42 protein-coding genes, 1 pseudogene and 1 riboswitch (1 of these 44 running past the window's edge) are annotated in these 57,671 nt (G+C 56.1%); of the genes and pseudogenes, 38 read left to right on the top strand and 5 right to left on the bottom strand.

The window, feature by feature from the left end:
- The 13 genes from IDH45_RS28145 to IDH45_RS28085 all read left to right on the top strand — a co-directional run.
- On the top strand, nucleotides 1-549 hold the 3' portion of the coding sequence (locus tag IDH45_RS28145) for a glycerol-3-phosphate responsive antiterminator (protein ID WP_190931483.1). Its footprint begins 3 nt before the window's first position; only the last 549 of its 552 coding nucleotides appear in the window; its start codon lies beyond the left edge, outside the window; the stop codon is at nucleotides 547-549.
- A 181-nt stretch (nucleotides 550-730) separates the two neighbouring features.
- Nucleotides 731-2,059, top strand: a complete 1,329-nt coding sequence (locus IDH45_RS28140; protein ID WP_223837030.1) for an ABC transporter substrate-binding protein — start codon at nucleotides 731-733, stop codon at nucleotides 2,057-2,059.
- Between the two features lie 5 nt (nucleotides 2,060-2,064).
- On the top strand, nucleotides 2,065-3,027 hold the full coding sequence (locus tag IDH45_RS28135; protein ID WP_190931481.1) for a carbohydrate ABC transporter permease: 963 nt from the start codon (nucleotides 2,065-2,067) through the stop codon (nucleotides 3,025-3,027).
- Nucleotides 3,017-3,874 (top strand): carbohydrate ABC transporter permease, encoded by an 858-nt coding sequence (locus IDH45_RS28130; protein ID WP_190931480.1) that lies wholly within the window; start codon nucleotides 3,017-3,019, stop codon nucleotides 3,872-3,874. The genes IDH45_RS28135 and IDH45_RS28130 overlap by 11 nt, the downstream gene beginning before the upstream one ends.
- Nucleotides 3,875-3,960: 86 nt before the next feature.
- Nucleotides 3,961-4,755, top strand: coding sequence for an HAD family hydrolase (locus tag IDH45_RS28125; RefSeq protein ID WP_190931479.1), 795 nt, complete (start codon nucleotides 3,961-3,963; stop codon nucleotides 4,753-4,755).
- A 206-nt stretch (nucleotides 4,756-4,961) separates the two neighbouring features.
- Complete coding sequence (locus IDH45_RS28120) at nucleotides 4,962-7,715, top strand: CHASE3 domain-containing protein (RefSeq protein WP_190931478.1); 2,754 nt, start codon at nucleotides 4,962-4,964, stop codon at nucleotides 7,713-7,715.
- A gap of 3 nt (nucleotides 7,716-7,718) precedes the next feature.
- Nucleotides 7,719-8,600 carry a CheR family methyltransferase gene (locus IDH45_RS28115; RefSeq protein WP_190931477.1) on the top strand — a complete coding sequence of 294 codons (882 nt, stop codon included), beginning with the start codon at nucleotides 7,719-7,721 and terminating at the stop codon, nucleotides 8,598-8,600.
- Between the two features lie 103 nt (nucleotides 8,601-8,703).
- A complete protein-coding gene (locus IDH45_RS28110) occupies nucleotides 8,704-9,297 on the top strand; it encodes a nitroreductase family protein (protein WP_190931476.1) in 594 nt (197 codons plus the stop codon).
- A gap of 939 nt (nucleotides 9,298-10,236) precedes the next feature.
- Entirely contained in the window at nucleotides 10,237-11,049 is an 813-nt protein-coding gene (bioD, locus tag IDH45_RS28105) for a dethiobiotin synthase (RefSeq protein ID WP_190931475.1), read from the top strand.
- 80 nt (nucleotides 11,050-11,129) lie between these two features.
- Complete coding sequence (gene bioB / locus IDH45_RS28100) at nucleotides 11,130-12,122, top strand: biotin synthase BioB (protein ID WP_190931474.1); 993 nt, start codon at nucleotides 11,130-11,132, stop codon at nucleotides 12,120-12,122.
- A gap of 41 nt (nucleotides 12,123-12,163) precedes the next feature.
- Entirely contained in the window at nucleotides 12,164-13,444 is a 1,281-nt protein-coding gene (locus IDH45_RS28095) for an aminotransferase class I/II-fold pyridoxal phosphate-dependent enzyme (RefSeq protein ID WP_190931473.1), read from the top strand.
- A gap of 1 nt (nucleotide 13,445) precedes the next feature.
- Nucleotides 13,446-14,264, top strand: coding sequence for an alpha/beta fold hydrolase (locus tag IDH45_RS28090; protein ID WP_190931472.1), 819 nt, complete (start codon nucleotides 13,446-13,448; stop codon nucleotides 14,262-14,264).
- A complete protein-coding gene (locus IDH45_RS28085) occupies nucleotides 14,251-15,183 on the top strand; it encodes a methyltransferase (protein WP_190931471.1) in 933 nt (310 codons plus the stop codon). Before IDH45_RS28090 ends, IDH45_RS28085 begins: the two co-directional genes overlap by 14 nt.
- 116 nt (nucleotides 15,184-15,299) lie before the next feature.
- Here IDH45_RS28085 and IDH45_RS28080 read toward each other — a convergent pair whose 3' ends face one another.
- The gene (locus tag IDH45_RS28080) at nucleotides 15,300-15,707 is read right to left on the bottom strand and encodes a VOC family protein (protein ID WP_190931470.1); all 408 of its coding nucleotides are present in this window, start codon (nucleotides 15,705-15,707) and stop codon (nucleotides 15,300-15,302) included.
- A gap of 319 nt (nucleotides 15,708-16,026) precedes the next feature.
- Here IDH45_RS28080 and IDH45_RS28075 point away from each other — a divergent pair, with 319 nt between their 5' ends.
- From IDH45_RS28075 to IDH45_RS28020, 12 genes are all read left to right on the top strand, one after another.
- Nucleotides 16,027-16,449, top strand: coding sequence for a hypothetical protein (locus IDH45_RS28075; protein ID WP_190931469.1), 423 nt, complete (start codon nucleotides 16,027-16,029; stop codon nucleotides 16,447-16,449).
- 118 nt (nucleotides 16,450-16,567) lie between these two features.
- Nucleotides 16,568-17,194, top strand: coding sequence for a hypothetical protein (locus IDH45_RS28070; protein ID WP_190931468.1), 627 nt, complete (start codon nucleotides 16,568-16,570; stop codon nucleotides 17,192-17,194).
- 128 nt (nucleotides 17,195-17,322) lie between these two features.
- Complete coding sequence (locus IDH45_RS28065) at nucleotides 17,323-18,300, top strand: sugar kinase (RefSeq protein WP_379216774.1); 978 nt, start codon at nucleotides 17,323-17,325, stop codon at nucleotides 18,298-18,300.
- A 43-nt stretch (nucleotides 18,301-18,343) separates the two neighbouring features.
- Nucleotides 18,344-19,009 carry a bifunctional 2-keto-4-hydroxyglutarate aldolase/2-keto-3-deoxy-6-phosphogluconate aldolase gene (locus tag IDH45_RS28060; protein ID WP_190931467.1) on the top strand — a complete coding sequence of 222 codons (666 nt, stop codon included), beginning with the start codon at nucleotides 18,344-18,346 and terminating at the stop codon, nucleotides 19,007-19,009.
- A gap of 413 nt (nucleotides 19,010-19,422) precedes the next feature.
- Complete coding sequence (locus IDH45_RS28055) at nucleotides 19,423-20,097, top strand: CatB-related O-acetyltransferase (protein WP_190931466.1); 675 nt, start codon at nucleotides 19,423-19,425, stop codon at nucleotides 20,095-20,097.
- Nucleotides 20,098-20,387: 290 nt separating this feature from the next.
- Nucleotides 20,388-21,914 carry a glycoside hydrolase family 3 protein gene (locus IDH45_RS28050; protein WP_190931465.1) on the top strand — a complete coding sequence of 509 codons (1,527 nt, stop codon included), beginning with the start codon at nucleotides 20,388-20,390 and terminating at the stop codon, nucleotides 21,912-21,914.
- Nucleotides 21,915-22,066: 152 nt separating this feature from the next.
- Nucleotides 22,067-22,981, top strand: a complete 915-nt coding sequence (locus IDH45_RS28045; RefSeq protein WP_190931464.1) for an ABC transporter permease — start codon at nucleotides 22,067-22,069, stop codon at nucleotides 22,979-22,981.
- Nucleotides 22,981-23,850, top strand: coding sequence for a carbohydrate ABC transporter permease (locus IDH45_RS28040; RefSeq protein ID WP_190931463.1), 870 nt, complete (start codon nucleotides 22,981-22,983; stop codon nucleotides 23,848-23,850). The genes IDH45_RS28045 and IDH45_RS28040 overlap by 1 nt, the downstream gene beginning before the upstream one ends.
- Before the next feature lie 91 nt (nucleotides 23,851-23,941).
- Entirely contained in the window at nucleotides 23,942-25,483 is a 1,542-nt protein-coding gene (locus IDH45_RS28035; RefSeq protein WP_190931462.1) for an extracellular solute-binding protein, read from the top strand.
- 164 nt (nucleotides 25,484-25,647) lie between these two features.
- Nucleotides 25,648-27,516, top strand: a complete 1,869-nt coding sequence (locus IDH45_RS35130) for a cache domain-containing sensor histidine kinase (RefSeq protein ID WP_190931461.1) — start codon at nucleotides 25,648-25,650, stop codon at nucleotides 27,514-27,516.
- On the top strand, nucleotides 27,485-29,068 hold the full coding sequence (locus IDH45_RS28025; RefSeq protein ID WP_190931460.1) for a response regulator: 1,584 nt from the start codon (nucleotides 27,485-27,487) through the stop codon (nucleotides 29,066-29,068). Before IDH45_RS35130 ends, IDH45_RS28025 begins: the two co-directional genes overlap by 32 nt.
- A gap of 160 nt (nucleotides 29,069-29,228) precedes the next feature.
- Complete coding sequence (locus IDH45_RS28020; protein ID WP_190931459.1) at nucleotides 29,229-30,530, top strand: ABC transporter substrate-binding protein; 1,302 nt, start codon at nucleotides 29,229-29,231, stop codon at nucleotides 30,528-30,530.
- A 129-nt stretch (nucleotides 30,531-30,659) separates the two neighbouring features.
- Here IDH45_RS28020 and IDH45_RS28015 read toward each other — a convergent pair whose 3' ends face one another.
- Entirely contained in the window at nucleotides 30,660-31,397 is a 738-nt protein-coding gene (locus IDH45_RS28015) for an HAD family hydrolase (RefSeq protein ID WP_190931458.1), read from the bottom strand.
- A 122-nt stretch (nucleotides 31,398-31,519) separates the two neighbouring features.
- Between IDH45_RS28015 and IDH45_RS28010 the strand changes: the two genes are divergently transcribed.
- Nucleotides 31,520-31,867, top strand: a complete 348-nt coding sequence (locus tag IDH45_RS28010) for a hypothetical protein (RefSeq protein WP_190931457.1) — start codon at nucleotides 31,520-31,522, stop codon at nucleotides 31,865-31,867.
- Between the two features lie 248 nt (nucleotides 31,868-32,115).
- Here the strand turns inward: IDH45_RS28010 and IDH45_RS28005 are convergent, their stop codons facing one another.
- The 3 genes and pseudogenes from IDH45_RS28005 to IDH45_RS34390 form a co-directional block, all read right to left on the bottom strand.
- Complete coding sequence (locus tag IDH45_RS28005; RefSeq protein ID WP_223837028.1) at nucleotides 32,116-36,657, bottom strand: glutamate synthase-related protein; 4,542 nt, start codon at nucleotides 36,655-36,657, stop codon at nucleotides 32,116-32,118.
- An 872-nt stretch (nucleotides 36,658-37,529) separates the two neighbouring features.
- Nucleotides 37,530-38,861: a glutamate-1-semialdehyde 2,1-aminomutase gene (locus IDH45_RS28000; RefSeq protein ID WP_317891307.1), complete on the bottom strand. Its 1,332-nt coding sequence runs from the start codon at nucleotides 38,859-38,861 to the stop codon at nucleotides 37,530-37,532.
- Between the two features lie 852 nt (nucleotides 38,862-39,713).
- Nucleotides 39,714-40,703: pseudogene (locus tag IDH45_RS34390) on the bottom strand (LCP family protein); the annotation flags it as partial.
- Between the two features lie 301 nt (nucleotides 40,704-41,004).
- On the opposite strand from IDH45_RS34390, the gene IDH45_RS27990 reads away from it, so the two are divergent.
- From IDH45_RS27990 to IDH45_RS27935, 12 genes are all read left to right on the top strand, one after another.
- Nucleotides 41,005-42,240, top strand: a complete 1,236-nt coding sequence (locus IDH45_RS27990; protein WP_190931455.1) for an ABC transporter ATP-binding protein — start codon at nucleotides 41,005-41,007, stop codon at nucleotides 42,238-42,240.
- Nucleotides 42,241-42,271: 31 nt separating this feature from the next.
- Nucleotides 42,272-43,027, top strand: a complete 756-nt coding sequence (locus tag IDH45_RS27985) for an ABC transporter permease (RefSeq protein ID WP_397327113.1) — start codon at nucleotides 42,272-42,274, stop codon at nucleotides 43,025-43,027.
- 4 nt (nucleotides 43,028-43,031) lie between these two features.
- Nucleotides 43,032-43,817: an ABC transporter permease gene (locus tag IDH45_RS27980; protein ID WP_190931453.1), complete on the top strand. Its 786-nt coding sequence runs from the start codon at nucleotides 43,032-43,034 to the stop codon at nucleotides 43,815-43,817.
- Between the two features lie 87 nt (nucleotides 43,818-43,904).
- A complete protein-coding gene (bcp, locus tag IDH45_RS27975; protein WP_190931452.1) occupies nucleotides 43,905-44,375 on the top strand; it encodes a thioredoxin-dependent thiol peroxidase in 471 nt (156 codons plus the stop codon).
- A 609-nt stretch (nucleotides 44,376-44,984) separates the two neighbouring features.
- Complete coding sequence (locus tag IDH45_RS27970) at nucleotides 44,985-46,472, top strand: polysaccharide deacetylase (RefSeq protein ID WP_223837026.1); 1,488 nt, start codon at nucleotides 44,985-44,987, stop codon at nucleotides 46,470-46,472.
- A gap of 70 nt (nucleotides 46,473-46,542) precedes the next feature.
- Nucleotides 46,543-47,535, top strand: a complete 993-nt coding sequence (locus IDH45_RS27965; protein ID WP_190931450.1) for an AAA family ATPase — start codon at nucleotides 46,543-46,545, stop codon at nucleotides 47,533-47,535.
- Nucleotides 47,532-48,749, top strand: coding sequence for a DUF58 domain-containing protein (locus tag IDH45_RS27960; RefSeq protein WP_190931449.1), 1,218 nt, complete (start codon nucleotides 47,532-47,534; stop codon nucleotides 48,747-48,749). Before IDH45_RS27965 ends, IDH45_RS27960 begins: the two co-directional genes overlap by 4 nt.
- Entirely contained in the window at nucleotides 48,736-51,180 is a 2,445-nt protein-coding gene (locus IDH45_RS27955; protein WP_190931448.1) for a DUF4129 domain-containing transglutaminase family protein, read from the top strand. The genes IDH45_RS27960 and IDH45_RS27955 overlap by 14 nt, the downstream gene beginning before the upstream one ends.
- Nucleotides 51,181-51,481: 301 nt before the next feature.
- Nucleotides 51,482-53,020 carry a glutamine-hydrolyzing GMP synthase gene (gene guaA, locus IDH45_RS27950; RefSeq protein ID WP_190931447.1) on the top strand — a complete coding sequence of 513 codons (1,539 nt, stop codon included), beginning with the start codon at nucleotides 51,482-51,484 and terminating at the stop codon, nucleotides 53,018-53,020.
- A 137-nt stretch (nucleotides 53,021-53,157) separates the two neighbouring features.
- Nucleotides 53,158-53,718, top strand: coding sequence for a hypothetical protein (locus IDH45_RS27945; protein WP_190931446.1), 561 nt, complete (start codon nucleotides 53,158-53,160; stop codon nucleotides 53,716-53,718).
- Nucleotides 53,719-54,417: 699 nt separating this feature from the next.
- A complete protein-coding gene (locus IDH45_RS27940; protein ID WP_190931445.1) occupies nucleotides 54,418-55,464 on the top strand; it encodes a LacI family DNA-binding transcriptional regulator in 1,047 nt (348 codons plus the stop codon).
- Between the two features lie 129 nt (nucleotides 55,465-55,593).
- Nucleotides 55,594-55,694: riboswitch (purine riboswitch) on the top strand.
- Between the two features lie 182 nt (nucleotides 55,695-55,876).
- A complete protein-coding gene (locus IDH45_RS27935; RefSeq protein WP_190931444.1) occupies nucleotides 55,877-57,256 on the top strand; it encodes an NCS2 family permease in 1,380 nt (459 codons plus the stop codon).
- The last annotated feature ends 415 nt before the right edge of the window (nucleotides 57,257-57,671 follow it).

Below are 57,671 nucleotides of genomic sequence, written 5' to 3'. Positions count from 1 at the left end.
GTACAAACAGAAGAAAGCGGGCTTCCGATTATAGCCTCCATCACGAAGCCGGAGCAGATTGCAGCGGCGGCGGCCAGCAAGGTGAAACGGGTGATCCTGATGACCGGCGATATCGTGAGGCTGGCGGATATTCGAAATCGGCTGCACGAGTCCGGGAAAGAAGTGTTCGTTCATTTGGAGATGGTGCAGGGGCTTGGCCGGGACAGTTCCGCGGTGCAGTATTTGGCGGAAACGTTCGCGGTCGACGGGATCGTTACGACGAAGAGCAACGCGATTGCGGCGGCCCGGCAGGCGGGTATTCGCTCGATCCAGCGGATCTTCGCCATCGACAGCGCAGCGGTCGAAACAGCGGTGAAAATGATCGGCCAGGTGATGCCGGACGAAGTGGAATTGATGCCGGGACTAATGCCCCGCGTTATCCGCGATCTGAAGGCGAGACTGAATCGGCCGTTAATAGTAGGCGGGCTAATCCGCAGCGAGGAAGAAATCAGAATCGCGCTGAACAGCGGCGCGGACCATGTCTCCATCGGAGACCAGCGGTTTTGGTAAAGGATCGGCTTTCGTTCAGAAGTGCGCCTCGGGTGGAGACGACGAGAAAACCCAGCGGCATGCGGACGTCCAAGCGATTCTGCGGGGGTGGTCTGTCTAGTCGGGCTTGATCGTGTCTTTTTGGTGTGTCTGGAAACGAAACAAAAACCGCGGTTTTCAATTTGGAGAGGAGACGATGTACATGAACACGAACGTGAAAAGATGGGTTACTCCGGTATTGGTAGGCGTACTTACAGCCGGTTTGGCGGCGTGCTCGAGCGGAGGGACACCGGCCGGGACGACGGGGGCCGGGGCGGCGCCGGCTGAGGCGAAGCCTGACACGACTCCGGTTACGATTCAATATTGGCATGCCCATGCGGAAGCGCAGTTGGCCGGATTGAATGATAGGATCGAGGAGTTTAAGAAGAAATACCCGCATATTACGGTAGAGCCGGTGTATCAAGGAGCGTACGGCGACCTTCATAAGAAGCTGCAGGCGGCTGTAGCGGCCGGCGATGTGCCTGCGGTGACGAACGTTGAGGTGGCGTCGCTGCCGAACTTCGCCGACGGCGGGGTATTCGCGGATCTGACCTCCTGGATCAAGCGCGACAAAACCGATCTGAACGATTTCTCCAAAGGCATGCTGCAAGCTTACGCTTATAACGGCAAACAGTACGGCTTCCCGCTGATCGTCAGCACCAGCGTATTCGTCTACAACAAAACGCTGCTCGACGAGCTCGGTGTAAAGCCTCCGCAAACCTGGAGCGAGATTGAGGCATTCAACCAGAAGGTAACGAAAAAAGAAGGCGACAAAACGACGCGTTACGCTTTCTCTGTGCCAGGCTGGGATACGTGGTATTACGATCCGTGGATCGTGAACGGCGGCGGCAAAATTTTGACAGGCGATATGAAAAAGTCGGCGATGGATACGCCGGAATCGCTGCGGTTTATCGAAAACTTCAAAAAGTGGAAGCAAGAGGGCAGTATGCATATCGGGTACGGCAAAGGCGCCTCCGACAATATGCGCCAAATGTTCCTGAACGGCGAAATCGCCATGGTGCAGCACACGTCCGCTCTACTCAAGATGTACCGCGAGAACGCCAAGTTTGAGGTAGGCGTCTCGTTCCTGCCGGGCGACAAGACCCGCACCTCCAATATCGGCGGCGCCGGAATCGTCATGATGGAAGGCGCGAAGGCCAACCAGAAGGAAGCGGCTTGGAAGTTCATCGAGTTTATGACGTCCGCGGAGCCGAATATCAAGTGGGCGGAATCAGTCGGCTACCTGCCTACGCGTAAATCCGCGATAGCTTCTTCCGAAGGAGCGGAATATTTCAAGAGATGGCCGCAGTATAAAGCGGTATTCGATAATTTCGACAGCGTCACTCCGCGCCTGCAGCATCCGGCTTACCCGGAATTCAGCAAGCAGTATATGGAAGTAGTGGGACGTCTGGCGCTTAACAATGAAGATCCGGTTCCTCTGATGAAGGAGGCGTCCCAGAAAATGAACGACGTCTTGAAGGATTATGAGTGATGTCGATGGAGAGCTACGTAACGACTAACGGAGAGGGGACGGTGGCGGCATCCGGCGGGATCGCCGCTTCCTCCCGCCTTCGCGGCGGGCGCAAATGGATCGGGGCGTTGAAAGATTTTTCGTTCGCTTTGCCGGCACTGGTCTTCATGGGCGCTTTCCTCTATTATCCGCTGGCGTATTCGATCTATATCAGCTTTACGAATTGGAACATGACGAGGCCGGTCAAAAAGTTTGTTGGGGCGGATAACTATACGCGTCTGCTGACGAGCGCGGATTTTTACCAGTCGTTGAAGGTGACGATGGTATACACGGTGCTGGATGTGGCGTTTACGCTCGGCATCGGCCTGCTGCTGGCTCTGCTGTTCAACGTGGCGAACTCGAAGCTGTATGCGTTTATGCGCGGCGTCATTTTTATGCCGTATTATATTTCGATGGTTATCGCCGCGATGGTATTTACATGGATCTACAACGGACAATACGGTTTGCTGAACTATATAATGGGGCTGCTGGGGCTCGATGGGGTCAATTGGCTCGTTAACCCGGCTACCGTCATTCCCGCGCTTGTCGCGGTGTCGGTATGGAAGGGCGCGGGCTTTGCGATGATCTTGTTCATTGCGGGCATGCGCGGCATTCCGCAGGAATATTATGAAGCGGCCGCGATCGACGGGGCGGGCAGGGCGCAGCAGTTCCGCCATATTACGCTTCCGTTGCTGTCGCCGATGACCTTATTCCTGCTGATTACGACATTTATCTCCTCGATGCAAGTATTCCAGTCGATCGACGTGATGACCAACGGGGGACCGCTTCAAGCTTCCAATGCGATCGTCTACTGGATCTACACGATGGCATTCTCGGAGTTTAAGACCGGACGCGCTTCGGCCCTTGTCATCATTTTGTTCGTCATCATCCTGCTGCTTACGCTCCTTCAATGGGCAGTCGGCCGGAAGAAGGTGCACTATGAGGGATAGCCGGATGGCCGGACAAGGAAACGGCAAGCTCAAGTACGTAGTTCGAGGCGTTATCGCGCTTCTTGTCGTAGTGGTGATGTTTTTTCCCGTCTACTGGCTGGTCATCAGTTCCTTGAAGACTCAGGCGGAGATGCGGATGGCGATTCCGACCCTGTGGCCGCAGTCGTTCGCGTGGGACAACTACGCGGAGGCGTTCCGCGTCATTCCGTACGCGCGCTTCTTCGGCAATACGCTGCTGATGTCGGTCGGATTGATCGTGCTCCAGCTGAACGTCGCTCTGATGGCCGCTTATGCGTTTGCCAAAGGGACGTTCTGGGGCAAGGAAGTTTTGTTTTTCCTCGTGCTCGCCGCGATGATCGTGCCGGACCAGGTTACCTTCGTGCCGGTTTACGTGATGATGTCCAAGCTCGGCTGGCTGAACACGTTCTGGGCGCTGATCGTCCCGCACGGCGCCTCGGCATTCGGCATTTTCCTGCTCCGGCAGGCGTTCAAGTCGCTTAACAACGACGTGCTCGAGGCGGCGCGGGTGGACGGGGCCGGCCGGTTCGGGATGCTCTACCGGATCTTGCTGCCGATGGCGATGCCGACGGTCGTCACGCTTGGCGTGCTTATTTTCATCTCCGGCTGGAACTCTTATTTCTGGCCGCTGATTATGACCAATACGAACGAGATGCGGGTGCTGACGGTCGGCATTACGATGCTCCGGGATTCGATCGCAGGGAACGAGGCGATGCATTTCCATGTCATCATGGCGGCAAGCGTCATGGCGATTTTACCGATTGTGGCCGTATTCGCTTCGATGCAGAAACATATTGTAACGGCGATGGCCAATTCGACTTTCAAATAACGCGCCGCAGGTTTCGGGAGCGGGCGGAGGACGGAGAAAGCCTGTTCACCTTGGTCGCGGGGCCAAGGAGAGAATAATACTACAGCATGAGCAGCATCCGATTGATTGTAAGCGATCTGGACGGGACGCTGCTGTCCCCGGACCACAAGCTTGCGCCGGAAGTAGCAAGCAGTATTCGCACATTCGTCCGGAAGGGCGGATACTTTACGATTGCGACGGGAAGGCCGCTGCTGACGGCTAGGCGGGTGATCGAGCAGCTCGGCATCGAGATCCCGGTCATCCTGTGCAACGGGGCGGTCCTTGCCGCTCGCGGCCGGATTCTGGAACAGAACGGCTATGAGGCCAGTCTGACGGCGGAGCTGCTGGTCGCCGCGCACGAAGCCGGCCTGAACGTATTGCAATTCCGTGACGAGCGGATCGGCGTCTTCGGCCGGACTCCGGCAATCGTGACGTTCGAGCATAAGGAGCAGGTGGCCTGCACGCTGCTGTCCTCAGCCGACGAAGGGTGGCGGCAGGGCGAGCTGGATAAAGTCATCCTGCTCGGCGACATCCGCCTGTCCACACAGCTATGGAAGCGCTGGGAGCCGCTGCTGGGCGATCGGATCGCCGCGCTTCAATCGGAAAGCGACTATCTGGAGCTGATCCCCGCGCGAATCGACAAGGGCACGGCGCTGCGCAAAGTGGCTTATGTGCTCGGCGTCGAACTGGCCGACGTTTTGGCGATCGGCAACCAGCTCAACGATTTGGCGATGCTGAAGACGGCGGGCGTAGGGATCGCGGTAGCGAACAGCCCCGACGAGCTGAAGGCGGCGGCCGATTACGTCACCCGGTCGCCGTACGGAGAGGGTGTCGTCGAAGCGATCGGACGTTTTGGACAATAAGCGTGTATGTCCGTTCTTGCAAAATGGTGTGTATGAGAAAGAGACTCGCAGAGACGAAGAGCTGTGGAGTCTCTTTTTTATGTAACTTAAGAAATGGCCAAATTGTGTCGATCTATAGTATGGTAGTATGATAATAGTCAAAAGGTTGGATTATTCGACGTTCAACGGCAATTTATCCTCTACAAGAAAAGGCAGGACACAAGGTAATGGCAAACAGGTTCAGATTTGGAATACGCGCCAAAATCGTACTTGGCTACATGGTGAGCATTATCTGTTTTGTTGTCTCGCTAATTATTGTCGATCAACAGATGACTTCCATGCAGGAGGAGCGGAATTACGTCATTGAGCACGATATGGCGGTAATCGATATAACGAACCGGATCGAAAAACATCTGCTCGACATGCAAACCGGCCAGCGCGGTTATTTGATTACAGGCGACGCCGCTTACCTCGAGCCTTATACGGCCGCCAAGGCGGAATGGCAGAAGGACTATATCCGGCTGAATCAGCTCGTGTCGGATAACCCGAGCCAGCAGCAGCGGCTGGAGACGGTCAAGTTAACGATTGAGCAATGGATCGAATCGGCCGGGGAGCGGGCTATCGCGTTGAAGAAAGCGAACGATAACGCGGGAATCGCCGAGTTTTACAGGAAAGATCCCGGCAAAGTTTACATGAACGAGATGCGTTCACAATTCGACATCTTCCGCGAGAATCAAAATCAGCTGACCCAGGAGAGAGCGGCGGCCTTAAACGATCGGAATGCCGCTCTGAAGACGGCTTTGTACGTGATGCTCGTTATGGTGACGGTCATATCGGCCGCTGCGGCAACCCTTCTTTCCGGCTCGATCCTGAGGACGATTCATGCGGTTACGCAAAGCATTAAAGAAATTTCCACTTCGGTTGGAGGCATGCAGCGCCGCGTCGAAGTAAGCGCCCGGGACGAGATCGGCGATCTGGGGACCGCGATGAACGAGCTGCTGGAGGACCAGGAGCAGAAAAACTGGACGAAGACGAAGCTTGCCGAGGTCATCAGTATGTACCAAGGGGTGACCGATCTTTCGTCGCTCGGTCATTCGTTTATCGATAAAATAACGCCGCTGCTCGATGCCGTATACGGTGTCTTGTACGTAGGTACAGGCCGCGGGGAGCAGCGCAAGCTGATCCGGGTAGCCTCTTATGCGGGGGAGGGCGAGCTGGCAGTCAGCCCGGAGGCGATCCATCCGGGAGAAGGGCTGGTCGGGCAATGCGCCAAAGAAAACCGGATGTTTCATCTGGAGCATGTTCCGGACGACTATATTCGGATCGCTTCCGGTCTCGGGAGTGCTGTTCCGAAGCAGGTGCTGATCGCTCCGGTCGAGTTCGAGGGACGGGTTACGGCCGTGCTGGAGCTGGCGACGCTGCATGCGTTCACGCCAGTTCAGCTGCAACTGCTCGATGAGATTCTGGATACGTTCGGCACGACGATCGACAGAGTCGAGAACCAGATGGAGATCGAGCGGCTGCTTCGCGAATCGCAGGCGATGACCGAGGAGCTGCAGTCGCAGGCGGAGGAGATGCAGGTTCAGGCCGAGGAGCTGCAAACCCAGCAGGAGGAGCTGCGCGTCTCGAACGAACAGCTGGAGGAGCAGAACCGGTTCGCCGAGGAAAAATCGCGGGAGCTGGAGAAGATCCGGATCGAGCTCGAAGAATATACGGAGCAGCTGGAGCAGAGTTCGCAGTACAAGTCGGATTTCCTGGCCAATATGTCCCACGAGCTTCGGACGCCGCTGAACAGCATGCTGATCTTGTCGCAGCTCCTTGCGGAGAATGCCGAGCTTGGCACCGAGGAGAGGCAGTATGCCAAAGTCATCCACTCGTCCGGCAACGATCTGCTTACGCTGATTAACGATATTTTGGATCTGTCCAAGGTGGAAGCCGGCAAAGTGGAGATTGTACCAGAAGAGATGAGCGTAACTGAGTTTCCGCTCGTTATGGAATACCAATTCGGCAAAATCGCCGAACAAAAAGGGGTTCGTTTCGTTACCCGCATGGAGCCGGACGCTCCGGCGATTTTTTGGACGGATGAGCATCGGCTGCATCAAATTGTGAAAAATTTGCTGTCGAACGCATTCAAATTTACTGACAGCGGGGAAGTCGTTCTGTCGATCCGCCGGGCCGACCCAGCCGTTGTGGCGGACGCTCTGCCGGAATGCCCGAACGAGACGGTGCTGGCGATATCCGTGGCGGACACCGGCGTCGGCATCCCCGCAAGCAAGCGGGACATTATTTTCGAAGCGTTCCAGCAGGTCGACGGGACGACAAGCCGCAAATACGGCGGTACGGGACTCGGGTTATCGATCTGCCGCGAATTCGCCAATCTGCTTGGCGGGACGATCCTGCTCGACAGCGAGGAAGGACGGGGCAGCACGTTTACGATCCTGCTGCCTCCGCTCGGTCAGACGAAATCTCATGAGTCGGCTATGATGCTCAGCGAGGCGTCGGCGGCGGCTGAGTCGGCGGTTGAGGCAGCGTGCACAGAGGGCGGCGAGGGCCATATCGAAGAAAACCGGGTGACGTCGGCCTCGATACACAAGGAGATTTTCAAAAACAAAAAAGTGTTGGTTGTGGACGACGACGCACGCAACCGGTATACGCTGCAAATTTCGCTGGAAGCGGCAGGCATCGAGGTCACAGTCGCGCACAACGGGCAGGAATGCATGGAGTCGCTGCACAGGGAGGCGGAGAAATTTGATCTGATCCTGATGGACATCATGATGCCGGTTATGGACGGCTACACGACGATGCGCCATATTCGCGAAATGCCGGAGTTCGATGCGGTGCCGATCATCGCGCTCACGGCCAAAGCGATGAAGTATGACCGGGAGAAATGTCTGGAAGCGGGAGCTTCGGATTATATAAGCAAGCCATTAAATATGAATCAGCTGTTCTCGCTGATGCGGGTTTGGCTGACGAAGGTGTGAACGATGAATACGGATGATCTGAGGCTGCAACCGGCGGACCTGGAAGCCGAGGAGACCCACACGAGCGAGCTCGAGAAGATCGAAGTCAGCTTATTGCTGGAAGGATTGTACCGTCTGTACGGGTTTGATTTCCGGAATTATGTGCGTACTTCCATTACGAGGCGGATTATGAACCGGGTCCGGATGGAGAAGCTGCCGTCGATAACCGCGCTTCTGGACAAAGTGCTTCACCATCCCGACATGGCGAAGAAGCTGCTGGGCGACTTTTCGATTAATGTGACCGAGATGTTCCGCGATCCCGCCTTTTTTACCTCTTTCCGCCAAAATGTCGTTCCGCTGCTGCGCGAGCTGCCGGAAATCCGCATCTGGCACGCCGGCTGCTCGACGGGAGAGGAAGTTTATTCGATGGCGATCCTGCTGCAGGAGGAAGGGCTTGCCGCGAGAACGCAGCTGTTCGCTACGGATATGAACGAACATGCGCTGGAACGGGCGCGGGCAAGCGCATTTCCGCTGGCGCGGATGCAAGGCTATACGAAAAATTATTTGCTGGCAGGCGGCAGTCAGGAATTTTCGGCCTATTATACGACGGATCATGAATTTGCCTATTTTCAGCCGGAGCTTAGCCGGAACATTCATTTCTTTCAGCATAACCTCGTGACGGACCGGTCCTTTAACGAATTTCACGTCATTATTTGCCGCAATGTGCTGATCTACTTCGACACGGTTCTGCAAAATAAGGTGCACAGCCTGTTCGACGAAAGCTTGCATCCGACCGGGATTCTTGCGCTCGGCAGCAAGGAGTCGCTGTTAGCCGTCCAGCAATCGGGGCGCTACACGGCGATGGACTGCTCGCAGAAAATATACCGCAAAGTGAAGACGGTTTAGGGAAAAATCCATATGCTCCGGGATAAAAGTCCATTGTCAGGTTACGTTTGGGCATGCTACATTTGATGAAAATGATTTTCATTATCAAATGGAGGTGCGGCTGATGACCTTGGAGACAACCGGAACGGAGCTGGCCCGAATTGTAAAAGAAAGACGGACGGTGCATCAATTCGAATCCAAAGAGGTGGAGCTCTCGCTGATCCAGGAGCTGCTGGATACGTCGGTATGGGCGCCGAACCATCGGCTGACCCAGCCGTGGCGTTTCGTATCGGTGAAGGGGGAAGGCCGCTCGCGCATAGCGGAGATAGCCCGCAAAAATGTGGAGAAACGTGAAAGCGATCCGGCGAAGCGGGAGGAGATCGGGCAGAAGTTTTATAAGAGGTTTATGAACGTGCCGGTGATCCTGGTCGTCGTTCAGAAGGAGAATCCGAATCTGGCCGTGAGGGAGGACGATTTCGCTGCAATTTGCTGCCTGATTCAAAATTTCAGTCTGCTCGCCTGGGAGCAGGGGCTCGGCCTCGTCTGGGAGAGCTATCCGCTGCTGACGCAGGCGGAATTCCGCGAGACGCTGGGCATCGGGCCCGGGGAACGGGCCGTCGCCAGCCTGCATATCGGCTATCCGGCCAAAGTGCCGCCGGCCCAGCCGCGTACACCGGCGTCGGAACTGCTGACGGTGATCGATACGCCGTCGTCATAATGCGCCGCTTCGGCGGGAGGCAAACTTTAAGATGGTTAAGCTTGTTCAGGTGCCCTGCGGGGCGCCTTTCTTTTATTTGAGGCAGTAATGGGCCGCAAAAAGGCTGGGGGGAGGCGGGAATGGGAGCAAGAGAGTCGAAAGCGGAGAGTGGGGAGCAGAGAGCAGAGAGTAGAGAGCAGAGAGTAGAGAGTAGAGAGCCGGGAGCCGGGAGTAAAGAGTAAAGAGTAACGAGTAGGGAGCAGCAAGCAGGGGCAGGAGACTTGGGCATGCGGTAGTCAGCGGAGAAAGCAGCTTTTCCACCGCACGAAGCCTCCTTCGCAGGTGCTCTGCGTCACACGACGGTGGCCATCCGCGATTTAGCCCCCTTGACGAGAAATAACGGCCTTTAGCACCCCCCATTTTGTGGAAAACACCTTTGCACTGGCGAATACGAGCGATTTGTAGCTTTTATTTCAGGGCTAAACTCGGAACTTCGGCGGTTTCCCCAAAGTAAGGGTCTCTAGCATACTCTATTTGGCGCAAAGGTTGGTTTCCCCTCGAAATAAGAGATGCAAAAGGCTGTTATTTGTTTCCGAAGCGTTCCTCAACGTGCCCGCAATAGACTGCTATTTGTTTCTACAGCCCCTTTCCGCTCCCTTTCCCCCAGCGTCCAACCCATCCGTTTGTTTTCGACAAGTCTCACCCCCGAGGTTTCTTACGGTTTTCCATATGTCCTCCACAGTCTTGCAAGGTCTCCGGACGAAGCGCCACTCCCGCCTGTTGCCCCTGCTCTTCGCCGCGTTTTCAAGTTGATTTGCAAAAATAGTCATTGTCGCTGCCGCAAAGATCGTGTTACAATCGGTTCTAGCCTAATTGTTAACCTTGTAATATAGAAATAGGTTAACAATTAAACTCCATTAGACGCTGACAACACGAACACGATCTGGAGGAGGATTCACGATGATGAACCGCAGAGGTTTGTTCATTACGGGAACCGACACGGGAGTCGGCAAGACGAGCGTGACGGCCGGCCTCGCCGCAGTATTGCGGGAGCGAGTCCCGATAAGGGACGGATACAACGCCGGGAACGTGCAGGTATGGAAGCCGGTACAAACCGGGATTCCTTCTGCCGAAGCTCCGGAATCGGACAGCTATCGCCTTCGCAAGGAAGGCGGGCTGGCGCAGCAGGAACGGGATATCGTGACACTGACGCTGCCGGACCCGCTGGCGCCGTGGATGGCGGCCCGCCGGATCGGCGAGACGATCGATGTGGACGCGCTGCTTGCAGAAGGGCGGAGCAGGCTGAGTGCCGGAGACTTCCTGCTCGTCGAGGGGGCGGGAGGGCTTGCGGTGCCGCTGACGGAACGGCATCTGGTGGCTGATCTTGCCGCAGGTCTCGGTCTGCCGCTGCTGATCGTGGCGAGACCTGGACTAGGGACAGTCAACCATACGCTGCTCACGGTTGCTGTGGCGAAGCAGTTCGGGATTCCTGTCGCGGGAATTATACTTAACGGCTATAAGCATACAGTTACGGATATGCCCGCTGTCCGGGAAAATGCGGAGATGATCGAGACGTTTTCCGGTATCCCGGTCGTCGGTCTGCTGCCATGGCAGGAGGAAGCGGAAAGCGGCCATCCAGCAGGCGATGCGCGCGAGAACACGGCCAGTAAGCCCGCGGCCACGGCCGGCCAACCGAAACTGGGCGAAACGCCGAACCGCTGGGCGGACGTTGTCCGGTCTGCGATCGACTGGGAGACGTTATTGCAGCTGTAATTCATACATAAATTACCTTTTTGCAAAGTGCGACAGGTCGCACATTCACCACTGAAATCCAATGGTCGGAGGAGAACTTAATGATCGCATTGCGTTCGAAATGGGACTTGTTTGCAGAGAAGGCGCTGCGCGGCGAGCTGCTGAGTGTGGAGGAGGGGCTTGCCGTATTGGAGGCGGATGACGATGAACTGCTGCCGTTGCTACACGCCGCTTTTCAAGTCAGGAAGACGTATTACGGCAAAAAAGTGAAGCTGAACCTGATCATCAATGCGAAAAGCGGGTTGTGTCCGGAAGACTGCGGATATTGCTCCCAGTCGATCGTGTCCAAAGCGCCCGTCTCGAAATACCCGCTGCTGGAGAAAAACGTACTGATCGACGGCGCCCGGAAGGCGATGGAGTTGAAGGTCGGGACGTATTGCATCGTAGCGAGCGGACGCGGTCCAACAAGCAAGGAATTGGATCAAGTCGTCGATGCGGTGAAGGAAATCAAAGCGACGATGCCGATGAAAGTATGCGCCTGCCTCGGGATTTTGTCGGAGGAGCAGGCGGGGCGGCTGAAAGAGGCGGGCGTCGACCGGTACAATCATAACCTGAACACAAGTGCAGGCAACTTCGCGAATATTACGACCACTCATACGTATGACGATCGGGTCGCCACAGTGGAGAAAGCTAAAGCTTCCGGCATGTCCCCTTGTTCCGGGTGTATCGTAGGCATGGGGGAGACGAACGCGGAGATCGTGCAGATCGCTTATGCGCTGCGGGAGCTGGACGCCGACTCGATTCCGGTCAATTTTCTCAACTCCATCCCGGGCACTCCGCTGGAAAATAACCGGGAGCTGAATCCGCGCAAATGCCTCAAAGTGTTGGCGCTGTTCCGGTTCATTTGCCCGACTAAGGAGATCCGGGTCTCGGGCGGACGGGAAGTCAATCTGCGTTCCTTGCAGCCGCTTGGCCTGTATGCCGCCAATTCGATTTTTGTCGGCGACTATTTAACGACGGAAGGTCAGGAAGCGCGAGAGGATCACCGGATGATCGAAGATCTCGGCTTTGAGATTGAACGATGCGCACTGTGAGGGGAAGCAATCCGCACGGATAAGTAAGGGATGAGGAGAGAATGGACCATTTGCAATGGATGCGCGGCGAGCTGGACCGGCTGGCGGCCGCCGGGCAGGCCCGAGCTTTAACCGAAAGCGCCCCGGCACGGAGGGAAGGCTGGATCATCCGAAACGGACGGAGCATGCTTAATTTGGCCTCCAACCATTATCTGGGTCTCCATCACGAGGTGAACGAGGAAACGTTGTCCCGCTGGAACGATTACGCAGACCGAATCCGCGCGGAATCGGGCTCGGGAGCGGAAATGGCTGCGACGGCTGGAGCGGTGGGGAGCGAAGCGGGGAAATTCGGCGAACCTGGCGGCTCACCGATCCGGACAGGCGCGACCGCATCGCGGCTGATCGTCGGCGGAGATCCGATTCTCGGAAGCTTCGAACGGGAGTTCGCGGCGTACAAAGGGACGGAAGCGTGTCTTCTATTCGGCAGCGGCTTCATGGCGAATGTCGGAATCATCAGCGCGCTGGCAGGACGCAACGACCTGATTTTCAGCGATAAATACAATCATGCGAGCATTGTGGACGGGGCTATTCTTAGTCGGGCCAAGGTGTTCCGATACCGGAACCGGGATATGAACCATCTGGAGCAATTGCTGCGCAAGGCAGATCCTGCAAAGCACAAGCTCGTTGTGACCGACTCGGTTTTCAGTATGGATGGCAGTATCGCGCCGCTTCGCGAGCTGGTGGAGCTGAAGGAGCGTTACGGCGCGATGCTGATGGTTGACGAAGCCCATAGCGGGGGCGTGTTCGGACTCCGGGGGGAAGGATTGGCCGGAGAGCTCGGATTAGCACAGCGGGTCGATGTCCACATGGGGACGTTCAGCAAGGCATACGGCTGCTATGGCGCTTATGCGGCAGGGCCTGCCCTGATGATCGACTATCTGATCAATAAGGCCCGGAGCTTGATCTATTCTACGGCGCTGCCGCCGATGCTCGTGTATGCGATCCGGGATCAATGGAACATCATCCGGACGGAAGGCTGGAGAAGAGACGCGTTGCTCGGCAAAGCGGACTGGCTGCGCGGCGAGCTGCGGAGCGCCGGCTTCGACACGGGAGACAGCGAGTGCCACATCGTACCGGTTATCGTCGGGGATAACGAGCGGTCGCTTGTGTTCGGTTCGAAGCTGCAGGAGGCGGGCATCGCGGCGGTGCCGATCCGGCCGCCTACCGTACCGGAAGGGTCGGCGCGGATTCGTTTGACGCCGATGGCTACACACCGGGACGACGATTTGAGAATGGCGCTCGATACGATCGTGAGCATCGGCCTGGAACTGGGGGTTATTTGACATGGAGCGGACGAGACCGTCCGTAGTATGGATACATGGCTGGGGACAGTCGCCGCGCGTATGGGATCAGTCGTACCGGTGGCTGCCGGATGCCCGGCACAGTTTGTTCACCTATGCCGACTGTGATTCCGTCGGACAGATGCGCAGCCGTCTGCATCAGACGGTGAGCGGGCTTACCGGCCCGGTTTATGTAATCGGCTGGTCGCTCGGGGGGATGCTGGCGCTGGAAATGGTGCTGGACAGCTGGGAATCCGGGCTGCGAACCGCTCCGAATCCGGGGGATTTTCATTGTCGGATCGAGCGGTTGGTGCTGGTCGGTGCAACTCTGCGCTTCGTGGCGGAGGATCGGGCGAGCGGCTGGCCGGAGCGGGTGGTGAGGCGCATGCGCTCTCAGCTTGCCGACAAGCCCCGTGAGACGCTGCAGAAGTTCGCGGAGTCGATGTTTTCCGAGCGGGAACGGCGGAACCAGGAAGTTGTCGTCGCGCAAATGTCCGCCGCTGGGGCGGATACGGATTTCACACCAGGGGGGCTGGACACCGGTCTGGCTTACTTGGCGAAAACGGATTTGACGCAGCGGTGGCAAAGCTTCATTCGAAGCAGGGAGACAGGCGGCGAAGACAAATCCGGTAAAGCCCGAATCGCAGCTCCTCAAATGTTGTGGCTGCACGGCGAAGAAGATCCGATATGCCCGGCAGGTGCTCTTCAAGCCGTCCCTGCATCGATGAAGGTGTTATTTCCGGGAGCGGGCCATGCGCCGTTTTGGACAGAGCCGGACCGTTTCGCCGAACAGTTGAGGAGAATCGCTCATGAACATCAATAAGTCGCTCGTGCGCCGTCATTTCGACCGTCATGCTTCGGAGTACGAGCGTTATGCGGACGTTCAGAAAGAAATGGCCGAGGATCTGATCGCTCATGCGATGGAACGGCTTGGGGCGAGAGGGGCCGAGCGAGTCGAACGAATTTTGGAGATCGGATGCGGGACCGGCCGATTGACGGGGATGCTCGTATCGGCTTTTCCGAATGCGACGATTGCGGCTGTCGACTTGTCGCCGAATATGGTGGAGGCGGCCCGGCATAACTTGCGGCGCACCCGGCCGGACCGGGCAGATCGCGTATGCTGGATAGAGGGAGATGCGGAGAAGCTGCTGGCCGACGGCTCGGAGCTGCGGTGTTCGGTGGAAGCTGCCGGATGGGATTCTGTCTCTGGCGATGATCGGCGGCCGGACGACCCCATGCCGCTCCCGCCCTTCGACCTGATCATCTCCAACGCCGCCTTCCAATGGTTCAATAAGCCGGCAGAGACGGTGGCAGCTTGTATCGATCTGTTGGGCGCCGATGGAGGCGTGCTTGCTTTCTCTTCCTTTGGGCCGGGGACCTTTCACCAATTGCATGCTTCCTTCGCGGAAGCGGAACGGCAGTTAGACGCAGCACCGTCGCCGCACGGACAGCGATTTCTCGGACAAGACGAGTGGAGAGCGTGTGTGGAAGGAGAAGCCGGGGAGTTCCGTTGGAGCGAGTCGGTCCGGACGTTCGTGTATGCGGATGTTCGCACATTTCTTCATCAGGTGAAACGGGTGGGGGCGGGCAATGCGGTGACGGGAAGCCGGAGCGGAGTCGGCGGCCGAAAGCTGCTGGAGACGATGGAGCGAATTTATACCGAATCTTTTCCTGCCGGTGGCGGCGGAATCGAGGCCGATTATGAGATCGGATACGGAACGTTTGCAAGAGGCGAAAAATGAAACGGATGACGACATACTGCCCTTCTCTAATGAAAGACGCCGCAACACGTCCCGGCAGCGGATGGAACGGGCTGCGGCGCTAGGGCTGGCCGCCTTTCAGACTCACAACCGGCAGATCAAGACTGGGCCTGTTCCGCCTTGGCGGTAATCATCCACTGGATTCCGTATTTGTCTTCGAGCTGACCGAACAAGTCGCCCCAGAATTCGGGCTTCAAGGGCTGAGTTACCTTACCTCCGGCCGCCAGCTTATCGAACGCATCGCGGGCTTCGGTCTCCGTTTCAAATTCCATGCTTTGGCTGATCGCATTGCCCGGATGGACAGGTTTGAAAGAATCGCACAAATACAACGGCACCCCGCCGGCGACCATACTTAAATGAATGATCTTGTCCTGGAGCTCCTCCTTCGCATCGGGAAGCTGACCGTAGGTCATGACGGATAAAATCTCGCCCCCGAACGCCTGAATGTAAAATTCGGCTTGCCCTTTCGCATCTTCCGAGAATATATAAGTCGTGTGTTTGGCCATTTCGCACGATCCTCTCCGGTTTCGATTATGGACCTCTGTTTCTTCTATTGTACCCTTTCGTCTATTCTGACGTTTCTTCCGGATTGCTATTCTAGACGCCGTTCCGGATACGCCCGCCAAGAAGCACAACTCCGGGCTTAATGATCTATGGGAAGTTTACAAGGATCAAATCAAGAAGGAAGCTGTTCGCGAGAGGGGCAGCTTCTTCTTTTTTTGCTGTTATTTTACGTTTCGGCGCGACTTTTTGGGGGCCAATTGGGTTTATTATTTTATAGGTAAGGAAATGCAGGGTTTGTGTTAGGAAGGGTCGGGTGATTATGTGAAGTGTGCATACAGAATCGCATGGTTCTCCCTGCTGCTGCTGCTGGTCGTCTCTTGTCAGAGCAGGGAGATATATAAGCCGGCTTCGCAAGCCGTTAGTAATTCAAACTATTCGGCACTCGCTCTGAGCAGAGAAAGCAGGGAGGGGCTGGAACATTGGAGCATAGACGTCGATCTGGGCGGGCAATGGTTTCTCGATTTAAAGCTCAAATATTTAAAAGAAGATCAAGTATCCAGGTTGCGAATCGATGCCTTCGGCTTCCTTGCCGAGTTCAGCACCGATAATTTCCAGGAAGGACTTACAACAAAAAAAATTAAAATAGAAGGCTTTCCAGAAAAAGCCGAAGTAAAGCTTACTTGGTGGAAGGGGGAAGAACAATACGAAGGGAAAGAAGTTTATCAGCTAAAATGGAGCAAGTAGGGACAGCGCATCATTTTCAGAGAGCAGTCGGCGTTCAGATTATGCCGTACCCGACATTTGCGGGTGAGACCAAAGCATTGTCCTATGAGCGTATCGCATACGCGGAAGGAGGTCAGCTATGAAAAGGTTAGCAATCGGTATGCTGCTCGTCCTGACGATCGCAGGATGCGAATCCGGCGAGCTCTTGCAAATAAATGAACAATTGACGAAGCAGGTGGCCGAGCTTGAACAAGAACTCCGCAGCCGGACCGGAGAGCTGCAACAACAAAACGAAACGATGAACCGACTCAGTGAGGAGGCTCGTCAGGCGAAACAAACGGTGCAAGAGCAGGACGCCGTCATCAACAAGCTTCGGGTAACGGAGGACAGGGTGAGACGGATCACGGAAAGCCGGGAGCTTGCATATACCGTCCTGGCTACAGGAGCCGGCAACAACCGGAACGAAATGGTCATCTATGTAAAGGGTTTGACGGATCTGAAGGACAAGGAAACGTTTCTGCTGAAGGCGGCCGTCCTGTTCGCGCATGAGCGCGAGGTCATTTTAACGTTCTGGGACGACGAGCGGCTCGCCAGGCAGTATAGTAGCGGAGACTTTGACGCGGAAGAGACGCTTTTCGGATGGAGCGGCTTCGATTCGCGGTTCGGCCGGATCGATACGACGAGAGCTCCCGCCGGGTTACAGCTGCACCTGAGCCGACACGACAGCGATAACCTGGAGTTTGGCCATTATGGAATAACGCCGTGACGGAACTGGCAATATAGCTAATGGTTCAGGTCTCGATCCGGGGATTTCAATTGATTTAAACGTTTAAACTTGTTAAGATGGTACAAAAGCGGCTATTTTGTGTGCAGATGATGGAGGATGGTCAGAAGATGTCGAAGGCGCATACTGGAGCAATCAACCCGTCCCCGGAGGTCGTCACTTTCGGCGAAACGATGGGATTAATGATGCCGACCGGCGTAAAAGGAATCGAGTATTCCGCCCAGTTCGAGAAATCACTGGCCGGTGCGGAGAGCAATGTGGCGATCGGAGTAGCTCGTCTTGGCCATACGGTCGGCTGGTTCGGTCATCTGGGCGCAGATCCGTTGGGACAATACGGGCTGAAGCTGATTCGCGGGGAAGGCGTCGATGTATCCCGCGCCCAACTGACCGAAGGCGCTCCGACGGGGCTCATTATTCGCGAGGTCGTAAACGGAAGGTCGTCGGTTTATTATTATCGGAAGCATTCGGCCGCCAGCCTGATGCAGCCGGTTCATCTGGATGAAGCATACATCGCCGGAGCCAAGCTGCTGCATGTAACGGGAATTACGCCGGCGTTAAGCGAATCGTGCCGGGATACGGTTCAGGAAGCGGTCCGGATCGCGCGCAAACATGGAGTGAAAGTATGCTTCGACCCGAATCTAAGGCTGAAGCTATGGTCCGCCGCCGAGGCAAGAGAAGTGCTGCTGGAGCTGGCCGAGCAAGCCGACTACTTCCTGCCGGGGCTCGACGAGTTGAAGCTTCTGTACGAAACCGACAATTTCGAACAAATCGTGGAACGGCTCGGTAAGCTGAACGCGGTCTCGATTGTAAAGGGCGGCGATGACGAAACCTATGTGGTCGAGAACGGCAGCGTCTCCGCGGTTCCTTATTTTAAAGCCGAGCGCGTCATCGATACGGTAGGGGCTGGCGACGGCTTTTGCGCCGGATTTATCGCCGGTCTGTTGAAGGGACATTCGCATACGGAGGCGGTCCGGCTCGGCAATCTGATCGGTTCGCTGGTCGTGCAGGCGTCCGGAGACTGGGAAGGACTGCCGACTTGGGCGCAAGTGCAGGCTGTTCTCCATAATGAAACGCACGTGGAGCGGTAGAAGCGGGCATCTATACAGATCGCAGAAGGGCGGAATATACATCATGAAAAAAATCAGACTGATTCAGCAAATCGCAGAAGAAGGAGTCGTTGCCGTACTTCGCGGCGATACGGCCGAAGAGGTCGTCCGGATGGCCGAGCAGGCGATCGCGGGCGGCATCAAGGTCATCGAAGTGACGATGACCGTACCGTTCGCATTGCGGGCGATCGAGCAGCTGGCGCAGCAGTATTCGAGCGCCCAGCCTGGCGCCGACAACTATGCGATCATCGGCGTTGGTACGGTGCTCGATCCGGAGACGGCGCGGGCGGCGATATTAAGCGGAGCGGAATTTGTCGTCGGGCCGTCGCTGAATCCGGCGACCGTTGCGTTGTGCAACCGGTACCGGATTCCGGTAATGCCGGGCGTGATGACGGTTCAGGAAATTCAGACAGCGCTCGAGCTCGGGGTGGACATCGTGAAGCTGTTCCCGGGCAACCTGTACTCGCCATCGATGATTAAGGCGATTAAAGGTCCGCTGCCGCAAGCAAACATTATGCCTACCGGCGGCGTTTCGCTTGCGAATCTCGGGGAATGGATCAAAGCGGGAGCGGCGGCCGTAGGCATCGGCTCCGACCTGACGAGCGAAGCGGTCAAGACGGACAACTTCGGGCTTATAGCGGAGAAGGCGGCCCAGTACATTGCGGCTTACCGCGAGGCGAAGGGGAAGTGAGCCCGGCTTTCAACAGGCACGGGAGCTATCTTTATTCCGCCTGATCATGCGAGGGGACGATCCAAAAGTCAATCTTTGATTTATGGAGCTTCCTCTCTCCTAGGAATGTACAGGCACAAAGACGATTCCAGCCCCGCTTATACCGTGGTTATGGGAGCGTCTTTGCGTTTCGTTCGTTGGGGACAGCTCGCTCGCTGATACCATTGAAAGCAGTCCTGCTCGTAAACGTGGAATAGGGAATTTCGCTATAGGTAAATTTGACGAACAAAAGATTCGTTTGTTACAATCTCCTAATCAATCGGGAAAAGGATGAGAACGATGGTGCGTCGTTTGAAACGGTTTAAGAATGTGGCTACTGGATTAAGCTTCTAAGTAAAAAAAGATTTTCATTACTTAGAAGCGAGGGAAACAAAATGAAACAGCATCGGTTTAACCACTGGTCGGAAATCAAGTATCTGAAGGATATGGTCACCAACCCCATGATCGAGGTAGGGGAATACTCCTATTACTCGGGTTATTACGATAATCATGATTTTGAGGATGGATGCGTCAGATACTTATGGGGAGATGAGAAATCCAGAACGTTATTTAACCCCATTGAAGACCATGGTTGGCATTTGGATAAATTGATCATAGGAAATTACGTCTGTCTGGCAAGTGGTGTAATTATTCTAATGGGCGGCAATCACAATCATCGTCCTGACTGGATCACCGTGTATCCGTTTGCAGAGCAGATTGAATCTTCTTATGAACCCAAAGGGGATACGGTCATCGAAAGTGATGCCTGGATCGGCATGAATGCAATGATCATGCCAGGTGTGAAGATAGGCGAAGGCGCCATTGTTGCAGCCGGATCGGTTGTTGCAAAAGATGTCCCGCCCTATACGATAGTAGGCGGCAACCCGGCCAAAGAGATCAAGAAGCGGTTTACGGACAGTGAAATCGAAATGTTAAAGGAAATGCGTTGGTTCGATTGGAAACGGGAGCAGGTTGAACGCGCCAGTCCGATCTTGTCGAGCTCTTCGATTAGCCAGCTTTATGAGTTTTATCTGAGGGAAGTACTGCCAAGTAATCCCCGCATGAAATAAAAACGAATAAGTTTAACGAGCAAAAGTCCCTTCTGGATAGCAAATTCAGAGGGGGCTTTTTTAACATTAAAAAAAACCGCCGGCTCCCTTTGCCATGTCACAATAGTACCGGAAATGGCACGCCCTTCCTCTGTCGTCGGGCGACAACCGCTTTTACAATTAGGACGATGCCTTTTCAAACTGATAGACAAGCTTTGAATTTGGTACCGGTAACCGGAGAGTAGACACAGCACACGGACAAACGCGTATGCAGGTATCGTAAAGCGCGGTCCGGAAGGAGAGCAGCCAGAATGAACATATCGAACATGACGCTGGAGCAAAAGGTAGGCCAGTTGTTCGCATTAACAAGCAAAGGCACGACCGTATCGCCGGAGACCCGGCAGCTCGTGGCGGAGAAGAAGCTGGGCGGCGTGTTTCTGAATATCGACAGCCTGCAGGACCCGGAGCAGGTGAAGCGGCTGACGGACGATTTGCAGCGGGAGGCGCTGACGAACGGCGCCGGCATTCCGCTGTTCATCTCGGCCGATTTTGTCGCGGGCGCGGGCTGCAAACTGAAGGGCGGAGCGGTTCATTTCCCCAAAAACCGGGCGATCGGAGCGGCAGGCGACGAGCGTCTCGCCTACGAATCCGGGCGTGTCACGGCGGAAGAATCGCTGGCGATGGGCGTTAATTTCAACTACAGCCCCGTAACGGACATTAATAACAATCCGGACAACCCGGTGATCGGTACGCATTCGTTCGGCGATGATCCGGAGTCCGTCTCTCTGCTCGCGAACGCCGTCATCCGGGGGTACCAGGATCACGGACTGATTGCGACGGCCAAACATTTTCCCGGTCACGGCGATACGAATATCGATTCGCACTACGACCTGCCTGTGCTGACGTTCGATCGCGAGCGGCTGGAGAAGTTCGAGCTGGAGCCGTTCCGCCGGGCGATCGCAGCGGGCGTGGAGGCGATTATGATCGGCCATATCTCGGTGCCGGCGCTGGACTCTACGGGGCTGCCCGCATCGCTCTCTTACGAGATGACGACCCGACTGCTGCGCGAGGAGCTCGGCTTTCAAGGGCTGATCGTGACCGACGGCTTGTCGATGAAAGGAATTACGAACCGTTATTCGATGGAGGAGGCTTGCGTCCGGGCGCTCCATGCGGGAGCGGACATCCTGCTGGGCACGGCGCGCAGTCACGAAGAGGCGCTCTCGATGGTGGAGACGGTGATGGCTGCCGTAACCGGCGGCGACATCTCCGAAGCGCGGATCGACGAGTCGGTAGCGCGGATTCTGGCTGTGAAGGAAAAGTACGGCCTGACGCGCGAACGGTTCGCAGAGGCATCGTCATCAGCGGCCGGCTGGTCCCGGCTCTGTGCCGAGCCGTCCCGGCGCGTCAGCCGGGAGATCGCAGAGATGGCGCTTTGCCCTCTTCACGGCATGACCGCCCTGCCAGCGGACGGCCAGCCTTGGACGCTGATTCGCGACGTCAAAGCGGAAATGTTCGCCGCCCGGCTGAAAGATCAGCTGGGTGGAAGGCTGGCCGGCGAAGTCACGATCTCTTCCTACCTGGAGCTGGGAGAGGCGCTGGACCGGATCGGGGGAGGCAGCCGTATTATCGTGGCCGTATGCCACAATAAACCGATCGATCAGGCTTATCTGGCACAGATGAACGAGCGGCTCCGCCAGCGCGGCGGCAGCGGCGTCCGCTGGGTGCATTTCGGCTCCAACTACGATGCGGACCATCTGCCCGATGTGCCGGTACTGCTCGCCTACGATCATGCCCCCTCGCTTCAGGAAGTCGCCGTCAGCCAGCTTCTCGGAACTTGATACCCGCTTGTACCCGGACTTCTGAGGCTGTATTTCAGTCACAGAAGTCCTGTCATTTCAACACAATTCCTCTAGTGAAAAGGTTCGCCCGCCTGCCACAATAAAGACATAGCCAAGTGGCGCCATCAATTATGTGGAAAGGTGTAACCTCGATGAAAACTGCAACCCGCGACAACTGGCGGAAGCATCTGCGGACGGAATGGCTGTTGTACGTGTTCCTGTTTCCGGGATTGCTTTATTTTATCCTCTTCAAGTATGTACCGATGTACGGCGTGCTGATCGCATTTCAGGATTACAGCCCGTTTCTCGGCATGAGCGGCAGCGAGTTTGTCGGCTTAAAGCATTTCGAACGTTTTTTTGCCGACGACGAGTTTCTGACCGTATTCCGCAATACGCTGCTGATCAGCGTATACAAGCTTGTATGGGGCTTTCCCGTTCCGATTCTGATCGCGCTAATGCTCAACGAGGTGCGAATCTCCTGGTTTAAACGGACGGCCCAGACCTTGTTTTACATCCCGCACTTTTTCTCCTGGGTTATTTTCGGCGGTATCGTCATTAACGTGCTGTCGGGTACGGGCATCATCAACACGGTTCTCGTCTTCTTGGGCTTCGAGCCGGTGTTGTTTCTGGGAGAGAAGGCGTACTTCCGGGGCATTCTGATCATCACCGACATTTTGAAGGAATCCGGATGGGCTTCGATCATTTACCTCGCGGCGATCACCGGGGTGGACCCGTCGCTGTATGAGGCGGCCCGAATCGACGGGGCGAAGAAGCGCCATGAAATCTGGCATATTACGCTGCCGAGCATCCGCAGTACGATTCTGATTTTGCTGGTGCTCCAGTTAGGGAATATTCTCGAGCTTGGCGTCCAGCAAATCTTCATGTTGTACAATCCGCTCGTCTACGAGGTAGGCGATATTATCGATACGTACGTGTACCGCGTCGGCTTGACCGAGCAGAAGTTCAGCTTCGCGACTGCTGTCGGGCTGTTCCAATCCGTCGTCGGACTGGTGCTCATACTGATCGCCAACCGGATTGCGAAGCGTTACGGGGGAGGGGTGTGGTAATGAACCGTTCTTGGTCGGAAAAACTCGGAAGTGCACTGAACTATACGCTGCTGGCCGGCTTCGGGCTGCTCACGCTGTTCCCGTTCCTGCATGTCCTGGCCCAATCGCTGAGCAGTCCGCATGCGGTCTCCTCCAATCAGGTGACGATTTATCCGATTGATTTTCAATTGGAGGCTTACAAGCTGCTTCTGCAAGACAGCGCGTTTTACAAATCGTTCGGCATATCGGTCATGCGGACAGTATTCGGTACGGCGATCAACATGATCCTGACGTGCCTGATGGCCTATGCCGTCTCGCGCCGGACGCTCAAAGGACGCAGTGCCATTATGGCGATGGTCGTATTCACAATGCTGTTCAGCGGCGGCATGATCCCGAGCTTTCTGCTTCTGAAAGAGCTGAGCATGCTCAATACGTTCTGGTCGCTAATTCTGCCTTCCGCAGTTAGCGCCTTTAACCTGATTCTGATGAAAAACTTTTTCGAATCGATCCCGGAAAGTCTCGAGGAATCCGCCAAAATCGACGGTGCCGGCCACTGGACGATCCTGACGCGGCTGTTCATTCCGCTGTCGCTGCCGGCCATTGCGACGCTGACGCTGTTTTACGCGGTGATGCACTGGAACAGCTACTTCGATGCGGTTATGTATATAAGCAACGCCGACTTGAACCCGCTGCAGGTGTATTTGCGGAACCTGATCGTCCAGAACGAATCGAATATCGAGCTTACGAACAACATGGGGCTGTTCCTCGTCGCTCCGGAAACGTTAAAGGCGGCGACAATTATGGCAAGCGTATTGCCGATGATCATTCTGTACCCGTTTCTGCAAAAGTTTTTCGTGAAAGGAGTGATGCTCGGAGCGGTGAAGGAATAAGGGCTCCGCAGCCGCTTTCGTCAGAAGGGAAGAGAACCAAGGCAAGAAGAGTTATACTAACAAAGACAAGAAAAGGGAGGCACCTTTCAACATGAAGCTGAGAAAAACACTTGTCGTCCATTCCTTGCTGGCCACAGTGCTGGCAGCGGGCTGCTCCTCCGGTCAAACGGGGCAAAAGGGCAGCGCCGGCGGAGCGGATTCGAAGGCGAAGGAGCCGGAGAAAGCGCCTGTCGTGAAAGTATTTATGTCCGGGGGCTTGAAATTTCCGGACGGCCAGACGATCAATGAAAATCCTTGGACGGCGATGCTGGAGAAGGAAACGAACGTGGACCTCGAGATCGAATACGGCCCGGCCACTCCGGATGATTTTATAAGCAAGCTGAACCTGAAGTTCGCTTCCGGCGACATCCCCGATTTCTTCGTCCTTCCGGCGACGAGCCAATCTTGGCTAATGGACAATGCGAAGCAGGGTGCGCTGATGGATCTCGGCGACAAAGTGAAAAATTACAAAAACTTGTCGAACGCCGTATTCCCCGACGCGTGGGAAGCCGCCAAATACAACGGCAAAATCTATGCCGTGCCGGTACTGAACGACGGGAACCTCGGAACGAACAACTTCTATGTGCGCAAAGACTGGCTCGACAAGCTGAAGCTGGACGTGCCGAAGACGCTCGACGACTTTCACAACGTCGCCAAAGCGTTCAAAGAGCAGGACCCGGACGGCAACGGCAAACTGGATACGTACGGCTTTATCGGCTACGATAATTTGAAAGGCTGGTCGGGCTTGTTCGGAGCCTTCGGTGTCATCCCGGACGAGTGGATCATCAAGGACGGCAAAATCGTCCAAGCGGACATCCAGCCCGAGATGAAGGACGCGCTCGCTTACATCCGCAAGCTGCACGCCGACAAGCTGCTCGATAACGAATGGCCGCTGACCAAAGTGAAGGCGTACACGGAGAAGGTCAGCAACAACAAGGTCGGGCTGTACGAAGGAAACTGGGCGGCAGCGCGCAACGAGATCAATACGAGCAAAACGAACGACCCTGCGGCAAACTGGATCGCCATCGATCCGCCGACCGGCCCTACCGGCAAAAAAGGCGTGTTCGGAGACCCGGCCTACAAGTCGTTCGCCGTCATTACGAGCAAAGCGAAACATCCGGAAGCGATCCTGAACATGCTCGACTGGCTGTCCGTTCAGAACAATATCGACAAGTTCGTGTTCGGCTTCGGCGAGTACGGCGAAAACTTCATGTATACGAAAAAAGACGGCAAGCTGGCGCTGAACTTCGAAAACCACAACAAGTACGGCTACCGCCAGCAGCTGATGTTCATGCAGCCGAAGGAACTCAATTCCGGTAAGATGGAGTCGCTCGGCGCCGATTTCAAGCTCGTCGACAATATCAACCTGTCGGTTAAAAACGCGATTCGCGACCAGTTCACCGGTTCGCCTACCCCGGGGATGATCGAGAATTTGAGCAGCCTGCGCAAGCTGCGCGACGAAACGTTCGTGAAAATCATTATCGGCGAGCTGCCGCTCGAAGCGTTCGACAAGTTTGTCACCGATTACAAAGCTAAAGGCGGAGACAAAATATTAAAGGAAGTTGAAGAGTGGTACGCCAAAAAAGGTAAGTAAGAGCATCGGGATGAAGGGTGCAGGCAGTCCCTGTAAACGGAGCGCCTCTTCGGACGCTAACGGCTTGCGTGCTCCGTTATCCTGCCTCCTATGATACAATTGGTGAAGATATAGTCAAGAAACTCAGAAAACGGGCATAACGCCCAGCAGAAGCGGTGATCGTCGTGAATCGAAGCAAGCTCGCCTTCTCCCGAAAACGCACTATTAAATCGACACTTCTTATGTTCGCGGTCGGCAGCCTGGCGGTATTTGCGGTGGTCACTTTCCTGTTGATTTTATGGTTTCAAAACGTGCTGGAACAGAAAATCCGCACTTCGGCGGAGCAGGCGCTCGGAACGGCGATTTCCGGCATCGAGATGTATATGGAGAATACGGTCAAGCTGTCGGAATCGATCGCAGCAAGCGACAATCTGCTGAAGCAGCTGGGCCGGTATCCCGACTTCCGTTCGCCTGACGCGGTATGGCCGCTGCTCGAGGTGATGGGCGACCTGAAGTCGTTTTCCGTGGTGAACCAATATATCGATTCCGTCGGAATCTATAACGAAACGTCGAACAAAATGCTGACCACCAAGGACGGCATTTATTCGGCGTCTTCTGCATCCGATCCCGGCGCCAAGCCGGACTGGCTCCAAGGCGTGAAGGACTATAAAGGAACGCCGCTGATCGGGGCCGATCTGATCGCCTCGGCGCCTTCCTATGCAGAGAGCCACAGCGGCCTTGTCAGTGTGGCCCGGCTGCTGCGTGCGTCCGACGGCGGCGGAGCCAACGTGCTTCTCGTTAATACGGAGAAATCGATCTTCGAGATGCTGGTCGGCGACAGCCCGCTGTGGAAGGGAACCGGCATCCTGATCTATGACGGAGGCGGGAACGTGATCTGGAGCAAGGGTGACCCGGATTTTCAACATGCGGCGGCGGGCCGGATAGTACCCGAACAGCCGCAAGACGGGCATGGCGGGGAAGCGTGGCGCTTTCCGGCTTCCGAATACGCGCCGGTCGCACTGGGGGATCGTGAGTACCGGTTCGTCCAGAAACAGTCTGAGCTGACGGGCTGGAAGGTGGCCATGTGCATTCCGGAAGAGGAGATCATGGGCGAGATCCGGCGGATGAAGCTGCTGCTGTACGCGGTGCTCGCCGTATTGGTGCTGCTTTCTTTTGCACTGTTCACGCTGCTGTATATGCAGATTTCGACTCCGATCCGCCAACTGATGGCCGGCATCCGGCGCGTCGAGAGCGGGGCGCCGTTCGTCCCGGTGCCCATATCGAGGATGGACGAATTCGGTTATTTGCAGAAACGGTTTAACGATATGGTCGTCAATGAGCAGCAGATGCGCCAAGCGATGTTCGAGCAGGAGCTGCGCGGCAAGGACGTGGAGCTCAAGCTGCTGCAATCGCAGATGAATCCGCACTTTCTGTACAATACGCTGGATTCGATCTACTGGGCGGCCGAGCGTTCGGACAATAACGAGATCAGCGACATGGTGCTCGATTTGTCGCGGTTTTTTCGGCTGAGCTTAAGCAGGGGCAAGGAGTTCGTTACCGTTCGCGAGACGATCGACCATCTGAAGACGTATATCCGGATTCAGCAGTTCCGGCATAAAGGCAAGTTCGAAGTGGAATGGGACATCGATGGTACGCTGCATGAGGTGAAGATCATTAAGCTGATGCTGCAGCCTGTCGTGGAAAATGCGATCGTTCACGGTCTGGAAGCTTTGGCTGACGCCTGCCGGCTTCGGGTGAGAACGGTTCGGGACGGGCCGTGGATCTTGTTCGAGGTGACGGACTCGGGTATCGGCATTCCGGCTCCCCGGCTTAAGGAGCTGCTGGAGGCCGTGCGCGACGAACGGCCCGAGGGCGGGAAGACGTACGGGTTGCGCAATTTGTATCAGCGGCTGCGGCTCATATATGGCGAAGAAGATATGCGATTCGAGATGACGAGCGAACCGTTCGGCGGGACGACCGTGGCGATCCGGATCGCCGAGTCCAGATTGGAGGGGGGCCGCCATGAAGATGAAGGTGATGATCGTCGAGGATGAGCCTAGAGTACGGGAAGGGCTGTCGGAGGCGATCGACTGGAACGAACACGGGATGGAGCTGGTCGGGACGGCCGAGAACGGTCTCGACGGGCTTGAGGCGTTTCGCCGTTATCGGCCCGACCTGGTGCTTGCCGACGTGCGGATGCCTGTCATGGACGGCCTGCAGATGGCGGAGCAGATTGTGGAGGAGCAGCCGGAGACGCTGCTGATCGTGCTTACCGGTTATGACGAGTTCGAATACGCGCAGAAAGCGATCCGGCTCGGCGTCCGCAATTATTTGCTCAAGCCGATCGGCAAGCGGCAACTGCTCGAAGAGCTGCAAAGCGCGAGGGACGATTGGCGCGAAGCTCTGGAACGCAAGCACGACACCGAGGCGATACGCCGCAGCATGGAAAGGCAGCTGCCCGTCCTCCGCTCGGCTTTTATGGAAGACTGGTTGAATGGGGAAGGGAAGAGAACCGGGCCGATCGGCGAGAAAATCGCCTTCTTCGATCTGCCTCTCGACGATACGGGACTTGCGGCGGTGGCGGTGTTCGAGCTCGACCGGACCGAGTCTCCCGCTGACGATCCGCTGCTGCAATTCGCCATGCACAATATCGTCTCCGAGCAGTTGGGAGGCTGCGGCATCTCGCATCTGCGGGGCAACGGACAGACGGTCGTCATCTATCAGTCGGTCACCGCCAAAGACAGCTTGAGCGAACTGCTTTTATGGGTGGAGCGCGCCAAGCGGGAAGCGGCACGGTATCTGAAAGTATCGATTACGGTCGGTGTCGGCAGCCGGGTGGTGCCGCTGGCGGAAGTGCCGGCTGTGTTCACGGAAGCCCAGCAGGCGCTGCGGCTGAAGCTGTCGGTCGGAGCGGGACTCGTCCTGTACGAGGATCTGGTGTTGCCTCCGTCCGGACACTTGCCGCTGCTGACCGACTCCGATCAGACGCTGATCGTTCATTGCGTCGAGCTGAACGACGAAGCGGAGCTGGAGCGCGTGATCAGCCAGTTTTTCGACAGCGCCAAACGTCTCGATCCTCCTCATAAATATCCCGAGGAGCTGTTTTTCCCGTTTGCGGGACTGTTCGTGTCGCTCGTGCACCGGTTGGGCCGAGGCGTGAGGAGCGTGCTGGACGAGGAAGACTACAAGCTGTTCCGTTACCCGGAGCAGTTCCGCTCGCTGGATGAGATGGGCCGCTGGTGGTGCGACCGGTTTATCCGGATCAGCCTGCAGTTCGACCATTACCGGAAGGCGCGCAAGGTCAAGCTGATGGAGGCGGTCATGACTTATGTCGAGGAGCATATCTTCGACAAAATCACGCGCGAGGATGCGGCGGAACATATCCGCATCAACTCCTCCTACTTAAGCAGGCTGTTTCGCGAAGTAACCGGAGAGGCGTTCTCCGATTTCGTGCTCCGCAAAAAGATGGAAAAGGCGATGAGTCTGCTTCAGGAGGAACAGGCGCTTGTGTACGAGGTGGCGGACCGGCTCGGGTATAAGGACCCGAGCTACTTCTCACGGGTGTTCAAGAAGTATACGGGACGCAGTCCGTCCGATTTTGCCTGATAGATCGTTGCCGATCGCGGCTGCTCCTTTTTCCGCGCCTTCCCTTTCCTTACAAAAAAGGATATGCAGATTGCGGGATAATTGCATGTTCTCCACCCCGGCGGCTATCGTATGATGATTACGAATAGAGGATGTGCAAAGGGGAAAAGGGAGGGGTAAGATGAACAAGAAGATAGGGGTAAAAAACTGTATGGTTCCGGTTTCCGCCGCCGTTCTGCTGCTTCTCCTCGCCGCGTGCGGGGCTGAGAAACAGCAGACGACGGCGGAGGGACCGTCCGGTACGACGCCGGTGAAGAAGGACCCGGTCAAGCTCGTCTTTTATTCGACGGCAGGCTGGACGCAGGAAGCTTTCAACGAACGGTTCGGCGATACGATGAGGAAGAAGTTTCCGGGGTATGAGATCGAATACGTCGCCTCGGGCAAAGGGATGGAGTTTCCGGATATGCTTTCCGCGGGAGCGCAGATCGACGTCTACTGGCAGGCGGTGGACAATACGATTCCTCATCTGCTCCAATACAAACTGGAATACGATATGACGGAACTGATTAAGAAATACGGCGTCAATTTGAACCAACTGGAGCCCTCCTCTGTAGAAGCGGCGAGGTCGATGTCAAACGGGAAAATGTATGCGCTACCAATCGTGAATAATGCGGCCGCCCTATACTACAACAAAGATTTGTTCGACAAGTTCGGCGTACCGTATCTGAAAGACGGAGTGACCTGGGACGAAGTGATCGGGGTGGCCAAGCGCATGCGCAGGACGGATGGAGGGCTTGAATATTACGGCATCGGAAGCGATGTTCAGCCGCATCTGAATTTGAGCTCCTTATCGATCCCGTACGTCGATCCGAAGACGGAGAAGCCGACCATTCTGACGAACGGCGGCTGGAGCACGATCTTTAACCAGCTTATTGAGATGAAGAAGACGACGGACTACAAGTCGCTTAATGCGAGCAACTTTGTTCAGGAGAAAAACTTGGCGATGGTTGACGGGCTGGCCAACGCGTTTCTGAACTTCGATATGACAACGCTTAATTGGGATCTGGTCAGCTATCCCTCCTACAAGTCCGCGCCCGGAATTGCCTCACAGCCGCTGCCTACGATGTTCGGCATTACCTCGATCAGCAAGCATAAGGAAGCCGCTGCCGAAGTTCTCGCCTATATGCTGTCCGAGGAGGTGCAGAAGTCGTTGTCCGAGCGGGCGATCATTCCGGTGCTGCAAAGCGACGTAGTTATGAAAGCGTTTGCGAAAAACAGCAAATACAAAGATAAAAACTTTCAGGCCATTCTTGGCAAAAAGTTCGCGCCGATTACACCGAAAGTTACGTACGAAGCCAAGGCCCGGTCCATCTACGGCAAATATGTCCCGGATCTTGCCAAAGGCACGATCGATCTGAACACCGCCTTCCGGCAAATCGACGAGGAGATGGTCAAATTGATCGCGGAGGAGAAAGCGAAGTAGCCGGCCCGATAACGGTGGAGCGAAACCGGAAACGCCCCTTCAGAGCGAAAAATGAAAAGCGAAAAGCCTTCACCCTTTTAGTGGGGATGAAGGCTTCTTTTTGCTGCAAGCGATAAGATCAGGGCCGAATCAGGCCAGGCTGTGTTTACGGATGGCGGGCGGAACGTCGAGCAGCTTGTTCAACTGCAGGAAAGCGCGCTTCGGCTTCACGAGAATATCGATGATGTTGAACGACCACTCGGTGATGGCCGGAATATGAATGGCATTAATGCCGGTCTCCAGCGCCGGAACGACATCGGTACGGATCGAATTGCCGATCATCCATGTCGCATTGCGGTCGAACTTGCTCCGGGTCAAAATCGATTCGAGCACTTCCGTCGTTTTATGGGGAGAGATAAACAACCGGTCGCCGAAGAAAGCGTCCAGTCCCATTCTACTCACCTTGCCTTGCTGGATCGAAGGTTCACCGCCTGTATATAGAAACAGCTCGTGCCCTGCGTGCTGGAGCTTCTCCAGCGTCTCCGTCATGTCCAGGTAAGGCTCGATCTCGGGAAATTCGTATACGCTATTGCCCAGCTCATACAGCCTTTTCCGTTCTTCTGCGCTGGGCTTCCGCCCGGTTTGGGCTGAGAAGTAGACGTACGTCTCCAGAAACGACTGGGGAAAATGACCGGCGGCAAACCCGAGCTTGTGTACGCCGGCAATATCGAACTCGGACTGCTTGCGGCGCACCTCGTCTTCGGTCAGCCGATACCCATTGAACCATATCGTCATCAGATCGGCGAATTGGATCAGCACCGCGTCGAAATATTTGTTGCAATGAATCAGCGTATCGTCCAGATCGAACAGAATCGTTTGTTTGGGCATGCCGCATTCGCCTCCTTGTACGGATGAAATTCTTTTAGCGGGTACCCTCTATTGTAACACGATTTGCGGGGCATCCTAAAAAGGTTTCGTAAATCTTGCAACAGGAAGAAGGTGGAGCTAGCATGAGCATAACGAACAAAGCACATTCCGGCCGGTGGAAAGCGCGGCTTGGCACAAGCGGGCTGACCGCGGCGGTCCTGCTTCTGACCGTAACGGCGACCGGCTGCCAGCAGACGAATTACCGGATGAAAGAGCAGCAAAACCCGAATCAGGACACCCGGGGCATCCGGGATGAGCGTTACCTGGAGGACCGGGTGAATACGAACCTTCCGCAAGGCGGTACGACTCCGCAGGACGTATACGATCGGCAGCAAAACATTCGCCCCGGCGACGCAAACGGCGGCAATCCGCCGACCGTGGAAGGGGACAACATCATCGAGCCGGGCTCGATGAAGCAGATTTATCGCTAGGCGCGATCGTTATCGAGCAGCGCCGGGAGGGGCTGTACCCGAAAGGTTCGCATGACATGGAAGTGGAGCGTTCCAATTACCAAACGAAGGCTCTCAGTATGGTCTTAGCGGGATTGTGCCATCCGTACCGTACGGCAGCGCGCCTGATTGATCCCGGGTACCGACAGGAAAACCCCCGGTGCTCTGCCCAAGCAGAGTTCCGGGGGTTCGTTATAAGTGCTGCGTAGTTGATCCTCGATCTTCCAAAATTATTCCGTCGCTACCGACTGATCGGCCTGCATGCCGACCGGCGAGATGCGTACGAAGTTCGCGTCCAGGTCGCCCAGCAGCGCTTCGATACGGGCGGCCGTTTCCGTCTGTCCGGAAGCTTGCAGCTCGTCACGGTAAGCGCCGAGCAGCCCGGTCAGATCGGCGCGGCTTTGCGTGCCGAGCGGCTGAATGCTGACCTTCGCGCCTTTGGCGATGCGTCGCTCGATCGCTTGCGTATCGAGGCCCATCTCCGGCACGAGGCGCTGGTAGATGACGCCGCCGGTCATCCCTGCACAGATCCATGGACCCGGATCGCCCATCACGACGGCACGGCCGTTCGTCATATACTCGAACGCGAAGCCTTTCAAGTTCGCACGGCTCGCGATCGAACCGAGCGCGTCTTGAAGCGGCTGGGTCACTTCGCCGCCGAAGATGACGTCGGCGCCCGACAGCCGGATGCAGGCACGGGAGTCCGCGCCGCCCTGTACGATAAACAATCCTTTCTGCGCGCCGTAGCAGTACGATTTGCCGACAGAGCCGTCGATCCGCACTCCATTTTTGCCAGGTGCTTTCAGGATGGCGACTTTGCCGCCGAACGACATTTTGCCGACGCCGTCCTCGGCTCCGCCGTGTACGGTAATGTTCACGCCGCGGGCGTTGAAGGCGGCTAGGCCGTTGCCCGGCACCGAGCCGTCAGCGAGCGTAAGCGAGACTTCCGGCAGGCTGTCGTAGCTGCCGTCGAACCGGTCGCGGACGCGATGGCTGGAGAAGCGGCTGCCGATTATACGCGATTCCGCGTCGATTTTCGACCATCTGCGCTCCACGGCCCGGTCGAACGCGAGTACGTCCGGATAAAACTCTTGGCCTTCCGCGCCTGCGGCAATCCGGATATCGGACGATACGGCCGCAGCCGCTTCCGCCTGAGCGTCAGCCGCTTGCAGGAACGACAGCGGAGCCGGACGAAGCAGGTCGGACAGATCGATCCGGTCCAGATGGTCGACCTGCTTCAGCAGGTCGGAGCGCCCTACGAGCTCCTGCAGAGTGGTGTAGCCGAGCTTCGCCACGATCTCGCGAATCTCGTCGCCGAACTGGCCGAACAGACGAACGAGCGAATCGACGGCCAGATCGAACTGGCGAGGCACGAAGCGGCGAAGTCCTTTTTCCTCGGCTTCCTCCATATGATCGATTTGGGTGGCGATCCCGACATGGCACGTATCGAGATGACAGCCGCGGCAGGTCGTACAACCGATGGCAAGCATCGCGATCGTTCCGAAGCCGACCCGGTTCGCGCCGAGCAGCACCTGCTTCACGACGTCCGAACCGGACTTCATGCCGCCGTCGGACCACAGCTCCACTTTGTGGCGGAGGCCCGCTTCGATCAGGGCGACGTGAGCGAGCTTCGTCCCGATCTCGGTAGGCAGCCCGACGTGCGTCAGCGAGTGAATCCGCGCCGCACCCGTGCCGCCGTCGAAGCCGGACAATGTAATAACGTCCGCGCCGGCTTTGGCGACGCCTACGGCAATCGTGCCGATTCCCGGAACGATCGGTACTTTGACGATAATTTGCGCCTTGCGGCCGCTTGCTTCCTTCAGCTCGGAGATCAGCTGCGCCAGATCCTCGATCGAATAAATGTCATGGTTGTTCGATGGCGAGATCAGGTCGGAGCCGATCGTCGCATTACGGGCTGCGGCGATTTTGGCGGTAACCTTGGAACCCGGCAGATGGCCGCCTTCGCCCGGCTTTGCGCCTTGGCCGATCTTGATCTCAAGGAACGCCACGGCGTTCGCCAGCTCGACGTTGACGCCGAAACGTCCGGACGCGACCTGGGCTCCGCGGGTCCGCTTGTAGCGGCCGAGCATATCTTTGATCTCTCCGCCTTCACCGTTCATCGTCACCATGTTAAGGCGTTCGCCGGCTTCCGCATAGGCACGGAACGCCGTTTCGTTCTGCGAACCGAACGACATGGAGGAGATGAGCATCGGCAGGCTGTGCTTGCCGACCGAAATATCGACTTCGGACGGATCGACCGGCTTGCGCCCCGACTTATCATAATCGAATTCGGCGACGTGACGAATCGAGATCGGATTTTTCTTTTCTTCCTCATACAGCTTGTCGCGGTATTCGCTGTAAGGCGCTTCGCCCGATGCGGCGTCGCCGAGCGCTTTCCACATCCGCTGGAAGAAACGGAAATTTTTCGCCGCTTTCGCCTTCGGATTGTGATAATCCGTCCAGCGAGCTTCGGCTTCCTTCTCCAGCTCGGCATAGCCGGTGCCCGCTTGTTCGCTGCCTAAATAATTAACGATATCAAGCACTTCCGCCAGCTCCGGCTTTAATCCGATCGAGGAGAAGAAGCGGGTATAACCGCGCAGCTCGTGCGTTCCGATCGTGGAGATCACTTTCTCCAGCCCTTTTTGAAGAGTCAGCAGCACTTTGCGGGCTGCAGCGGCGCCGTCTTTGACAGCGGCCGTCTCGAACAGGATGTAAGGAGAGACGATTTCCGCGCCCAGACCGCAGGCCAGCGCAATATCGTGCAGATTGCGGATGGAAGCGGAACGGACCGCAATCGAAGCGCGGCGGCGCAAGTTGTCGCCGGACCCGAGCTTGACGGCGCGCAGCGCAACATCGATCCTGGAGATAGCCAGATGCGGGTCCATCCACAGGTTGTCGTCCTGATGCACGGCCGCGTCGTCGAGCAGCACAAGGACCGCGCCGTTTCGGACGGCGTCGACAGCATCCAGTGCAAGCTGGTTCAGAGCGCCCTGAAGCGACGATCCGCGCTTGAACGACAGCGATAAGCCCGCCACCGCGTGTTCGCCCTGTTTCCGGCATTCCGCGATAATTTGCTCCAGCGACATATGGCCGATCTCTTCCAGCGACCCGATCCCGTTCTCGCCTTCGAGCACCATCGGCGCCATAATCTCGAACCGTGTCTCGCTGCCCGGCTGCCCGTAGACGGAAGGACGGCGTCCGATGATAACGCGGGTGGAGAAATGCTCCTGCTCGCGGTCGCGGTCGATTGCCGGATTCGTGACGACGGCTACGCTCTCTTTAATAAAATCGGGAATGTTCTGACGTTCCCAATGAATGGCCGCGTGCGGAGCGTCGTGTCCGAGCGAACGGATCGGCTCGGCGCCCGTCTGCGCCATCGATTCGATCATCTGGATGCCGTCGCGGTCCCAGCCGAACGCGCTGTACACATTATCGGTAGCGGCAACTTTAGGGAACCGCTCGACAGCTGCATCCGTCTTGCCGAAAGACAAGTGGCCGCCCATTCCTTGCAGGTTGATGCGCGACTTCGTCCGTTCCAGCACGAGGCTTTGCAGCTCGCCGTAAGGGACGACGCGAACCGGATGTCCAGGGGTCAGCACGACGCCGATTTTCTCTCCCGGGGCGGTAGGCTTTGGCTCGGCGACCATTTCGTCAACCGTGATGATGCCTTGCTCGGAGGAGAAATAAAGCGACGTCTCGCTTTCGACCATCCAGACCGGACGGAGCCCGAGAGCGTCTACGCTGAATACGCACTCGTTGCCGTAGCGCGATACGATGCCTGCCGGTCCTTGAGCATAATGGCCCCAGATCTGGCGATAATACATATACAAGTCTTGCAATTCCGGACGGAACAGCTTGATTTCATTATGAATCGGCGGGAAGACAAGCTCCATCGCTTCGAACAGGCTCATCCCGAAACGGTGAATAAAGGTCTCGATTACCCGGTTCATATCCTGCGAATCGCTTCCGCCGTCGACGAGCGGTACGCCGATCATGTCGGCTTCGTAACGCATTTTTTTCACCGTATTGATCTCGCCGTTATGTCCGAGCAGGGAGAAGGGCTGGACCCGGAAAAAGCTCGACAGCGTGTTCGTCGAATACCGGTTGTGGCCGATCGTCACTTGAGCCGCGAACAACGGATCTTGCGTGTCTTTAAAATATTTGGGCAAAATGCTCGCTGCGCCCATCACTTTGTAAGCGGCCGTCACATTGCTGAGCGAAGCTACGTGCACCGTGAAGCGGTCTTCGATCGCTGCATGCAGCTCGAACAGGTGATCGGTTGCCACTACGCCTTCTTGCTCGCACAGGGCGGCTACCTGCCAGAAGCACGGCTCGTCGAGACGTCCGCTCCGGCCCAGCACGCTGCTGTCCGTCTGCGCCTCTTGTTCGATCAGAATCCGAATGCCGCGCTCCGCGAACATCGAACGGATCGTCTCTTGAATGTCCGCTACGGATTGATCCAGCTTGCGCGGAATGAAGATATGCGCGATCGAGAAGTTCGGGTCTTCGGCCAATTGTCCGGACAAGCCGGCGTCTTCCAGACGTTTCGCCCAGAGCGCCCGCGGGATATCGGTCAAAATGCCGCAGCCGTCGCCTTCGCCGTCGATAAACCCGGAGCGGTGCTCCATCTTGACGAGCGCGTCGATCGTTTTCTGAATATTGTCACGAGACGGGTAGCCGTCTTTTTCGATAATACAAATAATGCCGCAGCTGTCGTGCTCGGTCGTTAACAGGTCCTGAAAACGACCCTCGTTGATCATGGATGTATGCATAGTATAATTTCAGCCGGTACTTCGAGGGAGCCTAAAAAAACCTTCACCGGCCTACTGACCTCCTTAATTGGGTTAAAGAACCTCGCCAGACGACAAAGAAACGTACGCTTCTTCGGTTACGTCATGTCCTAAGTCCTGTTGTGCATCAGTCACTGCTGTCGTGTCGGATTATAGGTCGCCGGTTTTCGGTTAAGGGGTTGTAGGTTTTTAATGGGTTTAAGGTTTTGGTTTTTGGTTTTTGGTTTCAGATGGAATAAAGGTTGGTTTATGGGATTAAATGGGTTTTTGATTTAGAGTTATTGGTTTAAGGTTTTAGGTTTTAGGTTTTTGGTTTAGGTTTATGGGTTTTGGTTTTTGGTTTTTGTTTTTGGTTTAGAGTTTTTGTTTGGGTTATAGGTTATTGGTTTTTGGTTTCAATGGTTTAGGTTGTATTAGTTTATAAATGGGTAACAGGTGTTGTGACAAACAGGGTTAACGTTGAAAAAAATATTCGGCCGTGCGTGTACAACGTTTTGCCGTCCATGAGGACGGGCCGGTTCGACATCCGGTACAAAGGTTCTCGGGGACGGGTGGGCTGCTTCCAACGGCCGTTTCGAAGCGGGACCGCCCGGTGAGACGAAGGGACCGGATGACCTCACCTCTTTGGCCCGGATGGGCCGGATAGCGAAGAAATCATCCTATCAAAAACTACACTAAGAATCATAACACGAATTTTGCGATCCTTCAAGTAAATGTCAATTATTTTCAGAAAACATCAGTCCCCTAGAACGATATGGAAGTGTGCGCGTTAGTCGGATAAACCTTCACAAAAAATACACGAACATAGAATGAGATCGTCTCATTGAATGTTCGTGTATGTGGACAAAGCTATTTTATTTCATAGCGGAAAAAGCGCGGTCGGCCGCTTCGATGGTAGCGTCGATATCCGCATCCGTATGGGCGGTCGTCAAAAACCAGGCTTCGTATTTCGACGGGGCGAGACAGATGCCTTGATTCAACATCAGCCGGAAAAACAAGGCGAATTGTTCTCCGTCCGTCTGCTGCGCATCCTCGTAATTGCGGACCGGATGATCGCAGAAATGAGTGGAGAAAGCGCCGCCGATCCGGTTAATCGTCAGCGGTATGCCGTGCCTGAGAGCGCCGTCTGCGATACCGGCAGCCAGCTTCTCCGACAAGGCGCTCATCCGCTCGTATACGCCCGGCTGGCGAAGCGTCTCCAGACAGGCGATGCCGGCGGCAATGGAGGCGGGGTTGCCAGCCATCGTCCCTGCCTGGTAGGCGGGGCCAAGCGGAGCGACCCGCTCCATAATGTCGCGGCGTCCGCCGTAAGCGCCGATCGGCAGGCCGCCGCCGATAATTTTGCCCATGGCGGTCAGGTCGGGCTCGATAGCGGCGTGATCGGGGAAGTGTCCCCCCGCATACGTCTGGGCCGCTCCGTAATGCAGCCGGAAGGCGACGATCACTTCGTCGTAGATGACGAGAGCGCCGTGAGCCCGCGTCAGCCTGCACAAGCCTTCCAGGAAGCCGGACTCCGGCATGACCATCCCGAAATTGCCGACGATCGGCTCCACCATAACGGCGGCCACTTCGTCGCCCCAGCGTTCGAGGGCCGCCTCCAGCGCCGGCAGATCGTTATAGGGAACGGTGATGACTTCCTTCGCGATGCTGACCGGTATGCCGGCACTGTCGGGAATGCCGAGCGTCGAAGGGCCGGAGCCTGCGGCGACGAGGACGAGATCGGAATGGCCGTGATAGCAGCCGGCGAATTTAATGATTTTATCCCGTCCGGTGTATGCCCGGGCGACGCGGATCGTCGTCATGACCGCCTCCGTCCCCGAGTTGACGAAGCGGACTTTGTCCATAGAAGGAACGGCTTCTTTCAGCATCCGGGCGAACGTAATCTCCAGTTCGGTCGGAGTGCCGTACAACGTGCCGTTTGCAGCCGCTGTACAGATCGCCTCGGTTACATGAGGATGCGCATGTCCGAGGATGATCGGACCATAAGCGGCCATATAATCGATGTAGCGGTTGCCGTCGACGTCCCAGAAGTAAGCTCCTTGCGCCCGCTGCATAAAGACAGGCGCCCCGCCGCCCACCGCCTTGAACGATCGGGAAGGACTGTTTACCCCGCCGACGATATGTCGTTGTGCCTCTTCGTACAGCTGTGCGGATTGTTTCCGGTCTGGTTGCTGGATCATACTCATTTGCAATATCATCTCCTATATGAATTCAAACCGAATTCGCTGCAGAGCCGTAAGGAGGGGGTGGCTGCTGCTTCTGAATCGCGTTTTGGATGGAAGCAGGTGTGGATCTTTCGGGAATCATCTTGCTGCAGTCTCATTGTACCTGTTGCCCAACAAAAAATCACTACAGCCGTTGCCGGCTGTAGTGAGTGTTATTGCCATTCGTCAAAGTGTACTAAAACTAGAACGGTTCCAAAGTTTCTAAGAGCTGGTGCCGGTTTTCGGCGTGGTCGAGGACGATCCGCCGGAAGTGCCGCCACCTGTTGAGCCGCTGCTTGCCGGCGAACCTCCAGCAGATCCGTTCGTACCGCCGCCGGTTCCTTGGGACGGCTTCTGCGGAATGCCGTTACCGGTACCGTCGGGAATGATCGTAATATCGATCGGTTTTTCCGGTTTCGTGCCGCTTGGCGTACTGCCTGAGCCGGTTTTGCCTTCCCCGGCGTCCGGCTTATTGCCCGTGCCCGGCGCGCCTGTCGAGGTGGAGTCGTCCGGCTTCTTGGCGCCGTTCGTAGTGCCGGAGCCTGCCGTTCCGGTGTCGGGCTTCACCGCGGATGAACCGGAAGTGCTGCCGGACGCGGTACCCGGCTTCGTGCTTCCGGTGCTGCTCGGCGGTTTGGTGGAGCTTGTCCCGGTCCCCGTCGTGCTGCTGCCGCCCGAAGCCCCGGTCTTCGTCCCGCCGGACGTCGCGCCCGAGCTGGTGCCGGACTTGTCGCTGCCGCCTGCGGTTACGCCGCTGCTGCTTGACGAAGATCCGCTTCTTGCGGGAGTGCCGCCGCCGTTCGTGCTCGAAGCAGAGCCCGATCCGTTCCGCTCCGGCTCAGTTCCTTCCGTTTCGGTATCGTCGGAAGAGGAGGTGCGCTCCAGCTGGTTTTTGACGAACTGATGCAGCTTCTGCTTGTTGACTGTAATAACGGAAGCGCCCCCGATATTGTCCTCCTGCAGCAGGTTCAGCGGAGGGATTTGCTGGCTGTTGATGCCCTGGGCTTTGACTTCAAATCCGAGCGAACCGAGCTTGATCATATCGGTAATGGATATGTTGGTCGTGATGTAAGGATCGATTTTGTTCAAAATGCTCGGCAGACGCAAGATCGAAGAAGTTGTCTGAAGCTCCTCGGCGACGGCCGTCATGAATTTGCGCTGGCGTTCGGTCCGCGAATAGTCAGACATCGCGTCATGACGGAAGCGCACGTACTGGAGGGCGGTTTTGCCGTCCATATGCTGAAGCCCTTTTTTCAAATTAATGTCGAATTCGGGCTCTTCCGAATCGCGGTACTTCATATCCTTCTCGACTTCGAGCTCGATTCCGCCGATGGCGTCTACAAGCGCCATAAAGCCCTGGAAGTCGGTGTAAACGTAATATTGGATCGACAGGCCGAGCAGGTCGCCTACCGTCTTCATCGCCAGATTCGGGCCGCCGTTAGCGAGAGCGGCGTTGATTCTATCATCGCCATGTCCGGGTATTTTCAGGTAAGTATCGCGAAGGATGGAGAATAAATTCGCTTTTTTGGTTACCGGATCGACGGAGACCACCATGATCGTATCGGATCGGGGCACCTCGTTTTTGGAAAGCCCGCGGGCGTCTGCCCCGAGCAGCAAAATGTTGACCCGCTCCTTGCCCTCCCATTTCGGCGGAGCCTCTTCCTTCTGGCTCGTCGGCTGAGGTTTGAACTGAGAGAAAAGCGGATCATCCTGCTTTTCCTGAATATGATTGCCGAATTGGTATAAAGAATATCCATAATAGCCGACGACGCATAGGATGACCGCCGTGAGGGACAACGCGATCCATTTCACCTTTCTCCACATGCTTCCAACTCCTTTAGACCCGGTTCGACTTTTCCTTCTGGCGCTGTTTTCGTGTATCATAAAATTCGGGATCGTTCAACAAAATTAATGTATCCAAAATGTGCGGCAATATCATCAAGCGCCTACTCCATTATACGTGCCGGGGAATAACCGTCGCAACCCCGAGCCTTGACGGATGCGGAATTTCAATGGACCCGCCGGCGACCAGCAGCCAAAAGTTGGCTTGGCATCAACGGAATCCGGGCCCGGGCACGTTGGCGGAGCTTGTCGTTTGCACTCGTTTCATGTAGGAGGAATCATAATGACAGACGCGTCTATCGCGATAAAAGTTCAAAATCTGCGCAAACAATTTCGCGTTCAGAAAAACCGGGAAGGACTAAAAGGCGCGCTCCGCGACCTATTCAAGCGCGAATATACGGAGGTTGCCGCGGTCAAGGATATCAGTTTCACGATCCCGAAAGGGGAAATATGCGGCTATATCGGCGAGAACGGGGCGGGCAAATCGACCACGATCAAAATGCTGACAGGCATACTCGTTCCGACCTCCGGCGATCTCGAGGTGGGCGGATATGTCCCGTACAAGGAACGGGAGAAGTTCGTCCGGCGGATCGGCGTCGTATTCGGGCAGCGAAGCCAGCTGTGGTGGGATATCGGCGTCGTCGAGTCGTTCCAGCTGCTGCGCAAAGTGTACCGGGTGCCCGAAGCGGAATACCGGCAGCGGCTGGGCGAGCTGACGGACCGGCTCCAGCTCGGCGATCTGCTCCATCGTCCCGTCCGCAAGCTGAGTCTGGGACAACGGATGCGCTGCGAGCTGGCGGCTTCCCTGCTTCACAACCCGGATATTTTGTTTCTGGACGAGCCAACGATCGGACTCGATATTGTCGTGAAGACGGAAATTCGCGAATTTCTTAAACAGATGAACCGTCAGTACGGCACGACGATTTTGCTCACGACGCATGACCTGCAGGATATTGAAGCGTTATGTACGCGCGTCATTATGCTGGACGACGGCAACATTATTTATGATGGCAATCTCGAAGAGCTGAAGACACGTTGGGGCAAAGGCCGGGAAATTACGTTCCGTCTGCACGAGCCGGTCTCGCTGGATACGCTGAACGGATTGACCGAAGGGCTCGGCGTAACGTGGAGCAAAGAAAATGAGCTTGCGGCTAGTGTATGGGTGCCGTTCGAAGCGGCCCCCGTCTCGGTGGTGCTCAGCCGGGTAGTCGGAGCGGTCGAAGTCGGGGATGTGAGTATCCTCGAGCCGAACACGGACGATATCGTACGGGAGATTTACAAGTCCGGTTCGGCGGAAGCGCGGAGCGATTCGCCAGCGCCCGAGCGGTCCGGGCCGGACCCGGACAAGCGGGATGGGAACGGCGAATCCGGCGATGGCGGACACCGTGGCGGCGTGGAAGAGCCGGAAGCAGGTGCCGGGCCGGCGTCTGACGCTGCGAACGGAGACGGAGACAACGGCGGTGCAGAGCCGCAGACAGCCGTTCCGGCAGGGTCGAAGGGAGCGGGCCGCCTTGCTTAATACGTATGTATACGTCATCCGAATCCGCTTCATGATGATGCTGGCTTATCGCGTGAACTATTACAGCGGTATCCTTATTTATGCGCTTAATATCGGAGCGTATTACTTCTTATGGAAAGCGATCTACGGCTCCAGCGAGACGCTGGGCGGCATGACCGTGACGCAGATGACGACGTATGTCGCGGTTTCGTGGATGGCGCGGGCGTTTTATTTCAACAATCTGGATCGCGAGATCGCTACGGAGATCCGTGACGGGAGCGTCGCAGTCCAATTTATCCGGCCCTATAACTATCTGGTCGTTAAAATGATGCAGGGCTTCGGGGAAGGCTTGTTCCGCCTGCTGCTGTTTTCGGTGCCGGGCATGATCATCGCTTCGCTGCTGTTCCCGGTCCAGCTTCCGAAGGAGCCGGCTGTTTGGGTCGTGTTTATGATCATGATGTTTTTCAGCTTTTTGATCAATTCGCAGATTAATATGCTGACCGGGCTGTTCGCCTTTTTCGTGGAGAACAACGAAGGCATGATGCGGATGAAGCGGGTTGCGGTCGATCTGTTCTCCGGTCTGATCATTCCGGTATCGCTGTTCCCCGGTTTTATGGCCAGGGTGCTTGAATGGCTTCCGTTTCAGGCGATTACGTATTTGCCGGGTTCGGTATTTACCGGCCGCGTCACCGGAGCCGCCGTGTACCAGGCGATGTTCGTGCAGTTCGTCTGGTTTGTCGTCTTAATCGTTCCGATCTGGTGGATGTGGCGGAAAGCGCGCAGCCGCCTGTTTGTCCAAGGGGGGTGAAGGGATGTTTTACGCTTCGTTATTTATCGATTATTTCAAAGATTACTTGAAACGGAGGCTGACCTACCGGACGGACTTTCTGATCGAGATCGTCTCGGACTTGCTGTTTCAAGGGATGAACCTCATTTTCATTCTTGTCGTATTCCTTCATACCCCACTGCTGGGCGGGTGGTCTCAAGAGCAGGTTGTGTTTATATACGGATATTTTATGGTGCCGTACGGGATATTCAGTTGCTTCTTCAACTTGTGGGGGTTTACCGAGCGGTATATCGTAAAGGGCGAGATGGACCGTATTCTGACGCGTCCCGCCTATAATTTATGGCAGATTGTACTGGAAAATCTCGATCCCGCCTCATTGTCCGGTACTGTCGTCGGTTTGTTCATTATGGGGTATGCGGGGGCGCAGTTGGACTTGTCCATCGCGTGGTACGATCCGATGATGTTCGTGCTGTTTACAGCCGGGGCGATTATGATTTATGGGGGAGTGTACATCTCCCTGACGTCGGTCTCGTTTTTCTCGGACGCGCCGACGGGCATTTTGCCGCTGATGTGGAACATTCAGAACTACGGAAGGTATCCGGTCAATATTTATAACAAAACGATCAAGTTCGTGCTGACGTTCGTCACCCCGTTCGCTTTCGTCGGCTTTTACCCGGCGGCTTATTTCCTGGACCGGGAAGGCTGGGGCTGGATCGCGCTGTGGACGCCTGTCGTCGGCATCGTATTTTTGACGATCGGCTTATCGCTTTGGAATTTCGGCGTGAAGCGGTACCGGGGAGCCGGATCTTGAGCCGCGGAAAAGCCAGAGGCTTCGAATCTGCGAAGACGGGTTCGAATCGGGTCGGGATTAAAAAGAAAGTAGAGAGAGGGATCGGAGATGTCGCTTTTACAGATCGGACAACCGGCGCCGGACTTCAAGCTTCCGGCCTCGACCGGCAAATCTATATCGCTGAGCCAATTCGCCGGCAAAAAAGTCGTGCTGTTTTTTTACCCCCAGGACATGACCCCCACCTGCACGGCGGAAGCGTGCGAATTCCGCGACGGGATCGGCAAGTTCCGCAGACACGGCGCGGTTGTGCTGGGCATTAGCCCGGACCCGGTGAATCGGCATTTGAAATTTGCGGAGCAATACGGGCTGCCTTATCCGCTGCTGGCCGACGAGGAGCTGGAAGTGTGCAAGCTGTACGACGTATGGAAGCTGAAGAAGCTGTACGGCCGCGAATATATGGGAGTGCAGCGTTCGACGTTTCTGATCGACCGGGAAGGCAAGCTGGCCCACGAATGGCGCAACGTGCGGATCAAGGGGCACGTAGAAGCGGTGCTGGCGGCGGTGAAAGGGCTGGAGTAGATGGAAGGTAGTATGGTGAGCTGATGTCGGATCGAAAGACCGGGAGAATGCGTCCAGTTCGATTTACGGCGTAAATCATGAACGGGGTTGATCTTTTTCTGCGGTCTTGGCCGGCTGAGGGCAGGCGAGAAGCGCTGCCCAACCTGAACCAAACTTGTGGTTATATAAGTTGAACTAAATATCATCCATGAATAAGCTGAATGTAGTGGAGAAAAGAAATTAGCTTGAAAGCGAGTTTTGGCTTTGAGTGTCAACCGTCCGAAGGCCAATCCAATCCGAGACACTCAAAACAAGATGTCTGAAGCTTCAAGCAATTTTTTTCGCAATGAAATGGACTTCAAACAATAGTTCAACTTATATAGTTTGTAGAGTAGTCCGGATGGCGGCCGGATATCTCTTTTTTGTCGGAAGTAGGAGATTCGCTTGAGGCGAGTCTCTTTTTTTGTGTGCGCAAAAGGATGCCGCTTCATCTTGAAACAGGCTATTGATAAAGACATCTCCATAAAGTGTTACTGCACATCCGGTCCGCCTCAGGTCATACTCCTGGCGTTTCTACCATATACTCTAGCAGCGCGAAAAATCGCAATAGGCATGTACGGAGGGACCGGGATGGAGAGACGGATGATGGCGGACGGGAAGCATTTTGACTGGAAAACGGTACTGCAATGGATGGGGCTGCTGCTGGCGGTCTCGCTGCTTGCGCTGCCGCTGCTTGAGGTCCGCGCTTCGGCGGAAGATCTGGCTCCATCCGACTCGGAGAAGGCGGTATACGACCGGCTGAAGGCCGGACAAAGGCAGGCTGCAGAGCGGGAATACGCAACCCCGGAGCGGCCTACCGTTTATTTAACATTTGATGACGGTCCGAGCGCCCATACGCCGGAAGTTCTCGATATCTTACAGCAGGAACAGGTGAACGCAACGTTTTTCGTGCTTGGCGAATCGGCCAAGGCTAGACCGGAGCTGGTGAAGCGGATCGTACAGGAAGGGCATGCGATCGGCAACCATACCTACAACCACGTGTACGCCGATTTGTACGGAAGCTTCGGCACGTTCTGGGATCAGGTCCGGCAGACAGATGCGGTGCTGGAGGGGAAGGCGGGGGTGAGCACGCGCCTGCTGCGGGCTCCGGGAGGCACGAGCACGAATTTTGACGCTGCCTATTTTTACGTATTGGAGCAAGCGGGCTACCATATCTTCGATTGGAACGTGGACAGCGGCGACTCGCGGCGTAAAGGGGTGCCGGCTTCCGAGATCGTGGCTAATTCCATGAATGTAACGTTGCGTCACGAGATGACCGTCCTGCTGCATGACGGGTCCGGACACGCCGAGACGGTTAAGGCACTTCCGGCGATTATCCGCTATTACAAAGAGAAAGGCTACTCGTTCGCGTCGCTTTCGCCCGAGGTGAAGCCGGTTCAGTTCGCAGTCAGCAAGCCGAAGTGGAACCGGAGCGGCGGCACCTTTGCCGAATATAACGCTTGGATCGCTGCTGCTAAGGAACGATCGGCTGTCTGGCCGGGTCAGGAGGAGCGGAACGTCCGGCAAGCGTTGGCGTGTGCGGAAGAGGAGGCGGAAAAAAATGCCGTGCTGTCCGTTGCGGGACCGGCTGCATCGTCTGAGCAGGCGGCTCCGCCGCTGACGCTCCGGATCGGGACGTCTGCGCTCGCTATGGAAGGAAGCGACTACTCGCTTCAGTCCGACCGGTTGTACGTTCCGCTGCGGGCGCTTGTGGAATCGTCCGGAGGCTTTGTCGAATGGGAAGCGGACAGCCGCAAAGCAACCGCCCGGTACGGGATGTACCAGGTCATCTACGATCTGCCGGATCGGTCGGTCACCGTGATCGCCCCCGGCAAAGAGCCGAGAAAGCTGGTGCTGCCCGGTATGCAATTAAAGGATAACCGGCTGATTGTCCCGCTTCGCTCCGCGGTCGAGCTGCTGGGCGGAGAAGTGAGCGATTATTCGTTTCTGGCGGACAGCCGCGAGGTAACGGTGAACATGCGGGACGGGTACGGCTTGGCAGCGGCGCCGAAGCATCTGGACCTGGAGTGGCGGAACTTCATCTATTTGGCGGACGGACCGAAATCTCCGAAATTTTAATAGAAGCAAGTCTAAATTGGTAGAACGAAGGGAAAACTGAAACTATCGATAAGATAGGGAGGTTTTCCACATGCAGCTAGGACGCGGCGCTCCTTCGCCGTTCGATCGGCCCCACCCCTTCATAGAGCGGATCGTCCATCAAGTCGAGAAGGCGATCGTCGGCAAGCGCGAGAGCATCGAGGCGGTTGTCATCGCCTTTTTGTGCGGAGGACATATATTGCTCGAGGATGTGCCGGGAGTCGGCAAGACGATGCTCGTCCGCGCGATGGCCAAGACGGTGGGAGCTTCGTTTAAACGGATACAATGCACGTCCGACCTGCTTCCGTCCGATGTGACCGGCGTGTCGGTATATAACCAGCGGAGCGGGGAATTTGAATTTCGCCCCGGGCCAGTGATGGCGAACGTCGTGCTGGCGGATGAGATGAACCGCGCGTCTCCGAAGACGCAGTCCGCTCTGCTTGAGGCGATGGAAGAAAAACAGCTGACCGTCGACGGCGAAACTTGCCTGCTGCCGGAGCCGTTTATGCTGCTCGCTACGCAAAATCCGGTGGAGCACGAGGGGACGTATCCGTTGCCGGAGGCTCAGTTGGACCGGTTTCTGCTGAAGATCAGGCTGGGTTACCCGGAGGAACGGCATGAGGTGGAGCTGCTCGGACGGCTGCAGGAGCGTCATCCCCTGGATGAGGTCAGGGCGGTGCTGCTGGTCGAGGAGTGGATTCGGCTTCAACAGGAAGTAAGGCAAGTTCTCGTAGACGAGACGCTGAAGCAGTACATCGTCCGGCTGACGTCCGCTACCCGCACGCATCCGGACGTGGCGCTCGGCGCCAGCCCCCGGGCGTCGTATGCGCTGATGCGCGCCGCGCAGGCGAAGGCGTTCTGCAACGGGCGTTCTTATGTGGTGCCGGACGACATCAAGGCTATGGCGCTGCCCGTCATCGCTCACCGGCTCGCGCTTCAGCCGGACGCCCGTTATACGGGCAAAACGGCGGATACTATCGTCAGACAGCTGATCGCAACGATTCCCGTTCCGACGGTTCAGGCGGCTTCGGGGAGGACGTCATGAGAAGTTGGAGCTGGGGGAATTTTGCGGCTGTAGCCGGGTTATGCTTAGGTTCTTACGGGTTATATGCATGGAGAGGCGGCTACTCCTCTTCCTTCCTCCTGTATGGAACGGCGGCGCTGTTAATCCTGGCGCTGCTCCCTGTAAGTCTCGGAATGAGAGGACTGCGGGTGGAGCGGACTATCGAGCAGAGCCGTTATTTTGCCGGAGAAGACGTTCCAGTGACGGTTACGATTCGCCGGGGAACCGTCTTTCCGGCCGGTTGGATCGTAGTGACCGACGTGTGGACGGACGGAAGGGAGGAATACCGCCACAGCCGGCTGCTGTTTCCCGGCTTTCGCGGTATTGTTCGTTATCGGTACAAGCTGAGCCGTGCCGCCCGCGGGCAGTATCGGTTTTTCCGCACGGATGTTCATGCCGGGGATTGGATCGGACTGCTTCGCAGGCGTCTTTCTTTTGCGGGGGAGAACGGGATTGCGGTTTATCCGAAGCCGCTACATCTGGATCAATACGGCAAAAGGACGTTCGCCGAATCGGACAACCCGGTTGCGCTGCCGTGGATGAAGCCGAGCCAATCGTCGGTGATGACCGGCATTCGCGGATATGCGCCCGGAGACCCGCAACGGACGATTCATTGGAAGGCGACCGCCCGCAGCGGGTCATTGATGACGAAATCATCCGATCCTACGGATTCCGGCCGTCTACTGGTCGTATTGGACCGTTCCTCTGACGTCTATGTAGGAAAAGAAGGTGCCGAACGGTTCGAAGCTTGTGTCCGGGTGGCTGCGGGCTTGGCGGAGCAGGCTGTGCGGCAGCGCCTGCAGATCGGTTTGTATGCGGGCTCTCCGGATCAGGCGTTTCCCCTGGCTCTTACACCGGGGCCGGCGGGCATGTATGAGCTGTTGAGCCGGGTCAAGGCGGACGAGCCCGGCTCGGCGGCGGACCTGATATTGCAGGAAGCTGCGGGCTGGCCTGCGGAGTGCCCGGTTGCCCTCGTCACCGCGGCAGCGGACGAATCGGTCGTCCGCGCAGCGCGCATATTGCGTTCGTGCCGGCGCAGACTCGACGTATGGCTTGTCCATACCGGCACGGAGATGCCGGACCGTTACCGCCCATGGGTACAGGAGCTGGAGACGGCCGGGTGCCGCGTATACGCCGTAGCCCTGGTGCGTTCGCATTGGCGCGAAGCGGGAGGTGCCGAAGATGTTATCGTCTGAACGGTCGTATATTCGAGAAGGTGTTGCTTCGGTGCTGTTGTTTGCGCTGCTGCTCGAATGGCTGCGTCCTTTGCTGGACATGTCGGAATGGAGCGGCGTGTACCGGATCAGTCCGTTTTTGCTGGCGTTCGGTTTGTTTCTGGCCGTCGATTGGGTGCGGTTGTCCCCTTGGATCGGATGGCCGCTTAGAATGATCGTTTGTGTCGGCATCGTCGGTTTTTTGTTTGACAGTCCCGGGTTTCCGGGGGTGGGGTGGCTGATCCACCATGCGGGGCTGACGATGCAGGATGCGGTGGCGCTTGCGGACGGAGAATTTGCCTATTTCAGTCCGGAAAACCGGACGATGCTCTTTCTGATCGGCTGGTCGATGATGATCAGCGTCATATATGCCTCGGTCGTGGAGCGGCAGCAGGCGTTGTGGTTCGTGGCTGCTACGCTGCTGTATCTGCTCGGGCTTCAGCTGTGGCCCGGCGTGAATACGGCCAATGCGGTTATCCGCACTGTCTGGTTCGGCTTTTTGCTGATGGGGCTGCTGCAGTTTTCCCGGCTGGTCAGCCGATTCGAGCTGCGGCATCGTCCAAGCGGCTGGCCCGCGCGCTGGCTGGCGGTCGTTCCGCTGCTGCTTGCGGCTGTCGTGGCAGTCGGCTTATGGCTTCCGCCAGAGGCAAGCACTGGCGTCATGAAGCCGCTGAATTCCAGCGGTCTGGCCGACCGACTCGCCTCTTGGGCGAATGGCGGAACTGGAGCGGCTGCTTCCGTGGCGGCCGGGACATCCGGACCGGCCAGAACGGGATACGGCGAAGATGACTCGGTTCTGGGAGGACCGGTACGCCCGGACGACTCGGTCGCTTTTTATGCCCGGACGGAGAAGCTGACTTATTGGCGGGGGGAGGCCAAGACGCTGTATACGGGCCAAGGCTGGGAGAAGGGAGCAGCGTCTTCGGAAGCGGCAGCTTTATCGGCAGCGGACAGCGGATGGAGGGGAGCTCCGATCGTGCAGGAAGTGACGCTTGTCGATGCGGCGCTCGCCGGGCGGTTGTTCGCAGGAGGGACGATCGTAGAGATCGAGCGGCTCGTGGCCCGGAGCGGGCGCAATCTCGCTCCCTTGGATGTAATTGAGAGGGGCGGCGCCTATACAAGCGCTTGGTCCGCCTCAGATCCTTTGTTGTCATACCGGGTGAAGGTGGCGGTGCCTCCGAAGGGCGGCGGGACATCCGACACTGTTGCTGTTCGTGCCTCAGTTCCGGATAACAGCTGGACTTTGACCATGGCGCCTTCCGAGGCATGGACGGTAACCGCGGCCGTTCATCAGCCTGCGGAGCTGGCCCCGATCCCGGTGCTCCCGGAACCGGCTGCGGCAGAGGCGGCGGACGGCGAGGCTGATGCCGCAGCAGAGAGCGCCCGACGATCCGAGTCGCTGCGGGACCGGGAGACGTTCCGCGCGGAGCTGCAGCTTCCGCCGGGACTGCCGGCTCGGGTATACGCGCTTGCCGATGCGCTCACAGCCGGCCTGACCGGCGATGCGGAGCGGGCGCAAGCGATAGAATCGTTTTTGCAGGAAAATTATACGTACCGGATGGACGTTCCAGAGCTGCCGAAGACAGCGGCAGATTTTGCGGATACGTTTTTGTTCGAGACGAAGGTAGGCTATTGCGACTACTTCTCAACCTCGATGGCCGTGCTGCTCCGGGCGACAGGTATTCCGGCGCGATGGGTGAAAGGATTTACGTCCGGTCAGGTGACCGGAACCGGAGCGGGCGGGATGCTGGACGTTACGGTGCTGAACCGGAACGCCCACTCGTGGGTCGAGGCGTATATTCCGGGCAGCGGGTGGACCGTGTTCGATCCGACGCCGGTCGGCCCCGACTCGGCCCCGGCAGAGAACGCAGCCGCCGTCCAGGCGTCCGCTCTGCCATCAGCGGCGGGGGCCGCCGATGGCGATGCGCCGCTGCTGCAGCGGCTGCAGCAGCGGATGGCCGAAGCCGGACAATGGCTGTCCGGCTTCGGAAGACAGGGCGCCGGCGGCAGCGATACGCTTTCCGCCGGCATGAAGTGGACCGCGGCGGCGCTGATCGCGCTTCTGCTGCCGCTGCTGATTATGCTCGTCCGGATCGTCCGGCGGAGCCCGTCGATCCGGAACGGCCCGGGCTACCCTTCCGCGGGTGCCTATACGAGCAGAAGAGCGTCCTCCTTCCGGCCGTTCGACAAGCTGTGGATCAGGCTGTTCGGCCGGCTCGGACGCAAGAAGCCGGAGCACACCGTCCGCGAATACGTCGAATCGCTGCCGCTGTCCGAGGTTGGACAACGCGAGGCGCTGCTCGATTTCGTGAAGCGGTACGAAGCGGTCCGCTACGGAGCCGCCCCGGTTCCGCGGACGACCGCGCGCGGCTTGAAGGAGCTATGGCGGCGAATTACGCACGGGAAGGAATAGCCGACCCAATGAATAGATTGCGGTCGCACATCGGAGATCTGATCATATCGGTTTTGCCGGCTCGATGTGCTGACGAAATGGACTTCCTCGATTATTAGATGAAATCGATCATCTGATAATTGGAGGGAGTCTTTTTATTAAGCTTCCACACCCCTCGATCTCATTATGGATTGCCCGATTGTTTGAGCTGCTCATATTTGGCAAACTGCAATATTGCTTTTTGAACAAGCTCTTATATATAATTAACTCTAAATGAAAACGAATGAAAACGAAAAGCGTTAACGCTTTTGAGGGGGCCTATATGAGCAAGCCGAATGAAATGATCGTCGTGCTGGACTTCGGAGGACAATACAATCAGCTTATCGCGCGCCGTATTCGCGATATGGGCGTTTACAGCGAGCTTCTGCCTTACAACACAACGGTGGAGAAAATCCGCGAGCTGTCGCCGAAAGGAATTGTGTTCTCCGGCGGACCGGCCAGCGTGTATGAGGACAACTCGCCGAAGGTTGATCCGGGCATCTATGAGCTGGGACTTCCGATTCTGGGGATCTGCTACGGCATGCAGCTGATGGCGTTCCAACTGAACGGCAAGGTGGACAAATCGACGAAGCGAGAGTACGGCAAAGCCGACGTCGAATTCCAGGCAAGCAGCAGCCTGATCAAAGGGCTGGAGAGCAAGCAAACTGTCTGGATGAGCCACGGGGACCACGTATCCGTGCTTCCGGAAGGGTTCGTCGTAGATGCGAGCACCGAGCACGCTCCGGTAGCGGCGATGAGCCATCCGGACAAAAAGTTTTTTGCCGTCCAGTTCCATCCCGAAGTGCGTCATTCCGTCTATGGCAACGAGATGATCCGCAACTTCCTGTTTGATGTGTGCGGCTGCGAAGGCAACTGGAGCATGGAGACGTTTATCGAAGATACGATCCGCGAAATCCGGGATCAGGTCGGCGACAGCAAAGTGCTGTGCGCGCTGAGCGGCGGCGTCGATTCGTCTGTTGTAGCCATTTTGCTCCACAAGGCGATCGGGCCGCAGCTGACTTGCATGTTTATCGACCACGGACTGCTCCGCAAAGGAGAAGCCGAAGGCGTGATGGAGACGTTCGTCGGCAAGTTCGATATGAAAGTCGTCAAGATCGACGCGCGCGACCGGTTTATGTCTAAGCTGAAAGGTGTAGACGATCCGGAGCAGAAGCGTAAAATTATCGGCAACGAGTTTATTTATGTGTTCCAGGAAGAGTCGGCGAAGTTTGACGACTTCGAATTTTTGGCTCAAGGAACGCTGTATACAGATATTATCGAAAGCGGCACCGCTACGGCGCAAACGATCAAGTCGCACCACAACGTCGGGGGCTTGCCGGAAGACATCAAGTTCAAGCTGGTCGAGCCGCTCAAAGCGTTGTTCAAGGACGAAGTCCGCAAAGTAGGCGAGGAGTGCGGTCTGCCGGAGGCAATCGTATGGCGCCAGCCGTTCCCGGGACCGGGGCTCGCGATCCGCGTGCTCGGCGAAGTGACCGAGGAGAAGCTGCACATCGTCCGCGAATCCGACGCCATCCTGCGCGATGAAATCGCAAAGGCGGGACTCGATCGCGAGATCTGGCAATATTTCACGGCATTGCCGAACATGAAAAGCGTCGGCGTTATGGGTGACGGCCGTACGTATTCGCACACCGTCGGCATCCGCGCCGTCACGTCCATCGACGGCATGACCGCCGACTGGGCGCGTATTCCGTGGGACGTACTGGAGAAAATCTCTGTGCGCATCGTCAACGAAGTCGAGAACGTCAACCGCGTCGTGTACGACATTACGTCCAAGCCTCCCGCAACGATCGAGTGGGAGTAAAGAGCCGACAACAAGCCGCTGGAGCGATAAGCTTCGGCGGTTTTTTTGGAATCGGCTTGGAAAAATAAACCGCAAGCTCCATTGGATCGTCTGTTAGATAAGGAAGATTTGTGGATCAAGGAGGTACATTCGTGCCTGTGAACAAAGCTAAAATAGGGACGTTGCTGATAATCGCAGCGGTATTGCTACTAACGGGAGGAACCGTTCATCACTCCCAATTGGCTCACGACTCGGCGGCTGTGAACCAGGATGAGTTCACAGAAGAAGCTCCTCAGCTCGAGAAACGGGAACGGGCCGCCAAACTCGAACGATACGTCATGCTCCAAAATGCTTTCGAAGCCGAGAATGCGAAGTTTGAAGCGATGCCTGCCCAAACCGTGCATCAAATCGAAGAAAGTATGGAGCAGGGCCGGAAAGTAAAGGAAATCGGCCGGGAGCTCGGTTTGCTCGAGAGAGAGGTTGATCCCGATTATCCCAGACGAGAGCTGGAGAGCAGATTAAAAGGAGCGAAAGCGGTTATAGCCGACGGACAAAAGCTGCTGCTCCACTATAAGAAAAGAAACGATCCGCAGTACGAAGCCTTCCTTCAATTGAACGCATACAAGTCGGAACGGCTAGCCCAGTTGGAGAAAGAGGCTGAGGAGCAGTCCAAAGAAATCCCGCAGCTTCTGAAGGAGCTGGAGGAACTGATGAATTGAAGCTGGCTGTCTAGCCACACGCGAAGGGACACAAGAGGCCGTTTCAAAAACGTACGTGTAGGGGCTGCCGGACCGGCGGCTTTTTCTTTAACATATAAGTAGAATTGATAAAATTTCGTGAGTAGAAGAGCTTCTGATCTGCCAGAAAGTTTAAGATCTTTACTGGTCTTTACGGTGCTAAAGGGAATGGAGGAGTTTCTTTCCTTGGCGTTTGGGAACGTATACTCAGGTACAATACCTAACGAATCGTATGGTGCTTATCGCTGAAAAACGACGTTATTCCAGACGTAACGAATCCGGGGATCGTTATTGAACCCAAAGTGGCGAACAAACGATCCGATTTGCGGAAATAACGATACGAGAGTTCGTTACAAATTCAAACACTCGCATTCGGCTCTGATAACGGTTGCTGGGTTCGTTAGCGATACCACCGCAAAAAGACAAACGACCTGAGGGCGAGCGGCTGGAGCGAAGGAAGGGGGATCCATTCCCTTTCACGCGTTAGCGTATCGGTTTGTACGTCAAAGGACCGTCTGGACGCTTTTCCGGACGGTTTTCCTTATGTTTACGGATCAGCGAACTTGCGAATGCGCCGCTGCAAAGTATGCGTATGTTTGATACAGGATTTAGGATGCGAAATCAGCCGGATTCGTTTATAGTAAGAGGGGATCGACCGATTCGGAGAAAGGGTGTTACCGTTTGAGGGTCACGGTTAAAGATATAGCGAAAATTGCCGGAGTGACGCAGCCTACCGTGTCGAAGGCGCTGAACAATGAGCCGGGTGTCAGTGAACGAACAAGAATGCGTATTCTTACGATCGCTAAGGAATTGAACTATGTACCCAATCTCGCGGCAAAACGGCTGGTACAGCGCAAGTCGGACTGCATCGGGCTGGTATGGCCGAGTGCGGGCGGGCTGTTTCATTTTCGTCTCTCGCAAGAGATCCAGAAGGAAGTAACGAGGCGCGGATACACGTTTCTGATCTCGGTAGCCGACCCTGCGGTAGCCGTGCATACGTTTAACGACCACTTCGTTGACCGCATCTTGTTCTGGGAAGGTCCGGGATGGGTGCCCAGTCTCGATTTTATAAAGGAGAAGGAATCGTTTCAGGGGAAAATGGTTGTAATGGGCGGCGCCAAACTGGAGGGAGCTCACCGGATTCAGATCGATCGCCAGAGAGGCTTCTATAAAGCGATGAAGCATCTGGCCGAGCTGGGGCACCGCAAAGTGTCGTATATCGGATATTTGAACGACAAATACTCCGGATTCATGCAAGGTATGGTAGAATTCCGCATGGAGCATCACCCGGATTACTTCATTCGCCGCGATGAGCGAAGCGGATTGGAGTCGGAGGCGGAACTGCTCGCCATGCTGACCCGGCCCAAGGAAGAACGGGTGACGGCGGTTATCGTAGACAGTCAGGGCACGTTATTCCGGGTGCAAAGGTGTTTCCGTCAGCTCGGGATTCGGATACCGGAGGACATGTCTTTGATTTCGTACGATAATATACCGGAGATGACGACGCTGCTGGAAGTGCCTTTAACCGTTATTGGTCCAAGCATCGAGCATATGGTCAGAACCGCACTCGATATGCTGATCGGCGATGACGATACCCGGCATCCGGTCAAAGGCGGAGAGCCCGAGCAAGAGCAGCTGAACGAAGACGGGACTTTCTTCTGGCAGAACGTCGTGGTGGAGCCCGAGCTTGTGATTCGTCAGTCGACGCAGCCGGTTGCGGGATCGTGAGCGGAAGGAAAGGGCCTGAAATCCGATGAAAATACAATGAAAACGCATACTTCCCGAACGAAGTTGCAAATAGTCAAATTCAATGTTCGGATTTGTATTGACAACGTTCGACAGTACGCATTAGAATATGTTTGAATAACATACTGTTTTCGTATAATCTCAAGAATTGGCTTGAGAGTTTCTACGAGGTCACCGTAAATGATCTGGCTACGAAACAGGGAAGCAAAGCAGGATGGCCGCGACCTTTCGCACCGGACCGGTCATGGATGCATAACGCTTCCCTGGGAGTGGAAACCTAGACATTGTGCCTGGAGCCGTCTAAGGTTTTTTTGTTTTACCGCTACCGTGCGGCACTCCCGACGTGCGTTTTTGTTATTCCAAGTAAATATTATTTAGGAGGAATAGTAAAAAAATGGATCGTTATTTTAGGTTGAAGGAGAACGGGACCACGGTCCGAACCGAGATTATCGCCGGTTTGACCACTTTCATGACGATGGCTTACATTTTATTCGTCAACACGCTGTTCTTGGGTGAAAATGGTGCGGGAATTCCGAACGAAGGCGTCTTCTTCGCTACGGCGGTCGGCGCAGGATTGGTTACGCTTGCGATGGGGCTGTTCGTCAACATTCCGGTGGCGCTAGCTCCGGGGATGGGCTTGAACGCTTACTTCATGACAGTCGTATTGACTTCTAACGGTGCAATTACTTGGCAAACCGCGCTGGGCGCTGTATTCCTGTCGGGTATTGTATTTATCATTTTGACGGTTACCAAAGTGCGCCAAATGCTCCTAAGAGCCGTTCCGCACAACCTGAAAATTGCTATTACGGTCGGGATCGGGTTGTTCATTACGATTATCGGGGCGAAACTGGCCAACATTATGATGGTCAGCGTAAATCCGGGCACCGACGTGAATGCGACACCGGTATTGAACTCGAACCAGTTTAATATCGTGATGGGCGATTTTATACATAATAAAGATACGGGGCTTGCGCTCATTGCGCTGATCCTGATTGCCGTTCTTATGGTTTTGCGGGTAAAAGGCGCGCTGCTGATCGGTATCGTCGCAGCGACCCTTATCGGGATTCCGATGGGCGTAACGAACGTAAGCGGCCTGTCCGGCGCGAGCTGGCTGCCGTCCTTCGACAACCTGGCCGTAGGCAAGCTCGATATTATGGGAGCTTTCGGCGTAGGGATTATCGAGATCATCCTGATCTTTACGTTCGTTGAATTGTTCGATACGTTCGGCACGCTGGTTGGTACAGCGAGCCGTGCGGGGATTTTGAAGGATAAAGAAAAAGGCGAGAAGAAAGTCGGTAAAGCGATGCTCGTAGACGCTGCAGGTGTAAGTACGGGCGCATTGCTGGGAACAAGCACGATTACGGCATATGTGGAGAGCGCGAGCGGTGTCGCTGAAGGCGGACGTACCGGTCTGACCGCTGTAACTACAGGCGTATTGTTCATTCTGGCGTTGTTTATCGCTCCGCTTGCCCTGATCGTTCCGTCTGCTGCTACGGCTCCGGCGCTGATTATCGTCGGCGTACTGATGATGTCGCAAGTGAAAGAGATCGAGTGGGACAATTTCTTCGAAGCTTTCCCTGCGTTCTTGACGATCGTTATGATGCCGTTCACGAACAGCATCGCCAACGGGATTTCGTTCGGTGTCGTTTCCTACACGCTGCTTGCCATTATCAGCAATCTCGTTTTCCCGAAAAGACGGGTTCCGGTTCACTGGCTGCTGTGGGTCATCAGCATATTGATCGTCATTCGTTATATGTTCCTCGGGGTACACTGATTGTATATAGGAGAGAGGCGCCGGCTGCGTGTCGGCGTTTCTTTTTTATTTGGAACGGTCCTTGTTGAATCAGTTATAAAAAAAGTTCAATTTTTTGTTTGCATATCGTGGCGAAATTTGTTATATTAGAACTCGCCGCTTCAAACGGCAGCCATTCGGTAAAAATTGCAAAGCAAAAAAAGACTTGCAATGATAACCCCGGATGTGGTATATTAAGAAAGTCGCCGCTTGAAACCTTGTCTTAAAGGGAACGACGCAGCGGCAAGCAGGACAAGCTTTTGCTCCTTGAAAACTGAACAACGAGCGTGCAAGTGATGATCTCGCGAGAGATCAAAACAAGTCGAGTTATCGACACAAGTCAGTACGTTTGAGCAATCAGCTCTAAAATAAAGAGATGCTTCTCGTGAGTGAAATC

The sequence above is a fragment of the Paenibacillus oceani genome, assembly GCF_014705615.1.
GTDB classification, from domain to species: Bacteria; Bacillota; Bacilli; order Paenibacillales; family NBRC-103111; genus Paenibacillus_AB; species Paenibacillus_AB oceani.
Note: the sequence above shows the minus strand (reverse complement) of the source record. Positions and strands in the feature narration are given on the sequence as shown.

Coding starts and splice junctions, on each gene's coding strand:
- IDH45_RS28140 (WP_223837030.1), top strand. CDS start 731: ATGAACACGAACGTGAAAAGATGGGTTACTCCGGTATTGGTAGGCGTA.
- IDH45_RS28135 (WP_190931481.1), top strand. CDS start 2,065: ATGGAGAGCTACGTAACGACTAACGGAGAGGGGACGGTGGCGGCATCC.
- IDH45_RS28130 (WP_190931480.1), top strand. CDS start 3,017: ATGAGGGATAGCCGGATGGCCGGACAAGGAAACGGCAAGCTCAAGTAC.
- IDH45_RS28125 (WP_190931479.1), top strand. CDS start 3,961: ATGAGCAGCATCCGATTGATTGTAAGCGATCTGGACGGGACGCTGCTG.
- IDH45_RS28120 (WP_190931478.1), top strand. CDS start 4,962: ATGGCAAACAGGTTCAGATTTGGAATACGCGCCAAAATCGTACTTGGC.
- IDH45_RS28115 (WP_190931477.1), top strand. CDS start 7,719: ATGAATACGGATGATCTGAGGCTGCAACCGGCGGACCTGGAAGCCGAG.
- IDH45_RS28110 (WP_190931476.1), top strand. CDS start 8,704: ATGACCTTGGAGACAACCGGAACGGAGCTGGCCCGAATTGTAAAAGAA.
- bioD (WP_190931475.1), top strand. CDS start 10,237: ATGATGAACCGCAGAGGTTTGTTCATTACGGGAACCGACACGGGAGTC.
- bioB (WP_190931474.1), top strand. CDS start 11,130: ATGATCGCATTGCGTTCGAAATGGGACTTGTTTGCAGAGAAGGCGCTG.
- IDH45_RS28095 (WP_190931473.1), top strand. CDS start 12,164: ATGGACCATTTGCAATGGATGCGCGGCGAGCTGGACCGGCTGGCGGCC.
- IDH45_RS28090 (WP_190931472.1), top strand. CDS start 13,446: ATGGAGCGGACGAGACCGTCCGTAGTATGGATACATGGCTGGGGACAG.
- IDH45_RS28085 (WP_190931471.1), top strand. CDS start 14,251: ATGAACATCAATAAGTCGCTCGTGCGCCGTCATTTCGACCGTCATGCT.
- IDH45_RS28080 (WP_190931470.1), bottom strand. CDS start 15,707: ATGGCCAAACACACGACTTATATATTCTCGGAAGATGCGAAAGGGCAA.
- IDH45_RS28070 (WP_190931468.1), top strand. CDS start 16,568: ATGAAAAGGTTAGCAATCGGTATGCTGCTCGTCCTGACGATCGCAGGA.
- IDH45_RS28065 (WP_379216774.1), top strand. CDS start 17,323: ATGTCGAAGGCGCATACTGGAGCAATCAACCCGTCCCCGGAGGTCGTC.
- IDH45_RS28060 (WP_190931467.1), top strand. CDS start 18,344: ATGAAAAAAATCAGACTGATTCAGCAAATCGCAGAAGAAGGAGTCGTT.
- IDH45_RS28055 (WP_190931466.1), top strand. CDS start 19,423: ATGAAACAGCATCGGTTTAACCACTGGTCGGAAATCAAGTATCTGAAG.
- IDH45_RS28050 (WP_190931465.1), top strand. CDS start 20,388: ATGAACATATCGAACATGACGCTGGAGCAAAAGGTAGGCCAGTTGTTC.
- IDH45_RS28045 (WP_190931464.1), top strand. CDS start 22,067: ATGAAAACTGCAACCCGCGACAACTGGCGGAAGCATCTGCGGACGGAA.
- IDH45_RS28040 (WP_190931463.1), top strand. CDS start 22,981: ATGAACCGTTCTTGGTCGGAAAAACTCGGAAGTGCACTGAACTATACG.
- IDH45_RS28035 (WP_190931462.1), top strand. CDS start 23,942: ATGAAGCTGAGAAAAACACTTGTCGTCCATTCCTTGCTGGCCACAGTG.
- IDH45_RS28025 (WP_190931460.1), top strand. CDS start 27,485: ATGAAGATGAAGGTGATGATCGTCGAGGATGAGCCTAGAGTACGGGAA.
- IDH45_RS28020 (WP_190931459.1), top strand. CDS start 29,229: ATGAACAAGAAGATAGGGGTAAAAAACTGTATGGTTCCGGTTTCCGCC.
- IDH45_RS28015 (WP_190931458.1), bottom strand. CDS start 31,397: ATGCCCAAACAAACGATTCTGTTCGATCTGGACGATACGCTGATTCAT.
- IDH45_RS28010 (WP_190931457.1), top strand. CDS start 31,520: ATGAGCATAACGAACAAAGCACATTCCGGCCGGTGGAAAGCGCGGCTT.
- IDH45_RS28005 (WP_223837028.1), bottom strand. CDS start 36,657: ATGCATACATCCATGATCAACGAGGGTCGTTTTCAGGACCTGTTAACG.
- IDH45_RS28000 (WP_317891307.1), bottom strand. CDS start 38,861: ATGAGTATGATCCAGCAACCAGACCGGAAACAATCCGCACAGCTGTAC.
- IDH45_RS27990 (WP_190931455.1), top strand. CDS start 41,005: ATGACAGACGCGTCTATCGCGATAAAAGTTCAAAATCTGCGCAAACAA.
- IDH45_RS27985 (WP_397327113.1), top strand. CDS start 42,272: ATGATGATGCTGGCTTATCGCGTGAACTATTACAGCGGTATCCTTATT.
- IDH45_RS27980 (WP_190931453.1), top strand. CDS start 43,032: ATGTTTTACGCTTCGTTATTTATCGATTATTTCAAAGATTACTTGAAA.
- bcp (WP_190931452.1), top strand. CDS start 43,905: ATGTCGCTTTTACAGATCGGACAACCGGCGCCGGACTTCAAGCTTCCG.
- IDH45_RS27970 (WP_223837026.1), top strand. CDS start 44,985: ATGGAGAGACGGATGATGGCGGACGGGAAGCATTTTGACTGGAAAACG.
- IDH45_RS27965 (WP_190931450.1), top strand. CDS start 46,543: ATGCAGCTAGGACGCGGCGCTCCTTCGCCGTTCGATCGGCCCCACCCC.
- IDH45_RS27960 (WP_190931449.1), top strand. CDS start 47,532: ATGAGAAGTTGGAGCTGGGGGAATTTTGCGGCTGTAGCCGGGTTATGC.
- IDH45_RS27955 (WP_190931448.1), top strand. CDS start 48,736: ATGTTATCGTCTGAACGGTCGTATATTCGAGAAGGTGTTGCTTCGGTG.
- guaA (WP_190931447.1), top strand. CDS start 51,482: ATGAGCAAGCCGAATGAAATGATCGTCGTGCTGGACTTCGGAGGACAA.
- IDH45_RS27935 (WP_190931444.1), top strand. CDS start 55,877: ATGGATCGTTATTTTAGGTTGAAGGAGAACGGGACCACGGTCCGAACC.